At 61.7% G+C, this 56462-nt stretch carries 57 protein-coding genes (1 of these 57 running past the window's edge); 44 read left to right on the top strand and 13 right to left on the bottom strand.

The annotated features are described in order from the left end of the window. Positions 1–520, bottom strand: partial view of a CDP-alcohol phosphatidyltransferase family protein gene (locus JAO73_RS18245; protein WP_198978603.1) — the 5' portion only. Its footprint begins 209 nt before the window's first position; the window shows 520 of its 729 coding nt (coding positions 1–520); its start codon is at positions 518–520; its stop codon lies beyond the left edge, outside the window. A gap of 61 nt (positions 521–581) precedes the next feature. Continuing rightward, positions 582–1235 carry an MBL fold metallo-hydrolase gene (locus JAO73_RS18240; protein ID WP_198978600.1) on the bottom strand — a complete coding sequence of 218 codons (654 nt, stop codon included), beginning with the start codon at positions 1233–1235 and terminating at the stop codon, positions 582–584. 114 nt (positions 1236–1349) lie between these two features. Between JAO73_RS18240 and JAO73_RS18235 the strand changes: the two genes are divergently transcribed. The 18 genes from JAO73_RS18235 to pruA all read left to right on the top strand — a co-directional run bounded on the left by JAO73_RS18235 (position 1350) and on the right by pruA (position 20467). Beyond that, the gene (locus JAO73_RS18235; RefSeq protein ID WP_198978598.1) at positions 1350–2492 is read left to right on the top strand and encodes an NAD(P)/FAD-dependent oxidoreductase; all 1143 of its coding nucleotides are present in this window, start codon (positions 1350–1352) and stop codon (positions 2490–2492) included. A gap of 195 nt (positions 2493–2687) precedes the next feature. Further along, on the top strand, positions 2688–5966 hold the full coding sequence (locus tag JAO73_RS18230; RefSeq protein WP_198978597.1) for a PD40 domain-containing protein: 3279 nt from the start codon (positions 2688–2690) through the stop codon (positions 5964–5966). A gap of 145 nt (positions 5967–6111) precedes the next feature. Beyond that, positions 6112–7644 (top strand): right-handed parallel beta-helix repeat-containing protein, encoded by a 1533-nt coding sequence (locus JAO73_RS18225; protein WP_198978595.1) that lies wholly within the window; start codon positions 6112–6114, stop codon positions 7642–7644. A 56-nt stretch (positions 7645–7700) separates the two neighbouring features. Beyond that, positions 7701–8369 (top strand): heme exporter protein CcmB, encoded by a 669-nt coding sequence (locus tag JAO73_RS18220; RefSeq protein WP_190923414.1) that lies wholly within the window; start codon positions 7701–7703, stop codon positions 8367–8369. A gap of 15 nt (positions 8370–8384) precedes the next feature. Then, a complete protein-coding gene (ccsA, locus tag JAO73_RS18215) occupies positions 8385–9140 on the top strand; it encodes a cytochrome c biogenesis protein CcsA (protein WP_233169276.1) in 756 nt (251 codons plus the stop codon). Further along, positions 9130–9375 carry a CcmD family protein gene (locus tag JAO73_RS18210; protein ID WP_198978593.1) on the top strand — a complete coding sequence of 82 codons (246 nt, stop codon included), beginning with the start codon at positions 9130–9132 and terminating at the stop codon, positions 9373–9375. The genes ccsA (JAO73_RS18215) and JAO73_RS18210 overlap by 11 nt, the downstream gene beginning before the upstream one ends. A gap of 98 nt (positions 9376–9473) precedes the next feature. Next, positions 9474–9905 carry a cytochrome c maturation protein CcmE domain-containing protein gene (locus JAO73_RS18205; RefSeq protein WP_190922710.1) on the top strand — a complete coding sequence of 144 codons (432 nt, stop codon included), beginning with the start codon at positions 9474–9476 and terminating at the stop codon, positions 9903–9905. A 175-nt stretch (positions 9906–10080) separates the two neighbouring features. After that, complete coding sequence (locus tag JAO73_RS18200; protein WP_198978591.1) at positions 10081–11154, top strand: hypothetical protein; 1074 nt, start codon at positions 10081–10083, stop codon at positions 11152–11154. 23 nt (positions 11155–11177) lie between these two features. Next, entirely contained in the window at positions 11178–13784 is a 2607-nt protein-coding gene (ccsA, locus tag JAO73_RS18195) for a cytochrome c biogenesis protein CcsA (protein WP_198978589.1), read from the top strand. Between the two features lie 88 nt (positions 13785–13872). Then, positions 13873–14667 (top strand): Rossmann-like and DUF2520 domain-containing protein, encoded by a 795-nt coding sequence (locus tag JAO73_RS18190; protein ID WP_198978580.1) that lies wholly within the window; start codon positions 13873–13875, stop codon positions 14665–14667. A 69-nt stretch (positions 14668–14736) separates the two neighbouring features. Further along, on the top strand, positions 14737–15072 hold the full coding sequence (locus JAO73_RS18185) for a 2Fe-2S iron-sulfur cluster-binding protein (protein WP_198978578.1): 336 nt from the start codon (positions 14737–14739) through the stop codon (positions 15070–15072). A 102-nt stretch (positions 15073–15174) separates the two neighbouring features. Further along, the gene (gene iscX / locus JAO73_RS18180; RefSeq protein ID WP_198978576.1) at positions 15175–15411 is read left to right on the top strand and encodes a Fe-S cluster assembly protein IscX; all 237 of its coding nucleotides are present in this window, start codon (positions 15175–15177) and stop codon (positions 15409–15411) included. 143 nt (positions 15412–15554) lie between these two features. Next, positions 15555–15749, top strand: a complete 195-nt coding sequence (locus JAO73_RS18175) for a cold-shock protein (protein WP_046244217.1) — start codon at positions 15555–15557, stop codon at positions 15747–15749. 129 nt (positions 15750–15878) lie between these two features. Then, positions 15879–16814, top strand: coding sequence for a geranylgeranylglycerol-phosphate geranylgeranyltransferase (locus JAO73_RS18170; protein WP_198978574.1), 936 nt, complete (start codon positions 15879–15881; stop codon positions 16812–16814). Between the two features lie 84 nt (positions 16815–16898). Then, positions 16899–17591, top strand: a complete 693-nt coding sequence (locus JAO73_RS18165; protein ID WP_198978572.1) for a YjjG family noncanonical pyrimidine nucleotidase — start codon at positions 16899–16901, stop codon at positions 17589–17591. A 131-nt stretch (positions 17592–17722) separates the two neighbouring features. Next, positions 17723–18271 (top strand): hypothetical protein, encoded by a 549-nt coding sequence (locus JAO73_RS18160; protein ID WP_198978566.1) that lies wholly within the window; start codon positions 17723–17725, stop codon positions 18269–18271. A gap of 15 nt (positions 18272–18286) precedes the next feature. After that, positions 18287–18727: a hypothetical protein gene (locus JAO73_RS18155; RefSeq protein ID WP_198978563.1), complete on the top strand. Its 441-nt coding sequence runs from the start codon at positions 18287–18289 to the stop codon at positions 18725–18727. Positions 18728–18802: 75 nt separating this feature from the next. Further along, entirely contained in the window at positions 18803–20467 is a 1665-nt protein-coding gene (gene pruA / locus JAO73_RS18150) for an L-glutamate gamma-semialdehyde dehydrogenase (RefSeq protein WP_198978561.1), read from the top strand. An 81-nt stretch (positions 20468–20548) separates the two neighbouring features. Here the strand turns inward: pruA and JAO73_RS18145 are convergent, their stop codons facing one another. Continuing rightward, a complete protein-coding gene (locus JAO73_RS18145) occupies positions 20549–20953 on the bottom strand; it encodes a response regulator (RefSeq protein ID WP_198978560.1) in 405 nt (134 codons plus the stop codon). After that, a complete protein-coding gene (locus tag JAO73_RS18140; protein ID WP_198978558.1) occupies positions 20934–22109 on the bottom strand; it encodes a sensor histidine kinase in 1176 nt (391 codons plus the stop codon). Before JAO73_RS18140 ends, JAO73_RS18145 begins: the two co-directional genes overlap by 20 nt. 324 nt (positions 22110–22433) lie before the next feature. Between JAO73_RS18140 and JAO73_RS18135 the strand changes: the two genes are divergently transcribed. The 11 genes from JAO73_RS18135 (at position 22434) to JAO73_RS18085 (ending at position 32076) form a co-directional block, all read left to right on the top strand. After that, positions 22434–22826, top strand: a complete 393-nt coding sequence (locus JAO73_RS18135) for an NADH-quinone oxidoreductase subunit A (RefSeq protein ID WP_190922696.1) — start codon at positions 22434–22436, stop codon at positions 22824–22826. Between the two features lie 75 nt (positions 22827–22901). Further along, positions 22902–23456 (top strand): NADH-quinone oxidoreductase subunit B, encoded by a 555-nt coding sequence (locus JAO73_RS18130; protein ID WP_068188948.1) that lies wholly within the window; start codon positions 22902–22904, stop codon positions 23454–23456. 91 nt (positions 23457–23547) lie between these two features. Next, the gene (locus tag JAO73_RS18125; RefSeq protein WP_198978557.1) at positions 23548–24108 is read left to right on the top strand and encodes an NADH-quinone oxidoreductase subunit C; all 561 of its coding nucleotides are present in this window, start codon (positions 23548–23550) and stop codon (positions 24106–24108) included. A 93-nt stretch (positions 24109–24201) separates the two neighbouring features. Beyond that, positions 24202–25389, top strand: a complete 1188-nt coding sequence (locus tag JAO73_RS18120; RefSeq protein WP_046244293.1) for an NADH dehydrogenase (quinone) subunit D — start codon at positions 24202–24204, stop codon at positions 25387–25389. Between the two features lie 21 nt (positions 25390–25410). Beyond that, a complete protein-coding gene (locus JAO73_RS18115; protein WP_198978714.1) occupies positions 25411–25983 on the top strand; it encodes an NADH-quinone oxidoreductase subunit NuoE family protein in 573 nt (190 codons plus the stop codon). A gap of 31 nt (positions 25984–26014) precedes the next feature. After that, complete coding sequence (gene nuoF, locus JAO73_RS18110) at positions 26015–27355, top strand: NADH-quinone oxidoreductase subunit NuoF (RefSeq protein WP_198978556.1); 1341 nt, start codon at positions 26015–26017, stop codon at positions 27353–27355. 126 nt (positions 27356–27481) lie between these two features. After that, positions 27482–28498, top strand: coding sequence for an NADH-quinone oxidoreductase subunit G (locus tag JAO73_RS18105; protein ID WP_198978555.1), 1017 nt, complete (start codon positions 27482–27484; stop codon positions 28496–28498). Positions 28499–28600: 102 nt separating this feature from the next. Continuing rightward, positions 28601–29680, top strand: a complete 1080-nt coding sequence (gene nuoH, locus JAO73_RS18100) for an NADH-quinone oxidoreductase subunit NuoH (RefSeq protein ID WP_190922691.1) — start codon at positions 28601–28603, stop codon at positions 29678–29680. A gap of 5 nt (positions 29681–29685) precedes the next feature. Then, complete coding sequence (locus tag JAO73_RS18095) at positions 29686–30270, top strand: NuoI/complex I 23 kDa subunit family protein (protein ID WP_233169275.1); 585 nt, start codon at positions 29686–29688, stop codon at positions 30268–30270. Positions 30271–30399: 129 nt separating this feature from the next. Continuing rightward, positions 30400–30909, top strand: a complete 510-nt coding sequence (locus JAO73_RS18090) for an NADH-quinone oxidoreductase subunit J family protein (RefSeq protein WP_190922689.1) — start codon at positions 30400–30402, stop codon at positions 30907–30909. Positions 30910–31101: 192 nt separating this feature from the next. Continuing rightward, complete coding sequence (locus JAO73_RS18085; RefSeq protein WP_198978554.1) at positions 31102–32076, top strand: phytanoyl-CoA dioxygenase family protein; 975 nt, start codon at positions 31102–31104, stop codon at positions 32074–32076. Between the two features lie 150 nt (positions 32077–32226). Here JAO73_RS18085 and JAO73_RS18080 read toward each other — a convergent pair whose 3' ends face one another. Then, positions 32227–32415: a hypothetical protein gene (locus JAO73_RS18080; protein WP_190922688.1), complete on the bottom strand. Its 189-nt coding sequence runs from the start codon at positions 32413–32415 to the stop codon at positions 32227–32229. A gap of 238 nt (positions 32416–32653) precedes the next feature. On the opposite strand from JAO73_RS18080, the gene JAO73_RS18075 reads away from it, so the two are divergent. Further along, the gene (locus tag JAO73_RS18075) at positions 32654–33472 is read left to right on the top strand and encodes a hypothetical protein (protein WP_198978549.1); all 819 of its coding nucleotides are present in this window, start codon (positions 32654–32656) and stop codon (positions 33470–33472) included. Positions 33473–33530: 58 nt separating this feature from the next. Here the strand turns inward: JAO73_RS18075 and aspS are convergent, their stop codons facing one another. Continuing rightward, positions 33531–35297, bottom strand: a complete 1767-nt coding sequence (gene aspS / locus JAO73_RS18070) for an aspartate--tRNA ligase (RefSeq protein WP_198978547.1) — start codon at positions 35295–35297, stop codon at positions 33531–33533. A gap of 170 nt (positions 35298–35467) precedes the next feature. Between aspS and JAO73_RS18065 the strand changes: the two genes are divergently transcribed. From JAO73_RS18065 to JAO73_RS18035, 7 genes are all read left to right on the top strand, one after another. Then, entirely contained in the window at positions 35468–35908 is a 441-nt protein-coding gene (locus tag JAO73_RS18065; RefSeq protein ID WP_190922685.1) for a T9SS type A sorting domain-containing protein, read from the top strand. A gap of 73 nt (positions 35909–35981) precedes the next feature. Continuing rightward, entirely contained in the window at positions 35982–36533 is a 552-nt protein-coding gene (locus JAO73_RS18060) for a hypothetical protein (RefSeq protein ID WP_190922684.1), read from the top strand. A gap of 9 nt (positions 36534–36542) precedes the next feature. After that, positions 36543–36974: a nucleoside deaminase gene (locus JAO73_RS18055; RefSeq protein ID WP_233169274.1), complete on the top strand. Its 432-nt coding sequence runs from the start codon at positions 36543–36545 to the stop codon at positions 36972–36974. Positions 36975–37080: 106 nt separating this feature from the next. Beyond that, complete coding sequence (locus JAO73_RS18050) at positions 37081–37695, top strand: superoxide dismutase (RefSeq protein ID WP_198978545.1); 615 nt, start codon at positions 37081–37083, stop codon at positions 37693–37695. Positions 37696–37911: 216 nt separating this feature from the next. After that, positions 37912–39042, top strand: coding sequence for an alkene reductase (locus JAO73_RS18045; RefSeq protein ID WP_198978543.1), 1131 nt, complete (start codon positions 37912–37914; stop codon positions 39040–39042). Between the two features lie 215 nt (positions 39043–39257). Continuing rightward, positions 39258–40547 (top strand): nucleoside permease, encoded by a 1290-nt coding sequence (locus JAO73_RS18040; protein ID WP_198978542.1) that lies wholly within the window; start codon positions 39258–39260, stop codon positions 40545–40547. Positions 40548–40587: 40 nt separating this feature from the next. Continuing rightward, positions 40588–41682: an AAA family ATPase gene (locus JAO73_RS18035; RefSeq protein WP_198978540.1), complete on the top strand. Its 1095-nt coding sequence runs from the start codon at positions 40588–40590 to the stop codon at positions 41680–41682. Positions 41683–41798: 116 nt separating this feature from the next. Here the strand turns inward: JAO73_RS18035 and JAO73_RS18030 are convergent, their stop codons facing one another. After that, positions 41799–42209 carry a nucleoside-diphosphate kinase gene (locus JAO73_RS18030; protein WP_198978538.1) on the bottom strand — a complete coding sequence of 137 codons (411 nt, stop codon included), beginning with the start codon at positions 42207–42209 and terminating at the stop codon, positions 41799–41801. A 219-nt stretch (positions 42210–42428) separates the two neighbouring features. Between JAO73_RS18030 and JAO73_RS18025 the strand changes: the two genes are divergently transcribed. The 5 genes from JAO73_RS18025 (at position 42429) to JAO73_RS18005 (ending at position 46780) form a co-directional block, all read left to right on the top strand. After that, positions 42429–43475 (top strand): DHH family phosphoesterase, encoded by a 1047-nt coding sequence (locus JAO73_RS18025; RefSeq protein WP_198978536.1) that lies wholly within the window; start codon positions 42429–42431, stop codon positions 43473–43475. Between the two features lie 38 nt (positions 43476–43513). After that, positions 43514–44557 carry an FKBP-type peptidyl-prolyl cis-trans isomerase gene (locus JAO73_RS18020; RefSeq protein WP_233169273.1) on the top strand — a complete coding sequence of 348 codons (1044 nt, stop codon included), beginning with the start codon at positions 43514–43516 and terminating at the stop codon, positions 44555–44557. A gap of 94 nt (positions 44558–44651) precedes the next feature. Further along, positions 44652–45251: an FKBP-type peptidyl-prolyl cis-trans isomerase gene (locus tag JAO73_RS18015; RefSeq protein ID WP_198978533.1), complete on the top strand. Its 600-nt coding sequence runs from the start codon at positions 44652–44654 to the stop codon at positions 45249–45251. A 7-nt stretch (positions 45252–45258) separates the two neighbouring features. Beyond that, entirely contained in the window at positions 45259–45774 is a 516-nt protein-coding gene (locus tag JAO73_RS18010; protein ID WP_198978531.1) for an FKBP-type peptidyl-prolyl cis-trans isomerase, read from the top strand. Positions 45775–45823: 49 nt separating this feature from the next. Continuing rightward, positions 45824–46780: an FKBP-type peptidyl-prolyl cis-trans isomerase gene (locus JAO73_RS18005; RefSeq protein ID WP_198978529.1), complete on the top strand. Its 957-nt coding sequence runs from the start codon at positions 45824–45826 to the stop codon at positions 46778–46780. Between the two features lie 18 nt (positions 46781–46798). Here the strand turns inward: JAO73_RS18005 and recO are convergent, their stop codons facing one another. The 4 genes from recO to JAO73_RS17985 form a co-directional block, all read right to left on the bottom strand. Further along, entirely contained in the window at positions 46799–47518 is a 720-nt protein-coding gene (gene recO, locus JAO73_RS18000) for a DNA repair protein RecO (protein WP_198978528.1), read from the bottom strand. 128 nt (positions 47519–47646) lie between these two features. Next, positions 47647–50019 carry a type IX secretion system anionic LPS delivery protein PorZ gene (gene porZ / locus JAO73_RS17995; protein ID WP_198978527.1) on the bottom strand — a complete coding sequence of 791 codons (2373 nt, stop codon included), beginning with the start codon at positions 50017–50019 and terminating at the stop codon, positions 47647–47649. 92 nt (positions 50020–50111) lie between these two features. Beyond that, on the bottom strand, positions 50112–50738 hold the full coding sequence (locus JAO73_RS17990) for a thymidine kinase (RefSeq protein ID WP_198978526.1): 627 nt from the start codon (positions 50736–50738) through the stop codon (positions 50112–50114). A gap of 254 nt (positions 50739–50992) precedes the next feature. After that, positions 50993–51325, bottom strand: a complete 333-nt coding sequence (locus tag JAO73_RS17985; RefSeq protein WP_198978525.1) for a 2Fe-2S iron-sulfur cluster-binding protein — start codon at positions 51323–51325, stop codon at positions 50993–50995. Positions 51326–51361: 36 nt separating this feature from the next. Here JAO73_RS17985 and JAO73_RS17980 point away from each other — a divergent pair, with 36 nt between their 5' ends. Both JAO73_RS17980 and JAO73_RS17975 read left to right on the top strand, forming a co-directional pair. Then, positions 51362–52552, top strand: a complete 1191-nt coding sequence (locus tag JAO73_RS17980) for a DUF8457 domain-containing protein (protein WP_198978524.1) — start codon at positions 51362–51364, stop codon at positions 52550–52552. Position 52553: 1 nt separating this feature from the next. Continuing rightward, on the top strand, positions 52554–53618 hold the full coding sequence (locus JAO73_RS17975; RefSeq protein ID WP_198978523.1) for a hypothetical protein: 1065 nt from the start codon (positions 52554–52556) through the stop codon (positions 53616–53618). On the opposite strand, the gene JAO73_RS17970 is transcribed toward JAO73_RS17975, so the two are convergent. Further along, positions 53581–54630 carry a hypothetical protein gene (locus tag JAO73_RS17970; RefSeq protein ID WP_198978522.1) on the bottom strand — a complete coding sequence of 350 codons (1050 nt, stop codon included), beginning with the start codon at positions 54628–54630 and terminating at the stop codon, positions 53581–53583. The genes JAO73_RS17975 and JAO73_RS17970 overlap by 38 nt on opposite strands. Positions 54631–54926: 296 nt before the next feature. After that, on the bottom strand, positions 54927–56222 hold the full coding sequence (gene rodA, locus JAO73_RS17965) for a rod shape-determining protein RodA (RefSeq protein WP_198978521.1): 1296 nt from the start codon (positions 56220–56222) through the stop codon (positions 54927–54929). Positions 56223–56462 lie beyond the last annotated feature (240 nt).

Below are 56462 nucleotides of genomic sequence, written 5' to 3'. Positions count from 1 at the left end.
CCAGCAGCACCAGCGGGTTCAGCACCACCTCGCGCAGCCCAAACTGGTCGTAGGCCAGAATGAGGGGCAGCGAAGCCACCACCAGCGTGCACGCTGGCGTGGGCAGGCCAATAAAGGAAGTCGTCTGGCGCGTGTCGTTGTTGAACTTAGCCAGACGCAGAGCCGAGAAAATGCTAACCAGAAAGCCCACGTAGGGCATGTAAGCCCAAAATCCGACGGATGAGGCCCCGTCTGTAACGCCGTTATCGGCTAGCTGAGCAGCTTGCCCCAGCAGCGTAAACAAAATAGCCCCCGGCACCACCCCAAACGACACCATGTCGGCCAGCGAGTCCAGGTCTTTGCCAATGGCCGACGACACGCGCAGGGCCCGGGCCACCAGCCCATCGGCAAAATCGGCGGCGGCGGCAGCGGCCACAAACCAAGCGCCCGTTTCCAGCCGTCCGGCAAAAATGTTGGTGAGCGCCAGGCAGCCGCAGAGTAGGTTGAGGCAGGTGATGGCGTTGGGCAGATGTCTTTTCAAAATCAGTGAAGAATGAGAGATGAGGAATGCAGGATAGCAACGGACAGGACTTGTTCCTTCCTCATCCTTCATTGCTCAATAAAAACGGATTAGCGCGGCGCTCTTCGCCGATGGTGGTGGCCGGGCCGTGGCCGGGGTACACCACCGTGTCGTCGGGCAGGGTCATCAGCTCGGTGGCGATGCTGTGCAGCAGTTCGGCATGGTTGCCGCCGGGCAAATCGGTGCGTCCGATGCTGCGCTGAAACAGGACGTCGCCCCCGATGACCGTGGCCGTGGGCTGGTGGTAGAACACCACGTGGCCCGGCGCGTGGCCCGGCGCAAAGCGCACTTCCAGCTCGGTCTCGCCGAAACGCACCGGCTGGCCCGCCACCAGCTCGCCGGTGGGCTCGGCCGGCTGGTACTGCGGAAAGCCGTAGTTGGCGGCATAAGTAGGCACGGCCCGCAGCGTAGGCACGTCGAGGCGGTGCAGCAGGAAGGGCGTGCCCGGCCAGGTGTTGAGCACAAACTGGTTGCCGAGCACGTGGTCGATGTGGGCGTGGGTGTTCAGCAACAGGGCCACGTGCAGGTTGTTAGCGTCGAGGTAGTCGCGCAGGGCCTGCTGCTCGGCGGGGGCGTAGCAGCCGGGGTCCACGATGGCCACCTGGCGCGTGGCCTCGTCGATGAGCAGGTAGGTATTTTCGGCGAATGCGTTGAACGTGAAACCGGCGACCGTCATACAAAACAGGGTATCTGAGCAAGGCGAAAGGTACGGCGCTTCGCTTTATGCCGCTTTGCTTGCGGCGGAAGGAGGGTGAGAAACGAAGAATTGCGGCCGTCGGTCATCCTGAGCATGCTTCGTTCTTCCGTAAGCAGCGCGTCATTTCTCATTAAGCGCAGCGTCATTACCTTGCCGGCCATGACGGACTGTGATTTTCTGGTAGTAGGCCACGGCATTGCCGGGGCTACGCTGGCGTACGTGCTGCGCCAGCGGGGGCACCGCGTGCGGGTGTACGACCCCGGCCAGGCCAATTCCGCCTCCAACGTAGCCGCCGGCCTCATGAACCCCGTGGCCGGCAAGCGCTTCGCCCTCTCGTGGCGCGCCGCCGAGTTGCTGCCCTTTGCCGGCGCATTCTACCGCGAGCTGGAGCAGCGCTACGGGCAGGTGTTTTTTCACGAGGTGCCCATTTTCAAGCTTTTCAACTCCGTCGAAGAGCAAAACGCCGTGCTGGCCCGCAGCGCCGACCAGCCCTGGGACGGCTTCGTGGCCGAGCTCACCACCGCCGAACCGCACCTTCCCGGCGTACACGCGCCCTTTGGCGGCGCCTGGCTGCGCGGCGGAGGCCACGTGGCCGTGCGCGAACTGCTGGCCGCGCTGGCCGCCGAAGGCACCCGCGAAGGCTGGCTGGCGCCCGAAGCTTTTGACTGGAGCCAGCTGACCTGCGACACAGCCGGCGCTACCTACGCGGGCCGGGTGCGGGCCCGCCACGTGGTGTGCTGCGAGGGCGCGGCGGCCGTGCGCAACCCTTACTTTGGCTGGCTGCCGCTCACGCCCAACCAAGGCGACGTGCTGGACGTGGAATGCGTCGGCCTGAGCCCGGCCCAGGTGCTCAACCGCGGCGCCTACGTGGTGCCGCTAGGCGGCGGGCAGTTCCGGGTGGGCGCCACCTACCGCTGGCCGCCGTTTGCCGACGGGCCCACGGCCGTGGGGCGCGAAGAGCTGGCCGCCCGGCTCAGCGTCATTACCGACCTGCCGTTTGCGGTGGTGGGCCAGCGGGCGGGGGTGCGGCCCGCCGTGCGCGACCGCCGGCCACTGCTGGGCCCCCACCCTACGGTGCCGGCGCTAAGCTTTTGCGGCGGCTACGGGTCTAAGGGCGTGATGCTGGCCCCGCGGCTGGCCGTGCTGCTGGCCGACTGCCTGGAAGGCCACGCCGAAATATGGCCCGATGCCAGCCTGCAGCGCTACAACGCCCTGCGGCCGGTTGGCGTAATTTGACTACTATTGGGGCCGGGCCCGATGCGGAGCAGGCAGGCCGAAATTCCGATGCGCAGAGTTGGAACATTTTTGCGCTAAATGCCTTTACTTCAACTCACCCGGTTGGGCCGTGGGCCAGGCGGAACCTTTCCCGGCCCCTGCGTACTTTTTAGCGTTACCGCGGACCAAAACCCGCTTTTGCTCGTTGCCTCTGTTATGACCATTCCCCTATTCGCGAAGCGCGCGCTCGGAGCCCTGGCGCTGCTGCTGCCGTTGCTCAGCCCCCTCGGCGCCCGGGCCCAAACGGCGCAGGAGCCCTTTGGGCGGGTGCGCGTGCAATACAAGCAGTTCAACTGGCAGCAGCTGAGCACCCAGAATTTTAACGTGATGTACTACGAAGGCGGCGAGGCCAGCGCCCGCCGGGCCGCCGAGTACGCCGAAAAAGAGCTGCAGCGCATCACCTCGCTCATCGGCTATTATCCCTACTCCAAAACCACGCTGCTGTTTTACAACTCGGTGGGCGACCTGCGCCAGAGCAACATCGGCCTCACGGCCACGCTGCAGCAGGTGAACGGTGGCGAAACCCCGCTGGCCCGCATGAGCAAGGTTCAGATTGCCTTCGGCGGGCAGGAAACCGAGTTTAAGCGCGAGCTCAGCACCCAAATAACGCAGGTGCTGCTGAACGACATGATGTACGGCGGCTCGCTGAAGGAAGTGCTGCAAAGCAGCTACCTGCTGCAGCTGCCCGACTGGTTTATCGGCGGCGCGTCAGCGTACGCGGCCGAGGGCTGGAGCGTGGACATGGACGGCTACATGCGCGACATGACCAAGCAGTATCCCACCGGCACCCGCACGGCGCCCTTTTTCCTGCGCAACTCCACGCTGGCCGGCCAAAGCATCTGGAACTACGTGGCCGAGCGCTACGGCTATACCACCATTCAGAACATTCTGAACCTCACGCGCATCACGCGCGACATTGAGGTGGGCATCAGTTCTTCGCTGAACGTGCCCTTTAAAGTGTTTTTGAAAGACTGGCTGACGTACTACCGCGACCTGAATGGCCAGCCCGTGGCCACGCTGGTGGAGCCGGACAAAAAATTCCGCCAGGGCGGCCGCAACCGTCACGCCGACGTGTTTTCGCAGCCCATCGTGAGCCCCAACGGGAAATTTGTGGCCTACGCCCAGAACGAAGGCGGCCGCTACCGCGTGATGGTGGTGGACCGCGACGGCCGCCACCGCCGCATTTTGAGCCGCGGCGGCTATAAAACGCCCGACCAGCAGATTGAAACCCGCCTGCCCGCGCTGGCCTGGCGCGGCAACTCGCAGGTGGCCGTGGCCGAAATGAGCCGCGGCGAGATGACCCTGCGCCTGCGCGACGCCGACGGCCGCGGGCTGGTGCGCCGCGTGCGCGAGGCCATCCGGTTCTCGCGGCCGGCGTCGCTGTTTGCGCCCTACGACCAGATTCTGAGCATGAGCTACTCGCCCGATGGCAAGGCCTTGGTGTTTAGCGCCGTACGCAATGGCCAGAACGACATCTACCTGCTGCGGGCCGGCAGCCGGAAAGCCGAGCAGCTCACCGACGACTTGTTCGACGACGTGCAGCCCGTGTTTTTGCCCGGCGGCCAGGGCCTCGTGTTCAGTTCCAACCGCTACCTCGACTCGGCGGGCCGCGCCCGGCCGGCCACGTTCCAGAACGTGGTGAACAACTACGACCTGTTTGAATACCACCTTGACGGCCGGCCCATTCCGGTGGAAACGCTGGTGAGCACCATCTCGAACGAGACGCGCCCCCGGGCCATTTCCGACGAAGAAATCATGTACCTGGGCGAAGAAAGCGGCGTGCGGGCCCTCTACCGCTACTCGCTCAAAACCAAGGAGCGCACCATCCTGACCAACTGGCTGCCCAACACGCAGGACTTCGACTACAGCCCGCAGACGTCGGCGCTGGTGTTTGTGGCGCCGGCCCAGGCCCGCGACATCCTTTACCTCTACCCCGAGTACCCGCTCACAACGTCGTATCCGCTCACCAAAACCGCCCGCCAACAAACGCTGGAGGACCGGTCGGCACCGCCGCGCGCGGCCGCCGCGCCCAAGCCGGCACCGGCTCCCGCCCCAGCCCCTGCTCCGGTAGCCGGGGCTGGTGTGGCCGACTCCACGGCCGCCGCGCCGGGTGGCCCCACCCGCAAGGCGGCTAGCGGTACCGTGAACACCAGCGACTACCAGTTTGAGGAAGACGAACCGGCGCAGCCCTCGCAAACCCGGCGCCGCCGCCTGACGCCTACGGCCGCCTCCACGGCCGCCGCGGCCGCTTCGCAGGCACTGGCGACTACTCCCATCAGCGGCCCGTTCCGCTACGACACCCGCTTCATGGCCGACAACGTATCGACGGCCTTGTACGTGGACCCGCTGCTGGGCCTGGGCCTGCAGTTCAAGGCGGCCCTGACCGACGTGCTCGAGAACCAACGCATCGACGCTAGCTTGTTTGGCCTGTTCGACCTGCGCACCAGCAACATCCGGGCGCAGTACACCAACCTGACGCACCGCTACGACTGGAGCGTGGCCTACCAGAAGCAGGCTTATTTCTTCGACCTGAGTTCGGGGCGCTTCCGCTACGGCCGCCACGAGGTGGCGCCCAACATTGCCTATCCGCTCACACACAACCTGAGCGTGCGCGGCGGCCCGCGCTTTGTGAATATCTCCAGCACGCAGCTGGGCGACGCCTCGACCGAAAACGACGTGAGCACCAACTACATTGGCTACAACGGCGAATTGGTGTTCGATAACAGCATCAACACCGGGGTAAACATGGTGGTGGGCACCCGCCTCAAGGCCAGCGTGTTGAACCTGACCAACATCAATGACAAAAGCCTGAGCTTCGGCAAGTTCGTGATTGACCTGCGGCATTACCAGAAAATCAGCCGCTCCATCGTGTGGGCCAACCGGGCCAGCTACGGGCAGTTTTTCGGCCCCCGCGCCCAGGTGTTCCGCATCGGCGGCATGGACGACTGGTTGATTAACGCCGAGTACACCCAGAGCCGCTTCCTGCCCACCTACTCGGCCGCCGACCAGGTGATGAACCAGGAGTTCGTGACCAACCTGCGCGGCTTCAATTACAGCGCCCGCAGCGGCCCGCGCTACGTGCTGTTCAACAGCGAACTGCGCATTCCCATTGTGCAGTATTTCGCGCGCCGGCCCATCTATTCGGGCTTCTTCCGCAACCTGCAGCTCACCGGCTTTGCCGACGCGGGCACGGCCTACTCCGGCACCAACCCCTTCGGCCTCGACAACTCGGCCAATACCGTGAAAGTGGTGCCCTCGGGCAACTACTTCTCGGCCACGGTCATCAACTTCCGCAACCCCTTCCTCGTGGGCTACGGCGTGGGCGCCCGTACTTCCCTGCTGGGCTTCTACGGCAAGATGGACGTGGCCTGGGGCCAAGAGGACTACGTGACCAAAGGCCCGAAATTCTACTTCACGCTGGGCTACGATTTTTAACAGGCATTGCTTAGCAGCCAGCGTGTAGCCGCTGGCCTGTTTCAGGAAGGCTCTTGGCTTGATTGCCAGGGGCCTTTTTTGCGTTTGCGGCTGCTCACGGCTTAAATTCCGTTATTTGCATATCTCCACCCCCCTCCTTTTTGCTATGAAAAACCTGCTACTTTCTGGCTTAGTGCTGGCCCTTTCGGCTTCCAACGCATGCGCGCAATACCAAACGCCCGGCACCGGGGTGCGCTGGACGCTGGCCCAATTGGCCGCCGCCACCGGCTCCAACGTGGTGCTGACCAGCCCCGGCGTGTACGTCGTGAACGGCAACCTGCGCCTGAGCCCCACCGATACGCTGACCATCACGACCAACGCCACGCTGCGCCTGGCCGCCGCCGCCCAAGTAAATGTGGACGGCGTGCTGCTGGTGAACCCGCGCGACTCGGTCAAAATCACGGCCCAGGTGAGCACAGCGCCGTTTCACAGCTTCTGGTTTTCGGCCACCAGCCAGGGCTCGCGGCTGCGCAAAACCATTGTGGAGTACGGCGGCGGCATCAAAACCGTGGACTGCGACCTGCTGCTCGACAGCTGCGTGGTGCGCTACCAGGTGTCGCGCATTGGCACCGTCAATACCAACAGCGGCGCCATTAGCCCCTCGGGCGGCGCACCGCGCATTCTCAACTGCCGCATCTACGACAATGCCCGCTCCGGCGTGCTGAGCCCGGCCAACCGCAACACCTCGCCAGTCATCCGCAACTGCGTGTTTCGCAACAACGACACCGAAAACGGCAATTACCCCCAGATTAACCTAGGCATTGGCGGCGCCACGCCCATCGTGATTGAGGGCTGCCGCGTACTGGGCGGGCCTTACAACATGGCCGGCGGGGTGTCGGTGTCGAACCTGCTGGGGGCGGCAGGCACCACGCAGGTCGTTATCCGCCAGAACCGCATTGCCAATAACCGCTACGGCATGGCGCTGCTGGGCTCGGGCATTCAGGCCGTCATCACCCGCAACGTCATCGAATACAACAACATCAACCCCAACGCCCAGACCGGCGGCAGCGGCATCAACCTGCAAGGCAACGCCACCCTCACCGGCGTGGCCAGCCGCAACGTGCTGCGCGGCAACCTGTGGGGCGTGACGGTGCTGCGCACCTCCAGCACCTCCGCCAACCCCGGGCCCAGCATGAGCTTTGGCGATGCCAGCAGCACCGACAGCCTGAACGTGGGCCGCAACCTGCTCTATAATAATGGCAACGGCGGCCAGGTCTACGACTTTTACCTGAACATGCCCGACAACATGCTGGCCCAGAACAACGACTGGGGCACCAATTCGGCCGCCGTGGCCGAAAGCCACATCGTGCATCAGGTAGACCAGCCGGCCCTGGGCTTGCTCAACTTCATGCCGATGCGCGCCACCATCGTGCTGGCGGCCCGGGCCGCGGCGCAGTCCCTGAACGTGTCCGCTTACCCCTCCCCCGCACACGGCACGCTGCACCTGCAGCTGCCGGGCAATGCGCCGGCCACGCTGCGCATGCGCAACCTGCTGGGCCAAACGGTGTGCACCATCCTGGCCTTGCCCAGCAATGGCCAGTTTGCCTTGCCGTTGCGGGGCGTGGCCGCCGGCCTCTACGTGCTGGAAGTGACGCAGCAGGGCCAGTCGGCCAGCGCAAAAGTGGTGGTGGGGGAATAATCCAGGGGGGTTCGGGCGTATCTTTGCGGCCTGAAATACCCCCTGCTGCCGTGCCCCTGCTCCGCGAAATCACCACCCTGCTAGCCAAAGACTTCCGCCTCGAATGGCGGCAGCGTGCGGCCTTGGGCGGGCTGTTGCTGTACGTGGGCAGCACGGTGTTTGTGTCCTTTCTGAGCTTCAGCCTGCGCGGCGGCACGCCCCCGCCCCCGGCCTGGAACGCGCTGCTGTGGGTCATCCTGCTATTTGCCGCCATCAATGCGGTGGCCAAGGGCTTTATGCAGGAGAGCGCGGGCCAGCGACTGTACTACTACACGCTGGTGCGGCCCCAAGCCGTCATTCTGGCCAAGATGCTCTACAACACGCTGCTCCTGACGGCAGTGGCGCTGCTGGGGCTCTTTTTGTACACGGTTTTTCTCGGCAATCCCATTCAGAGCCCGGGCCTGTTTGTGGCCAACCTGCTGCTGGGCGCCGTGGGCTTTGCCACCACGCTCACGCTGGTGTCGGGCATTGCGGCCAAGGCCGGCGGCAACGGCGCAACCCTGATGGCCGTGCTCGGTTTTCCTATCATGGTGCCCATGTTGCTGCTGCTCATCAAGGTGAGCAAAAACGCCCTGGACGGGCTGGACTGGAGCGTCAGCCAGAGTTCGGTGCTCACGCTAGTGGCCCTGAACATGATAGTGGGCGCCACGTCCTATCTGCTGTTTCCCTTTTTGTGGCGCGGCTAATTTATTGATTTACTTATGAGTACAGCGGCAATAGTTGGTAGTGTATCCGGCGTGGTAATGACGGTAGCCGGCGTGTGGGGCGGGCAGTACCTCATCGAGCAGCGCACGGCCGGCGTGGTGTGGAAATCCCTCACCGTGCTGCTCCTGCTGGGCGCTTCGGCGGTGGGCATTCTGATTGCGGTGCCGCGGCTGCCCATCGTGAACGAGAGCATTCGGAACCTGTTTTTCCACGTGCCCATGTGGTTTTCGATGATTATGGTGCTGCTGGTGTCGGTGTGGTATTCCATCCGCTACCTGCGCAACCCGAGCGAGCGGCTCGACGTGCTGGCCCACGAGTCGGCCAAAACCGGCATCGTGCTGGGTCTGTTGGGGCTGGCCACGGGCAGCCTGTGGGCGCGCTTCACCTGGGGTGCGTGGTGGACGCCCGACCCGCGCCTGAACGGCGCGGCCGTGGCCATGCTCATCTACGGCGCTTACCTGGTGCTGCGCGGCTCGTTTCGCGACGAGCAGCAGCGGGCCCGCGTGTCGGCCATCTACAACATTTTTGCGTTTGCGGCGGCCATTCCGCTGCTGTTTGTGCTGCCGCGCCTGAGCGGCCCCTCGCTGCACCCCGGCCAAACCGGCAACCCCGGCTTCAACCAATACGACCTCGATAACACCATGCGGCAGGTGTTTTATCCCGCCGTTATCGGCTGGATTTTGTTTGCCTTCTGGCTCACCCAGGTCAGCAGCCGCTTTGCTTTCCTGAAATTGAAACACGATGAAAATTAAGCCCTCGCCGCGCCTCGCGGCCCTGTTTCTGTTGCTGCTGACGCTGCTCTTCAACGCCGCCAACGCTTTCGCCCAAGCCACCGCCGCCGAGCCCGAAATGGCCGACAGCCTGCGCGCCAACGGCAAAATCTACGTGGTGGTGGCCGTGGTGGTCGTCATCGTAGCGGGCCTGCTGCTCTACCTCATCTCGCTCGACCGCAAGGTGAGCCGCCTGGAAGAACAAATAAAAAAATAGTCGGGCACCCGCCGCCCGCTTGCGCTGTTGCACAGGCGCACCCGGCCAGCACCCCGGCAAGTCTTTTCAATTATTACCATTCTCACCATCTGCGGTCTATGAAGAAGTCGCACATTTTCATCATGGCCATCATTGCGGTGGCCGCCGCCATCATCCTCAGCACCACCGCCGATGCTAGCGTATACGTAGGCTTTGGCGAGGCCCGCCAGCGGGCCGCCGAGGGCAACACCACCAAGGTGCACGTGGTGGGCAAGCTGCCGCGCGATGCCGCGAAGCAGCCCATGGGCCTGGAATACGACCCCATGACGGACCCTAACTATTTTGCTTTCACGCTGGTAGATACGCTGCACGTGGCCCAGCGCGTGGTGTACAACAACCCCAAGCCGCAGGACTTCGACGCGTCGGAGCAGGTGGTCATCACCGGCTGCATGAAGGGCAACGTCTTCATGGCCGACAACATCCTGCTGAAGTGCCCTAGCAAGTACGTGAAGAAGGATTTGAACCAAGGCGCCACGGCTTCGGTCAAATAAGCCGGTATTGCTCAGCAACCATAAAACGGTCATGCAGAGCGGAGCGAAGCATCTCGCGTGCAGGAGTATTCCTTTTGGTTGGATTGCTGCCCCAAGCGAGATGCTTCGCTCCGCTCTGCATGACATTCTGTTTTTAGCGGGCTCTCGCCGGGCACTTCTACAACTGCTTCTCTTTGTGGCCTCAGTTTCTATGGCCACGGCCCAGGTATCGAACGACAACATTGAAAATCGCCGTGTGCTGCAAGCCGAAGAGGTCGTCACTTCCAGCACCACCGGCTGCACGGTGCAACGCAGCTGCGTGGACGAGCGCCTGACCGGCAAATGCATCGAGTACCACAACGACCAATGGTTTGAGTTTACGCCGAAAGCCTCGGGCCGCTATTTCATCAACATCGGTGGCCAAAAATGCCGCGACGTGCGCGGGGTGCAGCTCGTGGTGCTCATGGGCACGCCGTGCCAGCCGGCCACCTACCGCATCCTGAGCTGCACTTCGCTCGGCACGCAGGACGACGTGTTCGTAACGCTGGACTCGCTTCGTGCGGGCAAGCCTTACCTACTGGACGTGGACGGCTACCTGAAGGACTTCTGCCAACTCTCCCTGCAGGTGAGCCGGCAGCCGGTGGGCATGCCCGTGAGTTACTTCCCGCCCAACCCAACGCGCGTGCTGCCCACCGCCAGCCACGTGGTGGAATTAACGTGGACGCTGCCCGACTCGCTGGCCGCAGCGCCGGCCTGCCGGGTGCTACGCCGCGAGGTGCACCAGTACCGCAGCCGCGAAGTGCGACTGGTGCCCGTGCAACGCGACACTTACGGGCAGCCCACCCTGACGTACACGGTGACGGATACGCTGCCCGGCCCCGGCACCTACGACTATCAAGTGGTGACCACCCACGCCCCGGGCAGTCCGCCGCCGGCGCGGCTGCGGCAGTGGTGGTACGGCTACGGCGAAGCGCCCGCCGTGCCCGGCACCAGCCCCACCCGCGCCGTGGTGGAGCTGCCGCTGCGCAAATACCCAAACAAAGCACGGCTGTCGGTGGTCGTTACCAACCCGGCCAGTGGGCAGGTGCTGCTTTCGCGCCAGCTCGTCAACCAACCCGCCGACCGGCGGCAGGCCGAGTTGCCCGTGCGCAAGTGGCAGGAAGCCGGATTGGAAAAAATTGCCGTCGAAATCACGTGTCATCCGCCGCGGGGCGCCTTTTTCACCGATAAGTTGTTATTAGCCCTGCCAGCTCCGGCGGCGCAGCGGTAAATTTGCCGGATATTCTTTAGCTTATGAACTTATTAGTAGGACAAATCGGCCACCTGAGCGTCATCGTGGCGTTTGCGGCGGCGCTGGTGGCGGCTTACGGCTACTTCCAGGCCTCGCGGGGCCGGGCCCTCGGCGACGAAGACCAGAGCTGGCTGCGGCTGGCGCGGGTTGCCTTTTTCGTGCACGGCGCGGCGGTGCTGTCGGTGATTGTGTGCCTGTTCAACATCATTCACGCGCACCGCTACGAGTACTACTACGCCTGGAGCCACAGCTCCAACCACCTGCCGGTGGAGTACATGATTTCCTGCTTTTGGGAAGGACAAGAGGGCTCCTTCCTGCTCTGGATTTTCTGGCAGGTGGTGCTGGGTTTGTGCATCATGCGCTTCAATCGCAAGTGGGAGGCGCCGGTGATGGCCGTGTTCAGCGGCGTGCAGCTGTTTCTGGTGAGCATGATTCTGGGCGTGGTGCTGGGCGGCGTGAAGGTGGGTTCGTCCCCGTTCATCCTGCTCCGCGAATTTCTCACCGACCTGCCGGTGTGGAAAATGAACCCCGACTTCGTGCCCAAAGACGGCACCGGCCTCAACGCCCTGCTGCAGAACTACTGGATGGTGATTCACCCGCCCACGCTGTTTCTGGGCTTCGCGCTCACGCTGGTGCCGTTTGCCTTCGCCATTGCGGGCCTCTGGAAGCGCGAGCTCACTGCCTGGGTGAAGCCCGCCCTGCCCTGGACGCTCATCGGCGGCGGCGTGCTGGGCGTGGGCGTGGTGATGGGTGCCTATTGGGCCTATGAAACGCTGAACTTCGGCGGCTACTGGAACTGGGACCCGGTCGAAAATGCCGTGTACATCCCGTGGCTGGTGCTGGTGGCTTCGCTGCACGGCATGGTGCTGTGGCAGAAGCGCCGCATTGGCCTGCGCACCTCGTTTGCGCTGGTGGTGGCTACGTTCGTGCTCATTCTGTACGCCACTTTCCTCACCCGCAGCGGCGTGCTGGGCAATGCCTCAGTGCACTCGTTTACGGATTTGGGTCTTTCGGGTCAGTTGCTGATTTACCTCGGCGCCTTCACCGTGCTAGCTATTGCGCTGCTGGTGTCGCGCTGGAAGGAGATTCCCGTTTCGCCCAAAGAGCTGGACGGCTACAGCCCGGAGCTGTGGGTGTTTGTGGGCGCCACGGTGCTGTGTCTGGGGGCCTTCCAAGTGCTCTACACCACCAGCATTCCCGTGTATAATGCCCTGATGGGCCTGATTGGCATCAAAACCAACGTGGCATTGCCGGCCGACCAGATTGCCCACTATTCCAAGTTTCAGCTCTGGATGGGCGTGGTGGTGGCCCTGCTTTCGGGCATCGCCCAGATTATGTGGTGGCAGCGCAACAACCGCGAAACCGTCATCAACTCCCTCACGGCGCCCACGCTGCTGGCCTTGCTGGGCACGGCGCTGGTGGTGCTGCTGGTGCGTTACAACGGCCTCACCATTTCGCCCGCCTACATCGTGCTCACGCTGGCGGGTTTGTTCGGGGTGTTGGCTAATTTCGGCACAATCTTCAATCTGCTGCGGCGTGGGGTGCGTCTGTCGGGTGGCGCAGTGGCCCACCTGGGCATTGCGCTGATGCTGCTGGGCATCCTGGCCTCGGCGGGCTACTCGAATATCATTTCGCGCAACGTGTCGGGTTTGCTGTATTCGCGGGAGTTCGACGAGGACCTGAACCGCGACAACGTGCTGCTGTGGCGCAACGAAACCACGCCCATGCACGGCTACCAGCTCACCTACACGGGCCAGTTTTTTGAGGTGCCCGGCGTGCCCGGCTACGTCGACAAGCAGTTCCTTTTCCGCACCGACGACGACTACAAGGCCCTGGCCCGCGCGCCCATCGTCGTGGAAGGCAAGACCTACTACAAGACGGGCGACACGGTGAACATCCTGCCCGAAAACACTTATTACCGCATCAACTACAAGGACGTGAAGTCGGGCGAGCAGTTTGCGCTCTACCCCCGCGCCCAGGTGAACGACGAAATGGGCGGGGGCGGCCTGCTGGCCTCGCCGGCCATCAAGAAATTCTGGGGCCACGACATCTATACGCACGTGAGCTCGGTGCTCGACCCGCGCAAGGAAAAGCCGTGGAGCGAGGCCAAGGAAAGCGTGCTGAGCGTGGGCGACACCATCTTCCTCAACGACTACTTTGCCGTGTTCCGGGCCATTGAGCCGGCCCACGAAACCGCCGGCCTCAACCTGCAAAAAGGTGACCTCGCCCTGCAGGCCGACATGATTGTTACCGGCGAAAAGCGCCAGTACCACGCCCACCCGGTGTTCGTCATCCGCAACCGCATGATTGGGCGCGTGCCCGACGAAGTGGAAGACCTCGGCGTGCGCCTCACCCTGAACGCCATCGACCCCGAAAAGGGCAAGTTCACCTTCGGCGTGAGCACCACCCAGAAAGACTACGTCATTCTGAAAGCCATGGAAAAGCCCTTCATCAACCTGCTCTGGAGCGGCACGCTGCTCATGGCCCTGGGCTTCGGCCTGAGCGTGCGCCAGCGCGGCGGCAAAGGCGCCGTGGCCCCGGAAACGGCCGAAACCGAGGCTTCGGCGGAAACGGGCAGCCGCACGGCGCGGCCCCAGCCGGTGGGTTAGCTAATTTTCTGAGTTCAAAAAGGCCGCTCCTATTGCAGAAGCGGCCTTTTTATTCCCTTCCGGCAGGACCTGAGCCGCCTCCTTTTCCATGTTAACTCGCCCTTTTACCCCTCTACGAATCGGTTTGCTTGGGGCCGGCCGCGTGGCCAGCCAACTGGGGCCCGCGCTAGTGGCGGCGGGGCATTCGGTGGCATTCGTCTGGAACCGCAACCACGACCGCGCATCTGCAGTAGCAGCGAAGTTGCCCGGTGCGCAGGTACTTGGTGACGTAGCTTCTCCCCTGCCGCCCGCCGACGTGTACCTGCTGGCCGTGCCCGATGCCGCCGTGGCCCCGCTGCTGGCCGCCGCCAGCTGGCCCGAAGGTGCCCTGGTCGCACACTTGGCGGGCGCCCTGCCGCTCTCGGTTTTCGACGCGCAGCCGGCCATTCGCGGGGGCGTGTTCTACCCGCTCCAAACCTTCAGCCCCGGCCGGGCCATCGACTGGCCCGCGGTGCCGCTGTGCATCGAAGCCCGTGACCTTGCGGCCGAAACCACGTTGCTGGATTTGGCCGGCAGCCTCAGCCAGCGGGTGCTGCGCCTCGACTCGGCCCAGCGGCTGAAGCTGCACGTGGCCGCCGTGTTTGCCAACAATTTCACCAACCACCTGTTGGGCATTGCCGATGCCTTGCTGGCCGAGGCCCGGCTCCCGGCCGAATTGCTGGCCCCGCTGGTGCGCGAAACGGTGGACAAAGCCCTGGCCAACCCGCCCTTTGCGGTGCAAACCGGACCGGCCGTGCGCCGCGACGCCCCCACGCTGGCCGCGCACGCGGCGGCGCTGGCCGCCCACCCGGCCTGGCAGGCGCTGTATGCGCAGCTCACGGCCAGCATTCAGGCGCAGCTTTGATGCCGGGGCGGGAGGGAGTACCTTTGCGGCTTCAAAAGCTGTGTTTTTTCGACTTATAAGTTTCTCGTTTTGTCTGTTCCCGCCACCACCATCACCTTCCAGTTCAGCGACGGCCAGCCGGCCCAAACCCACGTGGCGGCCCCCGGCGAGTCGGTGCTCGACGTGGCCCTGAACAACGGCATTCAGCTGCAGCACAACTGCGGCGGCGTGTGCGGCTGCAGCACCTGCCACGTGTACATCAACTCCGGCGGCGACGACCTCCCCGAAATTTCGGACAAGGAAGAAGACTTCATCGACCGCGCCGAGAACCCGCGCATCAACTCCCGCCTGGCCTGCCAGTGCGTGGTCGACAAGGATATGCAGCTCGTCGTCACCATTCCGCCCCAGCATTTCCTGGGCCACTAATTTTTGATGTGCTGATGAGGTGATTTGCTGATGTGCTTCTAAAAACATCACAAAGGCACCACCCAGCACATCAGCAAATCACCTCATCAGCACATCAACAGAATGACTCATTTCGAGCCGCCCATGCACTGGGCCGACCACGAGGACATTGCCATGGCGCTCTACGAGAAGTTCGGCGACGACTTCACCGAGGCCAAAATCTACCGCATTCGCTTCACCGACCTCATCGAGTGGGTGCTGGGCCTGGATAACTTTGACGGCACGCGCGAGCAAGCTACCGAAGGCCACCTAGAGCAAATCCAAGCCAAATGGGTGTACGAGTGGCGCGACAATCAATAAACGGCCGAGCTAGCCGGCTCACGCGGCCAACCCGGCGCCGACTTCCCGCGTAAGCTGGCCTGAAGTGGCCCTTTCCGCCATTTCAGGCATTGCCGCAGCCTTTACCCGGGCGGTTTCCTTCCTTTCCATTATTCGTTTTTTGCATGAAAACCGGCATTATTAAATTTTTCAACGAAGCCAAAGGCTACGGCTTCGTGACCGACGACCAAACGAAAGAAGACTTTTTCGTACACGTAACGGGCCTCAACGGAGTCACGGTGCAGCAAAATGACCGGGTGGAATTCGAAACGCAGGAAGGCCGCAAGGGCATCAACGCCGTCAACGTTCGCAAAATCTGAGTCGCCGGCCACCGCAGTGGCTGGTGCCCCCCAGCAAAAGCTTCTCCTTCCCGGAGAAGCTTTTTTTATGGCCCAGCCTGCCGGCCCGCCGCTGTGCCCGACCTTTGCACCTTGCCTGCCCGCTCCGCCATGCCCCCGCTTCCGCCCAAGCCGCCCACCGCCGCCGTGCCCCCGCTTCCGGCCGAGCGGCTGCGCACGGCCCTGCCCACGCTGGTGCGCTGGCCCAACCTGCTAATAATGCTGCTGTGCATGGCGCTGGTGCGCGCGGGCTTGCTCCTGCCGCAGGCGCCGCTGCGGGAGTCGCTGCTGGCGCCGCGCTTCGGGGCGCTGGTGCTGGCAGCGCTACTGGTGGCGGCGGCCGGCTACATCATCAACGACTACTACGACGTGAAGATTGACGCCATCAACCGGCCCGACCGGCTGGTGGTGGGCCGCGTGGTGAACCGGCGCAAGGCCATGCTGGCCCACATGCTGCTAAGCGGCGCGGGCGTGCTGCTGGCCGGCTGGCTGCACCCGGTGCTGGGGCTGGTCACGCTGGGCACGGCGCTGCTGCTGTGGGGCTATTCGGCGCGGTTCAAGCGCGTGGCCTTGGTGGGCAATGCCAGCATTGCTACGCTCACGGCGGCGCTGGTGCTGCTGCCCGAGTTGCAATGGCAGCTGGCCCGGCACGACAGCCACAGCGTGGTGTGGCCCTACGCCCTGGCCGCCTTCCTGCTCACCATGGTGCGCGAGATTGTGAAAGACGTGGAGGACATGAAGGGCGACGCCCAGCACGGCTGCCGCACGCTGCCGTTGGTGTGGGGCGTGGCCCGCACCAAATGGGTCACGGGCTTTTTCCTGGGCTGCCTGGCGCTGCTAACCTTGGGGGCCACGGCCCGGTTGCTTGTGGGCGGCCACTGGCCGCTGGGCACCTGGCTGGTGGTGCTGGTGTTGCTGCCCATGGCCCAGTTGGTGCGCCTGCTCATTCGCGCCGACCGGCGCCGACACTTCCATTACCTCAGCGCGTGGTGCAAAGGCATCATGCTGGCGGGCGTACTCAGCATGGCGCTGGCCGGCTCGATTTAGATTGGTTGTCAGTTGCTGGTTATTAATTGTCAGATTCTCTGAAACGGTAACCAACAACTGACAACCAGCAACTGACAACTACTTATGAAATACCGCCACCTGTTCTTCGACCTCGACCACACGCTGTGGGACTTCGAGAAAAACGCCAACGAAACGCTGCGCACGCTCTACGCGCGGCACGATTTTGCGCGGTTTGGCACGTTCACGGTGGAGGAATTCATTCGGGTGTACAGCGACATCAACCACGCGCTGTGGCGCATGTACCAGAGTGGCAAAATTTCGCAGACGCAGCTGCGCGACGTGCGTTTCTCGCGCACGCTCAGCAAGTTGGGCGTACCGGACGCCGACGTGCCCGCCACCATCTCGGCCGAGTTTACGGACATTCTGCCGCTGAAATCGGCGGTGTTTCCCTACACCCACGAGGTGCTCGACTACCTGAAGCCCAAGTACCGGATGCACCTCATCACCAACGGCTTCAACGATATTCAGGCCACCAAGCTGGCCTCCTCGAACCTGACGCACTACTTCGAGTCGGTCATCACCTCGGAGCACAGCGGCCACCTCAAGCCCGACCCGCGCATGTTTCAGCACGCCCTGCAGCACACCGGCGCCACGGCCGCCGAAAGCCTGATGATAGGCGACAACCTGGAATGCGACGTGCTGGGCGCGTTCAACGCCGGCATCGACCAGGTCTATTTCAACCCCGACAAGCGCCGCCACTTCGCCCAAACCACGCACGAAATCAGCTGCCTGAGCGAGCTAAAAGCATTCTTGTAGCTCATTTGTCGTCCTGAGCGCAGCGAAGGACCTTCTCACCGAAGAACGGTTTGCAGTAATTCAAGCAGTGCAGGCGTGGTGTAAGAAGGTCCCCCGCTATGCTCAGGATAACAGCCGAAATTCTCACCAACATGATTCACCTCATTGGCCTCTCCGGCCGCCGGGGCAGCGGCAAAGACACCGTGGCCCGGCTCATTCAGCAGCTCCAACCCGAACGCCTCTGGCAGGTTCGTTCCTTCGGCGATTCCATCAAATCGGTTTGCGCCGCCCTCACGGGCGAGGACGTGGCCCCCTATTACTCGCAAAAAGGCAAGGCCGAGCTGCTGCCCACCTTCCGGCGCACCCGGGGCGAAATGCTGCAGCAGGTGGGCGAAGCCCTGCGCCAGTGGGAGCCGCTGGTGTGGGTTGATGCCTTTTTTGCGGCCCTGCCGCAAGACGCCTGCGTGCTGGTGCCCGACGTGCGCTACGCCAACGAAGCTGACCCCATCCGGGCCCGCGGCGGCATCATGCTGCGCGTGGAAGGCGACCCGCTGCAGCAGCGCGGCGACGGCACCCGCGACGACAACCACCCCAGCGAAGTGTCCATGGACGCTTACCCCAATTTCGACTTCACGCTGCACAACACCGGCTCCTATCAGGACCTAGAGCGGCAAGTGCGGGAGCTGCTGAAGCGGCTGTAGAAACGATTGGAACCTATGAAAGTTAGAACCACCGTTGTCTTACTTGTTGCTCTCGTGATGAGCGCGGGGTACTACAAGTATCATCAGTGGCATCAGCAGGAAGCCATTCGGGCCGCACTTGAATATGGTCGGTTGGCACCATTGCCTGATGTTACAACCGACTTACAGGTGGATACGGAAGGCAGTATGTTTTCTCGTACTTTCTGGCTCTGCTTTAAAGCTGACAAGGCATCCATAGATAGATGGACTGCTCAATCTTCTACGCTTGCCAAGCAAACGCCTTTTACAGTTACTTCTGCTGATTTCCAGTCCATAGGTACTCCTGATTGGTTCAACCTTAAGTCCATTACAAAGGGGGTAAAATATGTTATCCCATCTGATGAGGAGGAGTTATCCGGAACCGTATGGATTGACTACGGAAGCGGCACCGTATACATAAAGACGTCGCATAGTTAAGGACGGCTTCTTTCCTTAATTCTACCTTTGCCCCTCTCCCACCAAAATGCCCACGCCACATTTAACCTGAATCTTATGGCCAACGCCTTTTTCAACGTCCCCTACCCGATTAACGAACCTGTGAAGGGCTACGCGCCCGGCTCGAAAGAGCGGTTGGAGCTGCAGCAGCAGCTCAAGAGCCTGCGCGGGCTGGAGCTGGACATTCCGATGTACATCGGCGGCAAGCAGGTGCGGACGGGCAAGCTGGAGCGCATTGCCCCGCCCCACGACCACCAGCGCACCATTGCCCACTTCCACGCCGGCGACGCCAGCCACGTGCAGCTGGCCATCGACGCCGCCCTGGCCGCCCGCACCGCCTGGGCCGAGCTGCCCTGGGAGCACCGCGCCGCCGTGTTCCTGAAGGCCGCCGATTTGCTGGCCGGCCCCTACCGCGCCCGCATCAATGCGGCCACCATGCTGGGCCAGAGCAAGAATGCGTTTCAAGCCGAAATCGACGCCGCCTGCGAGTTGATTGATTTCTTCCGCTTCAACGTGTACTACATGCAGGAAATCTACAAGCAGCAGCCCGAGAGCCTGCCCGGCATGTGGAACCGCGTGGAGCACCGCGCCCTGGAAGGCTTCGTGTTCGCTCTCACGCCCTTCAACTTCACGTCCATCGCCGGCAACCTGCCTTCGTCGGCGGCCATGATGGGCAACGTCATCGTCTGGAAGCCCGCCAACACGCAGATTTATTCGGCCCAAGTGCTGATGGAGCTGTTCAAGGAAGCCGGCGTACCCGATGGCGTCATCAACCTCGTGTACGTGGACGGCCCCACCGCCGGCGACGTCATCTTCTCGCACCGCGACTTTGCCGGCATCCACTTCACCGGCTCCACCGGCGTGTTCCAGAACATCTGGAAGACTATCGGCCAGAACATCCACCTCTACAAGTCTTACCCGCGCATCGTGGGCGAAACCGGCGGCAAGGACTTCATTCTCGCCCACCACTCGGCCCACCCCAAAGCCGTGGCCGTGGCCATGAGCCGCGGGGCGTTTGAGTACCAGGGCCAGAAATGCTCGGCCGCTTCGCGCGTCTACCTGCCGTCCAACACGGCCCAGGAAATCCTCGGCTACGTGAAGGAAGACCTTGCCTCCTTCAAGATGGGCGACGTGGAAGACTTCGGCAATTTCATCAACGCCGTTATCAGCGAGGTCTCGTTCGATAAGCTGGCCAAGTACCTAGATAACGCCAAGGCCGACCCGAACGTGGAAATCATTGCCGGCGGTGGCTACGACAAGTCGAAAGGCTACTTCATCGAGCCCACCGTCATCGTGGCCAAAGACCCCAAGTACGTGACCATGTGCGAGGAGCTGTTCGGCCCCGTGCTCACGGTGCACATCTACGACGAGAACCAGTTCGAGGAAACGCTGGAGCTGGTGGACACCACCTCGCCCTACGCCCTCACCGGCGCCGTGTTTGCTCAGGACCGGTACGCCATCGACCTGGCCAGCCAGCGCCTGCAAAACTCGGCCGGCAACTTCTACATCAACGACAAGCCCACCGGCGCCGTGGTGGGCCAGCAGCCCTTCGGCGGCGCCCGCGCCTCCGGCACCAACGACAAAGCCGGCTCGCAGCTCAACCTCATTCGCTGGGTGTCGCCCCGCGCCATCAAGGAAACCTTCGTGCCCGTGACCGACTACCGCTACCCCTTCCTGGGCTCGGAGCCGGCCGAAGACTTGAACCGCGACAAAGGGCTGTAAGAGCCTTATTAGTTAGTCATAAAAAAGCCGCCTCTAGCAAAAGAGGCGGCTTTTTGTATCAATAGTGAAGCCGATTGATGGTTATTCAGTGTCTGCCTCGCCTCCTAATTTCGACTGAATGGCCCGGATTTCGCCGCTATCCAGCGGCTTGTGAATCAGGCCCGCCACCAAGTCGTATTCCTTCGATTTTTCGAGGTCAGTCAGGGCCAGCGACGACGTGAGGATGTAGATGGCACAGTGCCCCCGCAATTCTTCTTCGTAGGGTGCGAGGGCATCCAGAAACTGCCAGCCGTCCATTTCGGGCATGTTCAGGTCCAGAAAAACCACCTGGGGCACCAGCTTTTCCTTCGCCCGCATCAGCAGCTTTTCCAGCGCTTTTCGGGCCGATTGGAAGGTGCAGATGGTGTTGGAAAACCCTTCGGCCCGCAGGAGCTGCTCGGTGAGGTAGGTGGCGAGGTTGTCGTCGTCAATGAGGTAGGTTTTCATCCGCACGGGGCCTGAAATGAAGGGTAAACTCGGTGCCTTCGTCGAGGCGGCTCCGAACGGAAATAGCCCCGCCCATGGCTTCTGCGTGGGCCTTCACCAGAAAAAGGCCGATGCCGCGCCCGGCGGTACCCGTGCCGCCGTGAAAGCGACGGTACAGCTGGAAAATATTGTCGCTCGCCTTCTCCTGGTCGAACCCGGAGCCGTTGTCGCGCACCGTGAGGGTGGTACCCAGACGCGGGTCCCGGGCCGCCGCCACGTCAATTCGCAACGGCCGCGCGTCGGAGCGGTACTTAATGGCGTTGGAAATCAAATTGTGGAAGATGCTGTGGAAATAGGCCCGGCTGCCCGCCACGTGCAGTGCCGCCGGGATGGCGTTGTGCAGCTGGCCGCCGCAATCCCGCAAGGCCTCCTGCAGGCTGAGCAGCGCCTGCTGGCACACGGCGGCCACGGGCACGGGTTCGGGCCGGTAGCCGTCCTGCGAGTCGCGCAGCGACAGAATGTTGTTCACGTCCATCATCACCTGGTCGAGCTGTTGAATGCTGGTGCGCAGGTGCTGCAACGACACGTCAAACGTATCGGAGCGTTTGTCTAGCCGCGACAGCAAATCGGTAAAGCCCAAGGCATTGGCCAACGGGGCCCGCAGGTTGTGCGACACGATGTACGTGAACTGCTGCAGGTCGGAGTTTTGCTGCACGAGTTGTTCCGTGAGCAGGAGCTGGCGCTCTTCGGCCTGCTTTTCCTTGGTGAGGTCGTGCACCACCCCCACCAGCTGGTAGCAGCGGCCGGCTTCGTCGTGCACCGGCGTCACGCTCACTTCGCCCGTCACGCGGCCGGTGGGATAGTCGGAGGTTTCCAGCCAGGTCACCCGCTGCGAGGTGCGGATGGCTTCTTCGTATTTGGTGAGCACCAGGCTCAGCGAAGGCTCCGGAATAACGTCACTCACGTAGCTGCCGGTCACTTTTTCTACCGGCACGCCCGTCGCCTTCTCAAAAGCGCTGTTGGCGAAGATGAAGCGGAAGCGGCCGTCATCTTCCACGCTCAACACAAACGTGACGTCGGCAATGGTGTTAAAAATCACCGAAAGCTGGTGTTCGCGCTTCGCCAGGTCGGTATACGACAACGTTGGTTCGGACAAGGGCACTTCACGCTTTGACATGGGTAGAAATGGTATCGCGCATCAGGCCCAACAGCCCCGAAACGATGTATAATAAGTCAAATTACTACCAAAAAGCGTATTTATCCTTAGCAAATTACATCAACTCAACTTTTAAATCACGCAGCACCGTCAATGTTGAGCTTACGCATTCGGCCCAATTTGCTCGTATGCCCTGCAGTCGGATGCCCGGTTTGTCGCAGCAATTGGGTTGTTGCTTACCAAACACCTGCCGCCGCTTCTGCCTTAACATTGCGCCCCTAACCCGTAGGCGCTACCTTTGCCCTTCAGCGCCCACGGGTGCTGCTACCTTCTAAATTTTCCGCTATGTTCTTGATTCAATCGGCTGCCAATTATCAGCCTTCTGATTACCTGCCCATTCTTATTCAATTCGGTCTGGCGTTGGCGTTTGTGGCGTTCGCCATGATTGTGTCGCACCTCGTGGGCCCCAAGCGCACCAGCAAGGTGAAAAACGAAGCATTCGAATGCGGCATCGAATCCGTGGGCAACGCCCGCACCCCAATCTCGGTGAAGTACTTCCTCACGGCCATCGTGTTCGTGCTATTCGACGTCGAGGTAATCTTCATGTATCCGTGGGCGGTGAACTTCCGCGCCTTGGGCAACGACGGCTTTATTGCCATGGTGCTGTTCATGTTCTTCCTGCTGGCAGGCTTCCTCTACATCATCAAAAAGGGCATCCTGCGCTGGAACGAAGCCTAATTCGGCCAAACTTTTGCCGCGCTGCCGGTGTTGGCAACTAGGCCATTAGGCCGTCCTAACTGACTCATCTTCCTTATGGATACCCGCGTTCCAGAAATTAAAACTGTTGAGGCCCCTGAGGGCATTGAAGGCGCTGGCTTCTTCGCCACTTCGCTGGAAAAGGTGGTCGGTATTGCCCGCGCCAACTCGCTCTGGCCCCTTCCCTTTGCTACCTCTTGCTGCGGCATCGAGTTCATGGCTACCATGGGCTCGCACTACGACATCTCGCGCTTCGGCTCCGAGCGACCCAGCTTCTCGCCCCGCCAGGCCGACTTGCTCATGGTGATGGGCACCATCGCCAAGAAAATGGCTCCCATTGTGAAGCAAGTGTACGAGCAGATGGCCGAGCCCCGCTGGGTGCTGGCCATGGGCGCCTGCGCTTGCTCGGGCGGCATCTTCGACTCGTACTCGGTGCTGCAAGGCATCGACCGCATCATCCCGGTCGACGTGTACGTGCCCGGCTGCCCGCCCCGCCCCGAGCAAGTGCTCGACGGCCTGATGCGCGTGCAGGACCTCGCCAAAAACGAATCTATGCGTCGCCGCAACGCGCCCGAGTATCAGGCCCTGCTGGCGTCGTACAACATCAAGTAATCTAGTTGTTGGTTGCTAGTTGTCAGTTGTCAGGCTCATTATTGAAACTAACAACTGACAACTAGCAACCAACAACTAACAATACCCCCGAATGAATCCTCAGGAATCTGCCGCCGCTCCCGAAGCTCCAGTTGCCGAAGACCCGATTAAGGTCCAGAATGCGCGGGTGTTGGCTTTGCTGCACAAGTTGTTTGGCGAGGCCACGTTCACGGACGTAGAGGAGCCCCACGGCTTGCTCACGGTGACCACCACGCGGGAGCGCATCCACGACATCGTGGCCGGCTTGCAGCAGGACCAGGAAATAAAGTTTCATTTCCTGACCACGATGTGCGGCATCAACTACCCCGAGAACGAGGGCAAGGAGCTGGGCATGATTTACCATTTGCACAGCCTGACGCAGAACATCCGCCTGCGGATTAAAATCTTCTTCCCCATCGCCGACCCGGTGGTGCCGACCCTGACCGACCTCTACGCCACCGCCAACTGGATGGAGCGTGAGGCGTACGATTTCTTCGGCGTCATCTTCACCGGCCACCCCAATCTCATTCGCATCCTCAACGTGGAGGACATGGACTACCACCCCATGCGGAAAGAATACCCGCTGGAAGACGGTACCCGCGAAGACAAAACCGACCTGTTTTTCGGCCGCTAGGCCCCTGATTCCGATATCATGGCAGTAAACGACACGCTGGAAGGCACCCATAAAATACACGAGGAGGCCGCCGCGCAGCGCCACGGCCAGCTCATGCCCCTGCTCAACGACTTCAGCCAGGAGCTGACGACGCTGAACCTGGGCCCCACGCACCCGGCCACGCACGGCATCTTCCAAAACATCCTGCAAATGGATGGCGAGCGGATTGTGTCGGGCGTGCCCACCATCGGCTACATCCACCGCGCATTTGAGAAAATCGCGGAGCGTCGGCCGTTCTACCAAATCACGCCGCTCACCGACCGGATGAACTACTGTTCGTCGCCCATCAACAACATGGGCTGGCACATGACGGTGGAGAAACTGCTCGGCGTGACCGTGCCCAAGCGGGCGCAGTACATGCGCGTAATTATGATGGAATTGGCCCGCATTGCCGACCACCTGATTTGCAACTCCATCCTGGGCGTAGACACGGGTGCCTTCACCGGCTTTCTGTACGTGTTCCAGGAGCGGGAGAAGATTTACGAAATCTACGAGGAGGTGTGCGGCTCGCGCCTGACTACCAACATGGGCCGCGTGGGCGGTATGGAGCGGGATTTCTCGCCGGTGGCGCTGCAGAAGCTCCGCGACTGGCTGAAGACCTTCCCGGCCGTGATGAAGGAGTTCGAGTCGATGTTCAACCGCAACCGCATTTTCATGGACCGCGTGGTGAACGTGGGCCCGATTTCGGCGGAGAAAGCGTTGAACTACGGCTTCACCGGCCCCAACCTGCGGGCCGCCGGCGTCGACTACGACGTGCGCGCCATGAACCCCTATTCGAGCTACGAAGACTTCGAGTTCGATATTCCGGTGGGCACCAACGGCGACACCTACGACCGTTTCATCGTGCGCAACGAAGAGATTTGGCAGAGCCTGCGCATCATCAAGCAAGCGCTGGAAAACCTGCCCGAAGGCCCCTACCACGCCGATGCCCCGCACTACTACCTGCCCGCCAAACAGGAAGTGTACAAGAACATGGAGGCCCTGATTTACCACTTCAAAATCATCATGGGCGAGATTGATGCGCCTGTGGGTGAAGTGTATCACTCCGTGGAAGGCGGCAACGGCGAGTTGGGTTTCTACCTGATTTCGGACGGCGGCCGCACGCCCTACCGCCTGCACTTCCGCCGGCCATGCTTCATCTATTACCAAGCTTACCCGGAAATGGCCGTGGGCACGACGCTGTCGGACGCCATTGTCATTCTCTCGTCCATGAACGTCATCGCCGGCGAGCTGGACGCCTAGTTTTCTGTGAATCTGACTGATATGGAGCCGACCACCGCGCCTACCAAACCGCAATTTTCTCCCGCCGCCCAAGCGGAAATCAAGCGCTTGCTTACGCACTACCCGGAAGACCGGAGCAAGTCGGCCCTGCTGCCGATTCTGCACATTGCGCAAGCCGAGTTCGGCGGTTGGGTAAGCCCCGAAGTACAAGACTTGGTTGCCGAAACGCTGAAAATCAAGCCGATTGAAGTGTACGAGGTGGCCACGTTCTACACCCAATACAACCTAAAGCCGGTGGGCAAGCACGTGCTGGAAATCTGCCGCACGGGCCCCTGCATGCTACGCGGCTCCGATGAGCTGACGGCGCACCTTGAGCGCATCACCGGCGCCAAAGTGGGCGGTACCTCTCCCGACGGTACCTTCACCCTGAAGGAAGTGGAGTGCTTGGCCGCCTGCGGCTTCGCTCCCATCGTGCAGGTGCGCGAGAAATACTACGAGCAGCTCGACACGCCGGAAGCGGTGGATGCCATGCTGAACGAATTGAAGAGCCTGGTGCACCGCCCCATCCTGCCTTGGGAGGAAACGGGCTTGCCCAACTCGCTGAAGAACTACTAATCGGCTGGCCATCAGCACAACGCTTACCTCTATGGGCCGCAAGCTATTAACTGAACATATCAACGTCGAAGGCATCGATACCTTCGAGGTGTACCGCAAGCACGGCGGCTACCGCTCCGTGGAAAAGGCGCTCAAAACCATGACGCCCGATGAAGTGGTGGAAGAAGTGAAGAAGTCGGGCCTGCGTGGCCGCGGCGGCGCGGGCTTCCCCACGGGCATGAAATGGAGCTTCCTGGCCAAGCCCGAGGGCGTGCCGCGCTACCTCGTCTGCAACGCCGACGAATCGGAGCCGGGCACCTTCAAGGACCGTCAGTTGATGTCGAAACTGCCCCACCTGCTCATCGAGGGCATGATTACGGGCAGCTACGCCTTGGGCGCGCGCACCAGCTACATCTACATCCGCGGCGAGTTGTTGTACGTGCTGCGTATTCTGGAAAAGGCCATTGCTGAGGCTTATGCCGCTGGTTTTCTGGGCGAGAACATCCTCGGCTCGGGTTACTCGCTCGACTTGCACGTGCACCCCGGCGCCGGCGCCTACATCTGCGGCGAAGAAACCGCGCTACTGGAGTCGCTGGAAGGCAAGCGCGGCAACCCGCGCAACAAGCCGCCATTCCCCGCTGTGCAGGGTCTATACGCTCGCCCCACGGTGGTAAACAACGTGGAAACCATCGCGGCTGTCGTTCCGATTGTGAACGAAGGCGGCGACGAGTACGCCAAGCTGGGGGTGGGCAAAAGCACGGGCACTAAGCTGATTTCGGCTTGCGGCCACTTGAATAAGCCCGGCATCTACGAAATTGAGCTGGGCGTGCCGGTCGAAGAATTCATCTACTCCGATGAGTACTGCGGTGGCATCTGGAAAGGGCGCGACCTGAAAGCTGTAGTGGCTGGTGGTTCGTCCGTGCCGATTTTGCCCAAGGAGCTCATCCTGAAAACTGCTGCCGGCGAAAACCGCCTCATGACTTACGAGTCGCTGAGTGACGGCGGCTTCGTGACGGGCACCATGCTGGGCTCCGGCGGCTTCATTGCGATGGACGAAGCCACGTGCATCGTGAAGAACACCTGGAACTTCAGCCGCTTCTACCACCACGAGTCTTGCGGGCAGTGCTCGCCCTGCCGTGAAGGCACGGGCTGGATGGAAAAAGTACTGCACCGCTTGGAGCACGGCCACGGCTCGATGCACGACATCGACCTGCTGGTGAGCGTGGCCAAGCAGATTGAAGGCAACACCATTTGCCCGCTCGGCGAAGCCGCGGCGTGGCCGGTGGCTGCGGCCGTGCGCCACTTCCGCCACGAGTTTGAGTGGCACGTGACCAATCCCAAAGAGGCGACTGCCCCCGGCGCGGCTTACCGCGGTGCCCCGGTGCTGGCGTAATTTCAACTTCTGTCATGCTGACGAAGGAAGCAACTTATCACGGCTACCTTCATCAGAACCTGATATTAACCGAGCACTGCGAACGTGATAAGATGCTTCGCAAGCTCAGCATGACAAAACCATCCAATGGCTAAAATAACCTTCGACGGCATTGAGGTAGAGGTTCCGGACGGAACCACTATCCTGAACGCGGCCCGCCAGATTGGCGGGAGCGTGGTGCCGCCCGCCATGTGCTACTACACTCCGCTAAAGGGCTCGGGCGGCAAGTGCCGCGCCTGCCTCGTAAAGGTTTCGGCCGGTTCGGCGAAAGACCCGCGGCCGATGCCCAAGCTGGTGGCCTCGTGCATCACCACGGTGCAAGACGGCATGGTGGTGGAAAACACCATCAACCAGCAGGTGCTGGATGTGCGCAAAGGCATCGTGGAAATGCTGCTCATCAATCACCCGCTCGACTGCCCGGTGTGCGACCAAGCCGGCGAGTGCAGCCTGCAGGACTTTGCCTTCGAGCACGGCGTGAGCACCACCCGCTACGAGGAAGAGCGCCGCACCTTCGAGAAAATCGACATCGGCCCGCTCATCCAGTTGCACATGACGCGCTGCATCCTGTGCTACCGCTGCGTGTACACCGCCGACCAGCTCACCCCCGAGCGCGTGCACGGCGTACTGGGCCGCGGCGATGCCTCAGAAATTGGCACCTACATCGAAAACATCATCGACAACGAGTTCAGCGGCAACGTCATCGACGTGTGCCCGGTGGGCGCGCTGACCGACAAGACCTTCCGCTTCAAGCAGCGCGTGTGGTTCACGAAGCCCGTGAATGCCCACCGCGACTGCGAGAACGAGAAGTGCGGCGGCCGGGTAACCCTCTGGTACAAAGGTAAGGACGTGCTTCGCGTGACGGCCCGCAAAGACGAGTACGGTGAAGTGAAGGAGTGGATTTGCAACACCTGCCGCTTCGACAAAAAGGAAACCTCGGACTGGGTGCTCGAAGGCCCGGCGCACATCAACCGCGCCTCGGTTATCTCGGCCAACCACTACGAGTTGCCCGTGGTGAACCCGCAGGTGCTGGCCGACCTACCGGAAAGCACTACCCGCGAGCTGGAACGCAACCCGCCCCTCCGTTTGGGCGGCATTAATGGCTAATTGATTGAGGTGCTGATTGAATGATTTGCTGATGTGCTGGCCACATCACGAATTAAGGAACCAACAGCACATTAGCACATCAAAAAATCAACACATCAACACATGACTCTTCCCGCACTGGGCTGGCAAGGCCTCGTCGTTCTGGCAACCTTCGGCATTTCGCTGCTGATTGCCACGTATTGCACCTACGCTGAGCGCGTAATTGCCGCATTCCTGCAAGACCGGGTGGGCCCAGACCGCGCCGGTCCCTTTGGCCTGCTGCAGCCGCTGGCCGATGCCGTGAAGCTCTTCACCAAAGAAGAATTCTTCCCGGCCGGCGCCAACCGCGCGCTGTTCGTGTTTGGCCCCTGCCTGGCCATGGTCACGGCGTTGATGTCGTCGGCGGTAATTCCGTTTGGCAACTTCCTGCAGTTCGGCGACACCATCATTCACCTGCAGGGCATCGAAATCAACGTGGGGATGCTGTACGTGTTCGGCATTGTGTCGCTGGGCGTGTACGGCATCATGATTGGCGGCTGGGCGTCGAACAATAAGTTCTCGCTGCTCGGTGCCATCCGCGCCGCCTCGCAAAACATCAGCTACGAAATCGCCATGGGCCTCGCCCTGATTGCCGTGCTGATGATGTCGGGCACGCTCTCGCTGCGCGAAATCACGCTGCAGCAGTCGGTGGCCGGCGAGTGGCACTTCTGGAACATCGCCAAGCAGCCGCTGGGCTTCATCATCTTCATTGTGTGCGCTTTTGCTGAGACTAACCGTACGCCTTTCGACTTGCCTGAATGCGAAACCGAGTTGATTGGCGGCTACCACACCGAGTACAGCTCCATGAAAATGGGCCTGTACCTGTTTGCTGAGTACATCAACGTATTCGTGGCGTCGGCCGTGATGAGCGTGCTGTACTTCGGCGGCTTCAACTTCCCCTTCCAATACGAGCTGCGCGATTGGCTGGTGTCGAGCCGCGGCTTGGAGCTGGTGACGGCCCAAAACATCATCACCATCCTCGGGCTGGTGGGCTTGTTCGCCAAAATCTTCGGTTTCATCTTCTTCTTCATGTGGGTGCGCTGGACGCTCCCGCGCTTCCGCTACGACCAGCTGATGCGCCTGGGCTGGACCATCCTCATCCCCCTGGCCATCTTCAACATCATGCTGACGGGCGGCCTGATTACGTTCGGCGTGATTAAATAACGACCATGGAATCCCTTAGCAAACGCGCCAAAGTTCTCGAAAAGAAGCCCATGACTTTCGCCGAGCGGGCTTACCTGCCGGCCATTTTCCAGGGCCTGACCATTACGATGCGGCACTTTTTCCGGGCCGCAACCAAGAAGCAAGTCACCGTCCGCTACCCTGACGAGACGCGTCCTTTCTCGCCCGTGTTCCGCGGCCTGCACGTGCTCAAGCGCGACGAAGCCGGCCGGGAGCGGTGCACCGCTTGCGGCCTGTGCGCCGTGGCCTGCCCCGCCGAAGCCATCACCATGGTGGCCGGCGAGCGCAAGAAGGGCGAGGAAAACCTCTACCGCGAGGAGAAGTACGCCGTGAGCTACGAAATCAACATGCTGCGCTGCATCTTCTGCGGCCTGTGTGAAGAGGCCTGTCCGAAAGCCGCCGTGTACCTGCAAGCCGACAAAATGGCCCCGCCGCGCTTCGAGCGCGACGAGTTCATCTACGGCAAAGACCGGCTGGTGGAGCCCGTGACGCCGGATAACCGCTCGAAGCGCGGCATTCAGCTCACGCCCGAGCAAGCCGACAAGCTGCGTTCGCAAATGCAGACGGTTTAAAGAACTGTCATGCAGAGCGCAGCGAAGCATCTCGCTCGCTTTGTTGAACGATTGAGTTACCATTGCACGCGAGATGCTTCGCTGCGCTCTGCATGACGTTGTTTTGGCGTGGTGCTCTAACCCGTTGTTATGTCCCCTCTCTTCCTCTTTCTTTCGTTCGTGGCCCTGCTGAGTGCATTGGGCGTGGTGCTGGCCAAAAACCCGGTGCACAGCGTGCTGTTCCTCATCCTCACGTTCTTCACGCTCTCCGGCCACTATTTGCTGCTGAACGCGCAGTTCCTGGCCGCCGTGAACATCATCGTGTACGCCGGCGCCATCATGGTGCTGTTCCTGTTCGTGATTATGTTCCTGAACCTGAACGAAGAAACGGAGCCCCACAAGCCCGCCCTGGCCAAAATTGCGGCCGCCATTGCCGGCGGCTCGTTACTGTTGATTCTGGTGGCGGCGCTGCGCAACGTGAGCCCCGCCGGTTACGACGCGGCCAGCTTCGATTCGCAAATCGGCATGGTGGACCGGCTGGGACTGGTGCTTTTCAAAGAATACGCGCTGCCGTTTGAGCTGGCGTCGATTCTGCTGCTGGCGGCCATGGTGGGTTCGGTGATGCTGGGCAAGCGCGAGACGGGCGAGCGCAACTTCTAACGCAACCCTCCCTGATTAATAGGCGGCAACCGAAAACTCGGTTGCCGCTTTTTTTGTGGCTTTATGTAATTTACGGCCCCTGGTTGGCCTCCGTAAAGCCTGCGTTACATGCTGTTCAAAAACCTACTAAAGAAAAAACCTACTGACTCATTGGCGGATACTGAAGAGCTTGGTGGCCTGGGGGTGATGTATTTGAAACGGTACTGGTCGCAGGTGCTGGCCCGGCGCAATGGCCTGTTGGTAGCACCAACGGAGCAGAACTGGCGGTTCGACAACTTGCTGCTGAATGGCCTGGGGCTGCCGATAGAGGAAACCCTGCGGCACCTGATGCACGCCGCCCCCACTTTTGCCGAGTTCGAGGCTTGGGTGCTGGCCAAAAACGGCGGCCACCTCGACCCGATGCAGGTTGCGCGGCTCAACAGCTTGTTTACGGGCAAGCCTTACCCGGCCGCTTTGCAGCAGAACCTGCGCGAAGTGGAAGCAGCCCCCGATGTGCTGAGTGCCGAGGACTTAGCGTTTTGGGACGAGCACGGGTACGTGGTGGTGCGCGGCGCCGTCTCGAAAGAACAGGCGCGGGCCACCGAGCTGGCGGTGTGGGAAGCGCTTGGCATGGACCCGCTCGACCCTGCCACCTGGTACCAAAAACCCATTGGCAAGGGCATTATGATGGATTTTTACCACCATCCTACCCTACTGGCCAACCGGCAATCGAAGCGAATTCGGAAGGCTTTTGCGCAGCTGTGGCACACCGCCGACCTGTGGAAAACCACCGACCGCACCAGCTTCAACCCGCCCGAGACCAAGCTCTACCACTTCCCGGGGCCGCACCTGCACTGGGACATGAGCCTGGAACCGCCCTTCCGCTTCGGCACGCAAGGCCTGCTGTACCTCTGCGATACGCCGGCCGAGCAAGGTGCCTTTTGCTGCGTGCCGGGCTTCCACCGCCAGCTGGAAAGCTGGGTGGCCGACTTGCCGCCCGGCACCGACCCGCGCCGGGTAAACCTGGACGACCTGGCCGTGCCCATTGCAGCCGAGGCGGGCGACTTCGTGATTTGGCACCACGCGCTGCCGCACGGCAGCAGCCCCAACCGCGGCACTTACCCGCGCATCGTACAATACCTGAACATGTACCCGGTGGAGTTCAAAGAGACCCTGGCTTGGCGCTAGCGCCGCAGCCGTTCAGCCGTTGTGCCCCAAACGCAAAAGAGCCGCGCCTTTTAGGCACGGCTCTTTTTATATCAATAGGAAGTATAGCTGGCGGGAGATATTACGGTGCTGATTGTATGTATAGTTGGTTCCGAATTACTCGGCAGGGTGTTAGTTATAGGAAGCGGTAGTGGCCACGCCTGGCACCCGCACCACAGCCGTGGAACGAATGGGCATGGAACGGTAGGTGGGCACGCGCATTTTGTAGACGGGCGAAGAAGCCAACTGCACGCGCATCAAGGAGGCGCTCAGCGTAACCCAGAACAGAACAACAGCGGCGAAGAAGTAAAATTTGGTCATGGGTGCGAGTCGTGAGGCGTTTAAGTGATACAAACCTACTCGGCGCCTCAGGGGCAACGGTTGCCTCTTCGTTTAGTCAGGGTCGTTGCACGGTGAACCGGGCGTTTTGCGGTGTCAGCACTTCGCAACTCAGGGTAGTTCGATTATAAAAAAGCGGCGACTGAAGTATCAGTCGCCGCTTTCTGTTTCTAAAGCTTCCTATCATTGCGTTGGGTATACAAAAAGCAGATACAAATCGATGGCGACAGACGGAGTAAAAATTATTGACGGCGATTTAGCGCACGATGTATATAGCACATTCATGGAAATGTATGATGCCGGCGCTTCCATTCAAGAAATTAAAGCGGCCGTTGAACAGCCTTTCGACGCAGAAGATGGTTTCGACTACGAAATCTATATTACCGTTTATGCCCTAGCCCTTTGGCAAACAGGGCAATTGACGCACGACATCATTGCGGAAGTTGATGAAGCAATTGCGCACGGCGCAGGCGTCAAAGTCTGGCAGAATGAATGCGGAGCAAAAGAAGGGCAAAAGCGTCAGCGCAAGTTGGAAAAACTGCGAGAGAAACTATCAACGCCTAATCCCAAGCCTCGCAAGTGTAGAATATATAAACTGGTTACAAAATTTATTTTTGAGGAAAACACGGTTTTAACATTCCAACTTCCCGACGGCGCTTATCGTGCAGCTATTTTGATGGAGGTATTTCAACATCAAGGACGTAGTGAGTACCGATTTCTTGCATCAACTTATGCAGCAACAAGCAAGCCCAACATCGCAGAGATTAGCAACGTGGAAGTATTAGGAAGGAAAATTCCCTCTGGATTCGGACAGTATAAAACCGGACTCGATGTCGTTGCTATTGGCCCAAAATTGCTACGCTCGTTTGCAGACAAATTTGAATCAATCGGAAAAATAGAATTACGCTCCGAATCAAAATATGTAGGTGCTTACAGTGGCGCCCGAGACTTTGAAAGCTTTTGCTGGAACTGGTTGAATACAGCTCTTTATATCAAGAATCTTGGCGGGACTGCTATTCCGCTAAATGAATTGATATAAATAAAAAGCGGCGACTGATTCCTCAGTCGCCGCTTCCGTGTACTACAGTTCAAAAACCCTACGACATCGCCACCACGTCGGTCTTGATGCTTAGTTCCTTCAGCTGCGCATCGGCAATGGGCGAGGGCGAGTCTATCATCACGTCGCGGCCGGAATTGTTTTTGGGGAAGGCAATGAAGTCGCGGATGGAATCCGAGCCGCCGAAGAGGCTGCAGAGGCGGTCGAAGCCGAAGGCGAGGCCGCCGTGGGGCGGGGCGCCGTACTCGAAGGCATCGAGCAGGAAGCCGAACTGGGCCTGGGCCTCCTCGGGGGTGAAGCCGAGCAGCGAGAACATGCGGGCCTGCACGGCGCGGTCGTGGATGCGGATGGAGCCGCCGCCGATTTCTACGCCGTTTATCACGAGGTCGTAGGCGTTGGCTCGCGTCTGGCCGATGGTGGCGGGGTTGTCGAGCAGGGCCAGGTCTTCGGGCTTGGGCGAGGTGAAGGGGTGGTGCATGGCGAAATGACGGTTTTCCTCCTCGCTGAATTCGAGCAGCGGGAAGTCAATCACCCACAGCGGCGAGAACGAGTTGGGGTCGCGCAGACCCAGGCGGCGGCCCATTTCGAGGCGCAGCTCGCTGGCGGCTTTGCGGGTTTTGGCTTCGGCGCCGGCCAGCAGCAGCAGCAGGTCGCCGGGGTTGGCGTTGAAGGCCGCTTTCCACTTCTGCAGCTCGTCCTGCGAATAGAACTTATCGACCGAGGATTTCACCTGGCCGTCGGCCTCCACGCGGGCGTACACGAGGCCGGTGGCGCCGATTTGGGGGCGCTTCACCCACTCGGTCAACTCGTCGATTTGCTTGCGGGTGTAGGCGGCGCAGGTGGCGGCGTTGATGCCCAGCACCAGCTCGGCGTTGTCGAACACGGGGAAGCCTTGGCCTTTAGTAGTACCGGTGAGGTCGGTGAGCTTCATGACGAAGCGGGTGTCGGGCTTGTCGTTGCCGTAGTCGCGCATGGCCTCAGCGTAAGTCATGCGGGGCACGGTGGGAAAATCGAGGTTTTTAATTTCCTTGAACAGGTAGCGCACCAGGCCCTCGAACATGTCGAGGATGTCTTCCTGCTCCACAAACGCCATTTCGCAGTCAATCTGCGTGAATTCGGGCTGGCGGTCGGCGCGCAGGTCTTCGTCGCGGAAGCACTTCACGATTTGGAAGTAGCGGTCGAAGCCCGACACCATGAGCAGCTGCTTGAACGTCTGGGGCGACTGCGGCAGGGCGTAGAACTCGCCGGGGTTCATGCGCGAGGGCACCACGAAGTCGCGGGCGCCTTCGGGCGTGCTCTTGATGAGCACCGGGGTTTCCACTTCGATGAAGTCCTGGCCGTCGAGGTAGCGGCGCACGGCCTGGGCCATGCGGTGGCGCAGCACCAGGTTGTTGCGCACGGGGGTGCGGCGCAGGTCGAGGTAGCGGTACTTCATCCGCAGGTCGTCGCCGCCGTCGGTGTCGTCTTCGATGAGGAAGGGCGGGAGCTTGGCGGGGTTGAGGATTTCCAGCGTGGTGGGGCGCACCTCGATGGCGCCGGTGGGCATTTTGTCGTTTTTGGAGTGGCGCTCCACCACGTTGCCGGTTACTTGCAGCACAAACTCGCGGCCGAGGTGGCGGGCGGTTTCGCGCACGGCGTCGGCTTCCACGCCTTCTTCCAGCGTTACCTGGGTGAGGCCGTACCGGTCGCGCAGGTCAATCCAGAGGATGGAGCCTTTGTCGCGGGTGCGCTGCACCCAGCCGCACAGGCTGACGGTTTGACCAATGTGTTCGGGGCGAAGCTCGCCGCAGGTGTGGGTACGTAACATGGACCGCAGATTTAACGAATTCTAACAAATGGAACGGATTGCCGGGGTTCCGCTTTTTTGTGCGAAGGTAGCCATTGGCCCGGCGGGGCGGAAACCCAAACTTTGGTACGGAGTATGCAAAGGCCGGCAGTAGCTGCGTTCCTTTGTCTTCTCAATCCCTTCAGCTTTTCATGAAACTCCTCCCCTCTCTCGCGCTGGCCACGGCCTTGTTGTGCGCCGGCACCGCGCAGGCCCAAACCAAAATCAAGACCAAAAGCAAGTCGGACGCCTCCGGCACCGTCGTCAAATCGAAGGGCACGGCCGATGCCGTGACGCTCGACGGCCCCATCAAGCGCATCGAAACGCTCTCGGGCATCGACGTTTTTCCCAAGCCGAACTCGACCAGCATCCTGCTCAGCTTCACGCAGCAATTCACCAAGCCCGGTACGCTGGTGATGACCGACTACAAAAACAAAGTCATTTACCAGACCGAGCTCGACCCCGCCAACAACACCGGCGCCCCGGTTGATTTGGGCAAGATTCCGGCCGGCACCTACCTCGTCGAAGCCAAAACCGGTAACTACGTGTACTGGAAGAAAGTCCGCATCAAGTACCCGGCCGTGCGCCGCTAAGCCCCGCGCTTTCACCGTGCCCCGGCCCCACAGCCGGGGCACTACTTTTATCCCCGCATCGTTGCCGTTAGCCATGAAGTTCCTGTCGTTTTTTCTGCTGATTTTCGGCCTCACGGCGTTTGCGCCGCCGGTCAAACTCACCACCACCAAGCTGGGCTCGGGCCTAAGCGTGGGCGTTCCCGTGGGCTTCGCGCCCCTGCCCGACGACGGCATTGCCGTGAAATACCCTTCGCCGCGCAAGCCGCTGGCCGTGTTTTCCAATCCCAGCGGGCGCGTCGATTACAGCGTGGCCGTGCGCCCCACCACCTTCGAAAGCTTCGATTACGGCGTGCTGATTAAGATTTATAAGTCCAGCATCCAGCGCTTGTACACGAAAGTCGATTTCCTGAAGGAAGACATTCGCACCGTGAATGGCCGCGACTTTATCTACTTTGAATTTGTATCGACCGTGACCGATGCCCGGCGCACGGGCAGCCAGCTGGCGCCCATCAAGCGCTACCAGGCGGTGCAATACGCCATTCAGGGCACGCAGCTGTACGTGTTCACCTTCGTGGCCCCGGCCGAGGAGCAGGCGCAGTGGCAGCCCACGGCCCAGGCCGTGATGAACGCCATTGTGATGAAATAAGCGCCGGACATGACCGACGACTATTTCATGCTCCAGGCCTTGGCGGAGGCCGAAAAAGCCCTGGAGGCCGACGAGATTCCCATCGGTGCGGTGGTGGTGTTTGAGAAGCAAATCATCGGGCGCGGCTACAACCAGACCGAGCAGCTGCGCGACGTGACGGCCCACGCCGAAATGCTGGCCCTGACCGCCGCCGCCAACCACCTAGGCAACAAGTACCTAGCCGACTGCACGCTCTACGTCACCATCGAGCCCTGCGTGATGTGCGCCGGCGCCAGCTACTGGGCCCAACTCAAGGCCGTGGTGTTTGGGGCCGACGAGCCCAAGGTGGGTTTCCGGCGGCACGGGCAGCTGCTGCACCCGCGCACCACGCTGCGTGGCGGCGTGCAGGCGGCCGAATGCGCCGCCCTCATGCAGGACTTTTTCAACCTAAAGCGGAAATAGTCTATTTTTGATTCTGCGCCGGGCCGCCCGCAACCTAGCGGCGGCTTCGCGGGTTAAGTACCTTCAACACTTTCGTACCCTTACCACCCCCAAACCCTTTTCACTAATGGCATTCGAACTTCCGAAACTTCCTTATTCCTACGACGCCCTCGAACCCGCGTTCGACGCGCAAACCCAGGAAATTCACCACACCAAGCACCACCAGGCCTACGTGACCAACCTCAACGCCGCCATTGCCGGCACGGAGATGGAAAACCAGTCGCTGGAGGAAATCCTGCACAACATCGCCAAGGCCCCCGTGGCCGTGCGCAACAACGGCGGCGGCCACTGGAACCACTCGCTGTGGTGGACCATCCTCTCGCCTAACGGCGGCGGGCAGCCCATCGGCGCCGTGGGCGAAGCCATCACCAAGTCGTTTGGCACCTTTGACAAGTTCAAGGAGGAATTCACCAAAGCCGCCACCACGCGCTTCGGCTCGGGCTGGGCGTGGCTCTGCAAGCAGGCCGACGGCTCGGTGCAAATCTGCTCTACTCCCAACCAGGACAACCCGCTGATGCCCGACTCGGGCTGCAAAGGCATTCCGGTGCTGGGCCTCGACGTGTGGGAGCACGCCTATTACCTCAAATACCAGAACCGTCGCCCCGACTACATCGCGGCTTTCTTCAACCTGATTAACTGGGACGAGGTGAACCGGCGCTTTGCCGAAGCCACGCCCGCGTAGGGTTTTGGTTTACACGAAGTTAATCTAACGCGAAAGCACCCCATAAAAAGCCCGTTCCACGCCGTGGAGCGGGCTTTCTGATTTGCTGGAAAATTGCCGACGCACATAACCGAAGGATAATCATCAGGGCGAAAACAATTCGTGTACGTACCTGCTTTATAGCCGCGTTTCATCAACAGCCTGTCGCGCGCAACGCACCGCGGCTTTCCCCTCATCATGTCAAACAAAGCATTCGAACCGGCCAAGCTTGGCTCGCTCACCCTCGCCAACCACCTCGTGATGGCCCCCATGACGCGCAGCCGCGCCCTGGGCAACGTCCCCAACGAGTTGATGGCCGAGTACTACCGCCAGCGCGCGACCGCCGGCCTCATCATCACGGAAGGCACTTCGCCCTCGGCCAACGGGCTGGGCTACGCCCGCATTCCCGGCTTGTTCAACCAGGAGCAGGTCACCAACTGGCAACGCATTACCGAAACCGTGCACCACCACGGCGGCCACATTTTTGTGCAGCTGATGCACGCCGGCCGCATTTTCCACGGCCACAACCTGCCCGAAGGCGCCGAGGGCGTGGCCCCCTCGGCCATTGCCGCCGCCGGCGACATGTGGACCGACCAAGCGCAAATGCAGCCCAACGCCACTCCGCGCGCCCTGCGCACCGAGGAGCTGGCCACCGTGCGCGACGAGTACGTGCACAGCGCCAAGCTGGCCCTCGAAGCCGGTTTTGACGGCGTGGAGCTGCACGGCGCCAACGGCTACTTGCTGGAGCAATTCCTAAACCCGGCCTCCAACCAGCGCACCGACGCGTACGGCGGCAGCGTGCAAAACCGCGCCCGCTTCGTGCTCGAAGTGACCCGCGCCGTGGTGGAGGCCATTGGGGCCGAGCGCACTGGCATTCGCCTCTCGCCCTGGGGCGTGGCTTCCGACATGCCGCACTACCCCGAGATTGACGAAACCTACGCCTACCTGGCCGAGGAGCTGCAGAAAATTGGCGTGGTGTACGTGCACCTCGTCGACCACTCCAGCATGGGCGCCCCGGCCGTACCCGCCGAAACGGTGGCCACCATCCGCGAGAAATTTACCGGCACGCTCATCTTGGCCGGCGGCTACACCAGCATGGACCAGATTGAGGCTGCCCTGGCCGACAAAGCCGACCTCGTGGCCATCGGCCGCCCCTTCATCTCGAACCCCGACCTGGTAGAGCGCCTGAAGGCCGGCCAGCCGCTGGCCGAGCCCGATTTCGCCACCTTCTACGCGCCCGGCCCCAACGGCTTTGCCGACGGCTACACCGACTATCCCCTGGCCGATGGCCAGCCGGCCGGCACGTTCTCGCCCAGCTACGAGGCCTAGCCCCGCCCGGCTCCCGCTCGCAAAAAGTCCTGGCCTGTAAGGCCAGGACTTTTTTTATGTCTCTCTGCCTGGCGTCGGTGCTAAGGCGTGGCCCGGTGAATTGGCCAACGGCGGCTTGGACGTCCTATCCACTGGCTTGGCTGCCGGCTTCTGTGCGGCTGGCGTGTATCTTTAGCGACTAATTCCCACCTTCCTGATATTTAAACAGACTCCGCATGAACACTAAGTTGCGCCTGACCATCCTGAGTTTTCTCCAGTTTTTTATCTGGGGCTCGTGGCTGATAACGATTGGCGCGTATTGGTTTCAAACGAAGCAGTGGTCGGGCGCGCAGTTTGGCGCCATCTTCTCGACCATGGGCATCGCCTCCATTTTCATGCCCTCCCTCATGGGCATCGTGGCCGATAAATACATCAACGCGGAGAAGCTCTACGGCATTCTGCACATCCTGGGCGGCCTCACGCTCTGCACCATCCCGATGGTGACGGACCCCGGCACGTTCTTCTGGGTGATACTGCTGAACATGATTTTCTACATGCCCACGCTGTCGCTGTCCATTGCCGTGTCGTTTTCGGTGCTGAAAACCGAAGGGCTCGACGTGGTGAAGGACTACCCGCCCATCCGGGTGTGGGGCACCATCGGCTTCATTGTGGCCATGTGGACGGTGAGCCTGTTGGGCTTTGAGAAAACGGCCGGCCAATTTTACGTAGCGGCCGGCGCGGCCTTCCTGCTGGGCCTCTACTCGTTCACGCTGCCCAAGTGCCCGCCGCAGTCCTCCAACACGTCGAGCCAGGGCCTGATGGAAATTCTGGGCCTGAAGTCGTTCGCCATCCTGCGCGACCGCAAGATGCTTACCTTCTTTCTGTTTGCGCTGCTGCTGGGCGCCGCCCTGCAGCTCACCAATGCTTACGGCGACACCTTCCTGCACGATTTCGACAAGACCCCGGCCTACCAGGACACCCTCACGGTGAAGTACCCGGCCATCATCATGTCCATCTCGCAGATTTCCGAAACGCTGTTCATCCTGGCCATTCCGTTCTTCCTGCGCCGCTTCGGCATCAAGCAGGTCATGCTGTTCAGCATGATTGCGTGGGTGCTGCGCTTCGGCCTGTTCGCCTACGGCAACCCCGGCTCGGGCCTCTGGATGATTATCCTCTCGTGCATCGTGTACGGCATGGCGTTCGACTTCTTCAACATCTCGGGCTCGCTCTTCGTCGAGACGCAGACGCAGCCCAGCATCCGGGCCAGCGCCCAGGGCTTGTTCATGATGATGACCAACGGCTTCGGTGCTGTGCTGGGCAGCTCGCTGAGCGGTATCATCATTCAGACCTACTTCACCGATGCCAACGGCGTGAAGGACTGGCACAGCATCTGGCTCACGTTTGCGGGCTATGCGCTGGCCATTGCCGTGCTGTTTGTGCTCATCTTCAAGCACAAGCACGTGCCGCAGCAGCACTCCGAAGAAACCACCCACCCGGAAGGGCTGCTTTCGGTGGAGCAGGCGTAGCCCGCGGCCAAAATTCGTTTTCCAAGCAGCACCACCCGGCATGGCGCCCCCGCGTTCTTCCCCCGCCCCCGACCTTTCCCTCAGCTACACGCAGCACGGGTTCCAGCCCGTGGCGTGGTTCTACGCCACGTTTGGCGAGCTGCCCCGGCGCGAGATTTACCAGCTGGCCTCTGTCGAAGCCCGGCAGGCCGTGCTGAACACGCTGGCCGAAACCCACGACGTGGACCGCGCCACCGTGGTGCATTCGGTGTACGTGGAAGAAGCCGGCAAAGCCCCCGAGCTGCAGCACCACGCGCTGTCGTTGGGCCCCCACGCGCTGCTATGGTTCTACGACCGCGGCATCTACGGCGACCAGGCGGCGCAACTCTACTACTCGCCCACAACCGACCCAGCCCTGCTGGCCCAGCTCCGGGCGCTGCTCACCGCGCACCTCGAAACCGGCAAAATCGAGCGCAAGCGCATTCAGGTGCTGCGCCTGACCACCGGCGACCTGGAGTTCAGCCCGCTGCCCATCACCATTCCGGCCCTGGACCTGGCCACGCACTACAACGATGACCTGCTGCCGGCCCACGAAACCATTGTGGAGCGCCTGCAGAAGCCCAACGACAAGGGCATCATCATCCTCTACGGCCCGCCCGGCAACGGCAAAACCAGCTACATCCGCCACCTCTGCGGCCTCACCGACAAGCCCAAGCTCTTCATTCCGCCCAACCTGGCCGCCCGCATCGCCGACCCGGAATTCATCAACCAGCTCCACGACAACACCAACTCCATCCTGCTCATCGAAGACGCCGAAGAGCTGCTGACCAAGCGCGACGGGGCGGGCGGCAACGCCGTGAGCAACCTGCTGAACCTGTCCGACGGCTTGCTCTCCGACGGCTTCCACATCCAGATTATCTGCACCTTCAACACCGAGCTCTCGCGCATCGACAAAGCCCTGTTGCGCAAGGGCCGCCTCATTGCCGCTTACCACTTCGGCCCCCTCGCGGCCGACAAGGCGCAGGCCCTGGCCACAGCGCTTGGCCAGACGGACCCCATCACCGAGCCCACCTCGCTGGCCGAGCTCTACAACCGCGAGCCCAATACCTTCACCGAGCTGGAAACCAGCAACAAACGCATCGGATTCAGCCGCTAAGCTATGAGGCACGGCACAAATTTGGTATAAAAAAAGTCCGATTTTAGCACAAATGAAAAGCCCGCCCTGCAACGTGCAGGGCGGGCTTTTTGGCGAATTAAGCGCCTGGCGGCAGCTTACTTCGAGCCGAAGAAGAAGTCGCCTTCAATCTGGGCGTTTTCGTCGGAGTCGGAGCCGTGCACGGCGTTGGCTTCGATGCTCTTGGCGTATTTCTTCCGGATGGTGCCTTCCTCGGCGTTGGCCGGGTTGGTGGCGCCGATGAGGGTGCGGAAATCGGCCACGGCGTTGTCTTTCTCCAGAATGGCGGCCACGATGGGGCCGCTCGACATGTACTTCACCAGGTCGTTGTAGAAAGGACGCTCGGCGTGCACGGCGTAGAACTGGCCGGCGCGCTCGGCGGTGAGGGTAAGCTTTTGGAGCTCCACGATGCGGAAGCCGCCGGCCTCTATCATGCTCAGGATACCACCGATGTGGTTTTCCTGGACGGCGTCGGGCTTAATCATCGTGAACGTGCGGTTGGTGGCCATTGTTGGGCTGGGGAGGGTTGGTTGAAAACTAATTGTGGCGCAAAAGTAGCCACAAAGCCGGTGGCTTTCCTTGGCCGAGCGCGGCCGGGCATTGGGATAGCCGGACAGAACCTTCCGGGGGGGCCGCGTTGTTAAGACAAGATTTCTTCCGACTTTTGCCGCCCCAATTATTTGTAAGCCACCGGCCCTCCGTTCCTTGCCGGGCCATTCACGTTGTCGATGTCTAGTTCCATCCTCGCCCTGCAGGCGTTGCTCGCGCAGCCCAAGCAGGTTGTTATCACCACCCACCACAAGCCCGACGCCGACGCGCTGGGCTCGTCGCTGGCCTGGGCCGGTTACCTGAAGCAAAAGGGCCATCACGTGACCGTGGTCACCCCCTCCGACTACCCCGCCTTCCTCAATTGGATGGAAGGCAACGACGAAGTGGTGGTGTACGACAAGCGCCAGAACGACCGCCAGGTACGCGACCTGGTGAGCCGCGCCGAGGTCATCTGTTGCCTCGATTTCAGCTGCCTCGGCCGCATCAACGAGCTTGGCGAGTACGTGCGCCAAGCCAGCGGGGTAAAAGTGCTGGTGGACCACCACCAAGAGCCCGAAAGCTTTGCCGACATTGTGTTTTCGACCCCCTCGGCGGCCGCGACGGCCGAATTGATTTTCGAAATCATCCGCGACTTGGGCGACCAGGACCTCATCACCAAAGGCATTGGCGAAGCCCTCTACGCGGGCATCATGACCGACACGGGCTCGTTTCGCCACCCCAGCACCTCGCGCAACGTGCACCTCATCATCGCCGAGCTGCTGAAAGTGAACGTGGACCTCTCGAAGGTGCACCGCCTCATCTACGACTCGCATTCCGAAATCCGCCTGCGCTTCCTCGGCTTCGTGCTGAAGGACAAGCTGGTGGTGAACCGCGAGTTCAACACGGCCTACATCGCCATCACGCAGGATGAGCTGCGCGAGTACCAAAGCAAAACCGGCGACACCGAAGGCCTGGTGAACTACGCGCTGAGCATTGAAGGCATCAAGTTCGCGGCCGTATTCATTGACCGCGGCGTGGCCGTGAAAATTTCTTTCCGCTCGGTGGGCAACTTCTCGGTGAGCGACTTTTCGCGCCGCCATTTCGACGGCGGCGGGCACCACAACGCCGCTGGCGGCATCAGCTACGACACCCTGGATGCAACCGTGGAGCGCTTCCTCAGCATCCTGCCTGAGTACAAGGAACAATTAACGGGTGTGCCCGCCGCCGTAGCGCCGCCGGTGGCGTAACTTTGAACCGTTTCTGATTCTTCACTTCTTTTATTTTCATGCGTTTTTCCTCCCGCTCTGCGCGGCAGCTGGCCCTGGCGGCCGGCGTGCTGAGCTTCGCCTCCCTCACCGCCTGCAACAAAGACGGCGGTGACTTTGCCAAGACCAAGTCCGGCATCGAATACAAGATTTTCAAGAAAGTTGGCAACAGCTACGAGCGGCGCGACATCAACCCCGACGGTGACCCCACCTACAAGGACCGCATTGGCAAGTTCCTGCTCGGCCACATGCAGTACCGCACCGGCAAGGACTCGGTGCTCCAAAACACCCGCCGCGACGTGGGCCTGCCCGTGCCCCTGCCCCTGCAGGAGCTAAAGCAAAAAGGGGCTCCCGACGAGGCCCTGTCCCTGCTCCAGCCCGGCGACAGCGGCGTGTTCCGCTTCCAGGTCGACTCGCTGATTAAGCCCAAGTCGGGCCAGCCCGTGCCGCCTTTCCTGCGCCGCGGCGGCAATGTGGTGATGATGTACGTGGCCACCACGGGCAAGCTCATCGACCAGGCCGAGGCCCAGGCCATGCAGCCCGAGTTGCAAAAACGGGCCATGGCCGCCCAGTTGAAGCAGCGCATGGCTTCTCCCGAATTTAAAAAGCAGATGGAGGCCCAAAAAGCCGCCCAGGCCAAGGCCCTGGCCGAGCCCGCCGTGCAGGCCCAGTTCAAAAAGGACGACGCCGTGCTGCAGGATTACATCAAGAAAAACAACCTCACGATGCAGAAAACGGCTTCGGGCATCTACTACCAGGTGCTGAAGCCGGGCACGGGTGCCAAGCCGACCAGCGGCCAAACCGTGAGCGTGAACTACAGCGGCACGTTGCTTAGCGGCAAAGAGTTTGACTCGTCGGCCAAAGCCGGCAAGCCGATTGACTTCCCCATCGGCCAGGGTGCCGTGATTCCGGGCTGGGACGAAGGCATTGCCCTGCTCAACAAAGGCAGCCGCGCCATTCTGCTCATTCCTTCGCCGCTGGCCTACGGCACGCGCGGGGCTGGCGCCGACATTCCGGCCAACTCGCCCCTGAAATTTGAAGTGGAACTTGTTGACGTTCAATAATCCTTACATTACCTGAGTTCCAATTCCGGCCAACGGGCGACGCGGCACTGCTGCCCGGGCTCCGTTGGCCGGAATCTTTTTTTGCCTCTTCCCCATGAAAAATTTTCTGCTCCGTTCGCGCTATTGGGTGCTGGCGGCTGGCTTGTTGCTGACGGCGCCGGCTTTCTGGTCGTGCAATTCCCAATCGTCGTTCCAAAAAAACCTGGCCGAACGCGAAAACACGTTGAAAATCATCGACGAGGACACCATCCAACGGTATTTGCAGCGCAACAACCTCACCAGCAAGGCCACCCGCACCAATTCGGGCCTGTATTTGGTGAGCTTGGTTGACGGCAACGGCCCGGCCATTACGGCGGGCAAGCAGGTGACGCTCAAGTACGTGGGCCGCTTTCTGAGCAACGGCGCTTTTCCCGGCTCGACGGGCTACCCGGCCTCGCCGGGCAACCCCAACTACCCCGCCGGGGCCATTTTCGACAACTCGGCCGACAACCGCACGCCCTGCGGCTGCGTGGTGTTTACGGCCGGCGACCCGGCCATTCGGCCCGGCTTCAACGAAGGCTTGCTGCTGATGCGCAAAGGCGACCGCAAGCTGCTGCTGCTGCCCTCGCGTCTGGCGTATGGTCAGTTGGGCTCCGTCGGCATCCCGCCAGATTCGGCCCTGCTGTTTGACGTAGAAATTCTTGACGTTCAGTAAGCCACCCATGACGCACCGGGCAACACGCCGCTGGCTGCTAGGCGCCGCTTTGGGGGTGGCCTTGGCCACTGGCAGCGCCCAGGCGCAAGACACCGGCGCCAAGCCGGCCGTGCCCACCACGCCCACCGCCCCTACGGCCGGCGCCGATACCACCCGGCTCGTGGAACAACGCACGCCGAAGGGAGTGCGCTACGCCTTTCGTGAGCTTGGCACCGGCCCTCTGCCCAAGGCAGGCAGCCGCGTGGCCGTGCGCTACACCGGTTTTTTGCCCGATGGCCGCGTGTTCGACGCCACCGAGGCCTGGGGTGCGCCGCTGCGGTTCCGGGTGGGGCGGCACGAAGTCATTGCCGGCTGGGACGAAGTCCTGCCGCTGCTGCCCGTGGGCTCGCGCGCGCGGGTATGGATTCCGGCCGCGCTGGCCTACGGCGCCAAAGGCGTGCGCCACCCCGACGACGATTCCCGCTACCTGATTCCGCCAAACACCGAGTTGGTGTTTGAGCTGCAAGTCTTGAGCGTGCGCTGACCCCGACGCGACGCCGGCGCAACCGACCACTTTTCGCTTTCCCCCGCTAATGACGCGTCCTTTTTTGCTTCTTCTGGCCGTTGCGCTGCTCGTAGTGGGCTCGCCGGCCATGGCCCAGACCTCCGGCCCCGAGTATGCCCGCCTGCCCTCGGGCACCGAGTACCGCCTGTTTCGCAAAGACGCGGCGGGCCGCTACCAGCCCCGAGCCCTGGCGCCTTCCGATGCGCCCTATGCCAGCCGCGCCGGCCAGGTGCTCACCGTGTACATGGAATTTCGGACCGGCCGCGATTCCGTGCTCATGAACTCGCGCCGCATGCAGCCCACGCCGCAGCCCGTGCAACTGCCCGAAAAGCCCGCCCGCGGCGGCATCGAGGAAGCCTTGGGCCTGCTGCTGCCCGGCGACAGCGCCGTGTTTCGCCTGCAGGCCGACACGGTATTTGCCAACACGTTTCATCAGGCCGTGCCGCCGTTCCTGCGCAAGAGCGGCAATACGCTGGTGGTGCTGGCCAGCGCCCGTGAACTGCTGACGGTGCCCGAAATGATGGCCCGCCAAGAAAAGCTGCAGGCCGAAATGCTGAAGCAGGAGCAAGCCCGGTCTGCCGGCCAAATGGCCAAGGACGTGGCCCAAATTCAGGCCTACCTCAAGAAAAACCACGCCACGGCCAAGAAAACGGCCGGCGGCACCTACTACATCATCAAGAAGCTGGGCACGGGCCTGCCGCCCAAAAAGGGCCAAACCGTGCGCGTGCTGTACCGCGGCACGGTGCTGGCCACCGGCCAGGAATTCGATTCGTCGGCCAAGCACGGCAACGAGCCCATTGCCTTTGCGCTAGGCCAGGGCCAGGTCATTCCGGGCTGGGACCAGGGCATTGCCATGCTCACCAAGGGCAGCAAAGCGGTGCTGCTCATTCCTTCGCCGCTGGCCTACGGCTCGCGCGGGGCCGGCGCCGACATCCCGGCCAACGCCGTGCTGCGCTTTGAAGTAGAGCTTGTCGACTTTCAGTAAAGCCTGCTGGTCGCGGCCCTAGTTGAGCACCTGCGACAAAATATCGAGCGAACGAATTTCGCCTAGCTGCTCCACGTGCAGCTGGTAGTACCGAATGATGACGTTGAGCAGCTCGTGCCGCACGCGGCCGTTGGGGATGGTGCTGGTGGCCGGGTCGCGCAGCAGCTCGTCGAAATAGCCGTCGAACTCGTGTAAACGCAGGGTAGCCGGGCCGGTGGCGCCCTTGCTGGTGGGCGCGTGGCCGGCCATCAGTACTTGGTCGGTAAGTTCGGAGCCGGAGCTGATGCCGAAGCCGAGGTAAGCGGCCAGCTCCAGCAAAAAAACCAGGGCAAAGTTTTCGGCGCCGGCGGTCTGGCGGTCGAAAGCCAGTATGGAATCGTGCAAGAACTGGAACAGGGGCTCGTTCTGCTCTTCTTCGCGCACGGCCCGGCTCACCACTTCCGACAGAAATAGCACCACGCTGCTTTTTTGCACCTCGTAGGGTAAGGTTTGAAAAGGCTCGGCGCACCTGAACTCCGACAGGCGGGTGAGGCCGCCGCTGCCTTTGGCCACGTAGGCCACCAGTTCGAGCAGCGTGAAGGGCTGAAACAGCGCGATGCGGCCCGGCGGCTTGGCCTTGCGCACGCCGTTCACCACGTAGCTCTGCACACCCAGCCGCTCGGTGTAGACGCGGGCAATGATGCTGGTTTCGCGGTATTTCAGGTAGCTGAGGACAATGCCTCGGGTCTTTATCAGCATAAATCCATCTCGTTGACGCGCCGACCGTTGATGAGCCGATTGCGGATGCCTGCAAGTGCGGCTTTCGATTCACTGAATCTTTCGACACTTCCGCCCGGCACCAATCACTTGGTCAGCGCCCCAAACAACTATTTGCTTAGTACGGCCACTTTGCTTACGCAGCCATTTTTGCCATCGGCGTCGGTCGACAGCACCAGGTATACGCCGGAGCGGACGCGCTGGCCTTCGGGGTTGGTCAGGTTCCAGGTCACGGTGCCGCCAGCGGCTTTGGTGGCGTACACCAGATGGCCCGCCACGTCGGTAATCTTTACCACGGCGTTGTTGGCCAGGCCCGAAATGCCCAGCGTGCCAGCGAATTCGGGTCGCACGGGGTTGGGGAACACCGCGGAGCATTTCACGTCGCCCTCCGTCACGGTGGCTGTGCCCCGAAACGACACCACGCCCCCGTCGGTGGCCACCCACACCTCGCCGGTCTTGTCGTTCACCTTCACGTCGATGATGCGGTCGGACGGCAGCGGGCTGTTGGCGGTGGTAAAATGCAGCAGCGCCTCGTCGGCATCAGGGCTGAAGAGCCAGAGGCCCCGGTCGGTGCCAAACCACTTGCGGTCGGCCCCATCCACGGCCAACGTGCGCACGGCCTCGCTGTAGAGGGCGTTGAAGCCGGAGCCTTCGCCCCGCGTCACCAACGGCTGCGAGAAGCCGTTGGTGGTGGCAAACGGCCCCTCGGGCTCGCGGAAATACGCCACGCCCTTGATGGTGGCGGCCCAGATGTAACCGCGCCGGTCTTTGGCCAGCTCGTAAATCTGATTGTCGGGCAAGCCCGAGGACGTGTTGAACAGCCGCGGCGCATTCGGCGACGTCGGGTTCGGGTCGACGGCGTAGAGGCCGATGGCCGGGCCGCCCACGCTGCTGGCGTCAGTTTTGCGCGACACCGACACCCACGCATAGCCGTTGTCGTCTAAAGCAATGCGTTCGAGCGCATCGAAGCCAAACGTGTAGGGAATAACCTGCCAGGTGGTGGTGGCCGGGTCGAAGATGGACAGGCCCGAGCGTCCGTTGTTCTCCAAGTGGCGGTTCACCACCCACACCTTGCCTTCGGGCGTAGCCGCCACGTCGGTGATTTCCACGCGGTTAGGATTGCTAAAAAAGGTGCCTAGCAGAGGACTGCCGGCGGGCGAGTTTTCGCCGAAGCGACGGAAATCGTTGGGGCCTCGCCATTCCAGCAGGCCGCCGCCGTACGTGGCCACGTAAAGGGTGCCGTCGGGGGTGCGGGTGCCGCGCACCGGACTGGTGGGGTTGGGAAAGGCCGCCAGGCTCGGAAAGGCCGTGGCTGTGTAGTTGGTCCATTGCCCGTTTGCGTACTCATAGAAGCCATTTTTGGCCCCATTTGGCTGGTAACGTTCCGAATACCCCCCCGTGAATACATTGACTTTGTTAGAGCGCGCATCGGCTAGCAGCCCAAAAGACGTACTGGTTTCGGGTCCGTTTGCTACGAAAAACTCCGACGTTTTGCCCACCCCGGGAGCCACCCGTTGCAGGCCCAGGCTGTAGTTGGCCACATAATAGTTGCCGTCGCGCGACCGCACCGCGTCTTGGATAAACGACGAACCGGCGGCTGGCGGCACCACGGTTGACACCACTCCGTTGCGGCCGAGCAGGCGCACCCCGGCCTGGTCGTCCACGATGAGCAGACCCACGCTGCTGCTGCGCAGGCTGCGGTATTGCCCGGCCCCGGTGCCCGGTACGGGCTGCCACGTAGCCGCGGTTGGATTAGCAGCGGGCACGTATTTGAACACCGAAGTGCCACTGCCTTCCACGGCAGCGTACACTTGGCCGGCATCGGCGGCCACGAAGTGGTACACGCGTTGCGTGGCCGTGCCCGGCGGCACCGGCTGATACAGCGTCCAGTTGCGGTAGTCAAGCAGGTTTTGCGACAACAGGCCGCGCAACAGGCCTACCGACGTGGCGGCGTACAGCGCCCCACCGGCCACGGCCGCATCGTACACGTTCACCACCGTGCCGCCAGGACCGATATTGGAGTAAGTGTCGCTGATTTCCAGCTTGGTCAGGTCAATGGCCAAGAGGCCGAAACTGGTGCTCACGTAAGCTTTACCCGCGCCAATCGATACCTGGTTGATGTCCTTATTGCCCTGAATGGATTTGCGCAGCACGTCGCTGATGTTGCGCACGCGGCCATTGGCTTGCAGAATGTCGATGTTGGCGTCGCGGTAGGCCAGCACCGTTTGCTTGGAAACAGAGTCGTAGGCCAGCGCGGCCACGTTCACGCCGTTCAGGCCGTCGCGCTGCGAGAGCACCTGCGAGGCATTTAGCTTTTTGTCGAAGAAATAGAAGGCGTTTTCGGTGGCCACGTACACCCGGTCGCCGGCATCGGCCAGGCGCAGGGGGCGGCTGGAGGGCAAATGCAACTGCCAGTCGCCATAACCTACGGTCTGGGCTTGGTTGCTTCCGGCCAATAACAACAACCCGGCGAGTGCCAACAAAGAACGGAAAAGGTGGGTCATACGCTCGTCAAAACTCAGATGAAGAAGTAGCGGGCCACGAGGCCGTTCTTGCCAACGCTGCGCCCGCCGATTTAGTGCGCGGCAGTGGTGCCCACCTCCTGCGCGGGCCGCTCGGCTTGCATGCCGCCCAGAAAGCAGGGCCGGCAGCGGGCTTCATACGAATCGGTTTCGCCCAACAGCACCTGGTCTTCGCTCGCCGCAATGCGGTACGAATACGACGCAATTTCGCCGCAGCACACGCACACGGCGTGCACCTTGGTCACGTATTCGGCCGTGGCCAGCAGGGCCGGCATGGGGCCGAACGGGCGGCCGCGGTAGTCCATGTCGAGCCCGGCCACGATGACGCGGGTGCCGTTGTTGGCCAGTTGCTCGCACACGTCCACCAGCGAGTCGTCGAAAAACTGTGCCTCGTCGATGCCCACCACGTCGGAGCCCGCGGCCAGGAGCAGGATTTCCGACGGCACGGCCACCGGCGTGGAGCGAATGCGGGCCGCGTTGTGGCTCACCACGTCTTCGGCGTGGTAGCGGGTGTCAACGGCGGGCTTAAAGATTTCGACCTGCTGCCGCGCAATGCGGGCGCGGGTGAGGCGGCGAATGAGCTCTTCGGTCTTGCCCGAGAACATGGAGCCGCACACCACTTCTATCCAGCCCCGGCGCGGGGCGTTGTGGCGGTTGCCAACGCGGGGTTCAATAAACACAAGCGAAAAAAACAGGTGAGCAAACAGGACGACCACGTCCCAACGGAAGCTCTAAAGTACGCCCGGCGGCGGCTTGCCTCAAGCGCCAAAGTATTTCTTTCGAGCCCAGTCGCACGCACTCAGGCGCTTGTATTCGGCGTAATTTTTCGCACTTCCGCTAGCAACCAAGTCAGCTGCCCCGGTGTGCGCCCCGGCTCCCGGTAGGGCTGCTTGCCATAACTCCACAATGCAGAGTGCTTGGTTTGATGCGCCGGCTATACCCCATCGGGCAGATACTGCACGTGGGGCAGCTTCGTGGCCTCCGGCACGCGGCCCGTGGCGTCGCCGGCCAGCAGGCGGGTTTGACAGGTCAGCCGCTCGGTGGGCTGCAGGCGGCCGGCGGCCCGGTAGCGCAGCTCCGCATCGGTGGGTGGGCTCAGGTTTTCGAGGCCGGTGCGCACCTGCACGCGGCAGGTGGTGCAGCGGCCCTTGGCCCCGCAGGCGTGCATCCAGTCGTGGCCAGCGGCCTGAATGGCGGCCAGCAGCGTGGCGCCGGATGGCACTTCCACGGGCGCGCCGGGCAGGTTCTCAATCGTCAGGAGGGGCATTTGTGCCTAACTTGGGCCACCGAAACCGGCCTACTTATGAACGACAAATATAGCCTCGCCAAGTGCGCCCAATACGGCCGCCGCCTGGCCGCCCGGCTCTGCGACCAGCATTTCGCGGGCTCTTCTTCGGCCCCGCTCGATGGCCCGGCGGTGCTCAAATTCACGCCGGTGCGGCAGGTCAACCTGCTGGTCGTGCGTCAGTTGCTCGGCCAATGGCAAGCCGAAACCGCCCGCCTGCGCAGCCCTTACTTCGATTTTGAAGCCGCCCCCGTGCAAGCTGCCCTCACGCAGTTCATGAACGTGCTGTCGCGCCACATCAGCCTGGGCCGCGAGGCCTACGAGCCGCTGCTGGCCCAGGCCACTGCCGACACGCTCGGCCTGGTGGCCGACCCCGTGGACAGCTTCCAGCGCCTCGTGTTGGGCAACGCCGAAGCCCCCACGCTCACCTCGCTGCGCGAAAGCCTGCGTTACATCGACGTCGACAAGGCGTTTTACCAAGGCTTCATCGATAGCCTGCCCAACAGCAACGACCTGAGCCGCGACTTCCTCACGCACCGCTTTGAGCTGTACCACGCCGCCAATTACAAGGCGCACCAGCCCATGCAGCGCCTCGTGACAGAGCTCAGCGCCCTGCTGCCCCTCACCACCGCCGACCTGCTGGAGGACGGGCCGGTTTCGGCCACCACGGCACCGCCTGCTGCCGAACCCGTGGCGGCGGCGCCCACTGCCCCGCCCGCCATGCCTGCACCGGAACCGCCCGCAGTAGTGACTCCGCCCAGCTTTGTGGCCCCCTCGGCTCCGGTGGCCCCGCCTGCAGCCCCCGCTCCGCCGCCCGCTGCTCCACCGGCGCCTGCCCGCCCGCTCCCCAACACCGATGCGGCCAACGTGCCACTGCACGAAAAGCTGAAAGCTGTGCAGCCCACCGCCGCGCCCCTGGCCGAAACCTTGCGCGCTAGCGCCGCGCCTTCCCTGGCCGAGCGAAGCGGACCCAAGGTGGAAACCCTGCGCGAAGCCATTTCCATCAACCAGCGCTTCAGCTTCATCAACGAGCTTTTTGGCGGCGAAAACATGGACTACCACGCGGCCATTCAGCACCTCGACTCATTGCCCACCGCCGAGCAGGCCCGGGCCTACGTCAGCGGCGACCTGTCGCAGCGCTACGACTGGAGCCGCAAGGAAGAGCACGTCAACAAGCTGCTGAAGCTCATTGAGCGCAAGTTTGCCTAACGTGCCTGCTACAGTGGGCAAGCCCCCGTTTGGGCCGCGGCTGCGGCGCTGGCTGCTGCCGTGGCTGGTGGCCGTGGCCGCCCTGGCCAACCTGGCGTACCCCATGTACGTGCACTACGATTTCTCGCACTCGCCCGACACCCGCAGCTACCTGCGCATGGCCGCGGGGCGGTTCGACAGCGTGCGCGTTACGCACCGCTACCGCGTGCTGGTGCCTGCCGCGGCCGCCGCAGTGGCTGCGCCCGTGGCCCGGCTCTACGCCCGCGTGTGGCCCCAGCGCCCTGCGGGGCAATGGCCGTTGCGCTTTTCCTTTTACTTAGTGAATTGCCTGCTGCTGGCGGCGGCTGGAGCTTGCTGGTTCAACGCGGCCCGCCAGACCGGTGCTTCGCCCGAAGCGGCCGGCTTGGCCATGCTGGCCGTGCTCACCAGCCGCTGGGCAGTTTACGGCGCCGGCCTGCCCCTCACCGACAGCCTGTACCTGCTGGCAACCGGGCTGGGCTACTACGCCATCCGGCGCGGCGCTGGGGGCGGCTGGGCTTTGGCGATGGCATTGCTGCTCGGCCCCCTGGCCAAGGAATCTTTCGTTTTCTGGCTGCCCTGGTTGTTCTGGTTCGGCCGCCACAGTCTCACCTGGCCCAAGCAGCTGGCAGCCTTGGCGGTGGGCCTCGCCGCCTTGTTTGCGGTACATTTTTGGGTCGATGCCCACGTCGGTGCCCCCACCAGCCAGTCGGTTTCCAATGCGCTTGACCATTTTCACAACGTGATTTACTCGTTGCACCGGGCCGCATCTCCCAAAGGCTTGGGCGAGTTGCTGAGCATATTTGGCTTCTTCATCCTCGTGCTTGCGCTCGCCTTGTGGCTAGAAAAAAACCAGGGTGCCCGCTCCGCTGAAAGTTTATTCAGCTCGCTCGGTTGGGCAGAGCTTGGCCTGCTTGCCGTTGTGGCCATTCACATGCTTCTTTCCGGCGACTTGGGCCGCATGGGCTACCTGGCGGCTCCGGCATTCTGCGTTGCGCTGGCGCTGGTTTTCACGCATTGGCGCCGCCTTCTCCTCCCAACCCAATAACGCGGCGCGGCAGCCCGGCCAGCGCCAGCGCCAACAACGCCGGCCACACCGGCACCAGGAAGCGGGCCGCGCCCAGCGGCCCCGTCAGCCCTGCCACGTAAAGCAGTAATGCCAGCGCCACCCAGCGGCCATGCCGCCATACCTTCGCCGCACTGCCAAGCCGCCTAAATCCCCGCCACGCCAGCCACACACGCCCCGCATTCGCCAGGAAAATCAGCCCCAACCAGCTCAGCAAACCCACTGGCAGGCCGGCTATGGCTCGCCACAACCCACCATTCCGCACCTGGGCCAGTAGCCCGCCCCCTGCCGGCGGCGCCAGGTGCAGAAACTGGCTCAAGTCAAAACGGCCGGGGTCTACGAAAAATGTGGCCATGCCCAACGCATGTTGCCGGGCATACACCACCGGATGTGCCCACAGTACCGCCTTGGCTCGCAGTTGAATAACCCGCTGCCTCGAAGCAAAATTGCGTTGTGCATTCGCTTCGCGTAGCACGCCGGCAACCCATTTCTCCTCCGCCTCGGCTCCCTGCACTTGCCGCACCACGCCGGCCGCGTTGTAATGCAGCAAATTGATATCGGTAATGCTCGAGAAATGAAAAAAGCCCGTCCGATGCTCGTTCCAGCCCATATATAGCCCCACCACCACGGCCGGGATGATGCCCAGCACCGCCAGCCCCAGCTTTCTACGCCGCCATGCCAGCGCCGCGCCCACACCCCCCATAGCAAAGGCAAGCGGGTAGAAGACCGGCTTTATCAACAGCGCCACCACTAGGGCTATCGCCACCCCAGCCACATATATAGCCTTGCCTCGTTTGAAGTAAAGCAGTGCGGCAAGCAACATGACTAGTAACGTAGTCTGCAGCAGCAATTCGCTCATCACCGCATTGGCATAAATGAGCTGCGCCGGAAATGTTAAACAAACAACCATCGCCGTCGCCCATTGCTTGGCGCTCGGCCGGGCCCATCGCGCCCACCACAGCAACACAAGCCCAATGTTGAGCAAGCTCAACACATTTTGCACTACCAGCAAAGTCACCGGCTGCCCTACAGCCCCTCCCAACCCCAGCACCACCAGCGGGTACCCCGGCGGGCGCATGGTAAACTCCTGCACGGCCTGCCCCGCTGGCGCCTGAGCTGGCCACGGACGGGCATAAAGCTCACCGTGAAGCCGTACATTTTCCGCCGCCTGCCGGTATCGGTCCGTATCAGGAAAATTCCAACTTCCCAAGTACAGTGCCCCCCCCAGCGCCAGCGCATGCAGGCCCGCCACAACGACCCACACCCAGCTCGGCACACGCGGCGGCCTCATCAGCGCACCAAGTCCTGCTTGCGATAGGCATCAATTGCCAGCAAACTGAACAACAAGATGGTAAATGACCACAACGACGACCCCCCGTAACTGAAAAACGGCAGCGGAATGCCTACTACTGGGGCCAGCCCAATGGTCATGCCCACGTTCACCGTCACGTGAAAAAATAGAATGCTGGCCACGCAATACCCATACGTACGCCCAAAAACCGATTTCTGCCGTTCCGCCACATAAATTATGCGCCACAGCAAGGTCAGGTACAGTCCGAGCACCGCCAAGCTGCCCAACCACCCAAACTCCTCTCCCACCGTGCAGAAAATAAAGTCGGTGCTTTGCTCAGGCACGAAATCGAACTTCGTCTGCGTGCCCTGCAAAAAACCTTTGCCTAGCATCCCCCCCGAACCAATTGCAATTTTGCTCTGCGTCACGTTCCACCCCTTTCCCAGCGGGTCAGCCGAAGGGTTGATGAGTACTTCAATGCGTTGCCGCTGGTGCGGCTGAAGAACCTTGTTGTAAAAGAAATCTACGCCCACCACCATGCCAATTACCGCCAGCCACACGCCCACTGCCAAAGGCAAATGGTGCCGTAACACCCGGCGGCTCAGTCCCAATACCGCAATCAGTACCAGCGTAAAAGAACCCAATAGCCAAACTTTGGGCACCAATAGCGCCAAAAGCAGGATGGTTCCCGCTGCCGCCATCAGCAGCAGGATTAAGGGCGACATACCTTCCCGAAAGTACGCTAGCAGCAGAGCCCCGAACACCAGTGCTTGCCCCGATTCATTTGATGCCACTATTAACAAAGGCGGAAACAAGGTAATCCCGGCCAGCACTAACTGGTCACGCCAGTCCTGATACCGCAAATTGATGCTCGCCATAAACCGAGACGCTGCCAAAGCCGTCGTGAATTTGGCAAACTCCGCCGGCTGCAGTCGCACCGGTCCAATCTCCAACCACGAGCGCGACCCGGCGATGGGCCTTGCCACAAACATAGTTACTATCAGCAGCACAATCATGCCCGCATACAAAGCATACGCAAGTGTATCGTAAGCTTTATAATCCACCACCAACAAAATCACGACAAGCACCACAGCCGTAGCTATCCACAGCAGTTGCTTAAACCAGTTAAAAGCCATAAGCTTATCAAAGCTCAAGCTCGTGAGCGGGTTTTCAGGCACATCAGGCGAATAGCTCGATGCATAAATGCAAATCCATCCAGCCCCCACCAGTCCAACATACAGCAACACCGTCAACCAATCAATACTACGGCTATATCGAGCAGGTGAAACTTGCACAAGTAATATGACAGGTTAAAAGCAATGTCAAAAGTACTGCTCTTTAAAGCTTCCGTACTATACCCCCACTTATGTCCGTGGTCGAATCCTGTGTTCGGGCCGGCGGGTGGCGGGCGGGGGTTGCCGGCTACCCGGCGGGGGGGGGCGGGGGGTGGGGGGGGCCGGAAACGCAACCGTCCCCGGGCCGCTGGGGAAAGCGGCGCGGGGACGGGCAAGGAAAAGGTTGGCGGCGACCGACTC

Source organism: Hymenobacter miniatus (assembly GCF_016427455.1).
GTDB classification, from domain to species: domain Bacteria; phylum Bacteroidota; class Bacteroidia; order Cytophagales; family Hymenobacteraceae; genus Hymenobacter; species Hymenobacter armeniacus.
This window is presented reverse-complemented; position numbering and strand designations above follow the sequence as displayed.

Excerpts from the sequence above, each read along its gene's own strand:
- JAO73_RS18230 (WP_198978597.1), top strand. The coding sequence starts at position 2,688 with ATGACCATTCCCCTATTCGCGAAGCGCGCGCTCGGAGCCCTGGCGCTG.
- JAO73_RS18125 (WP_198978557.1), top strand. The coding sequence starts at position 23,548 with ATGAATCCTCAGGAATCTGCCGCCGCTCCCGAAGCTCCAGTTGCCGAA.
- JAO73_RS18130 (WP_068188948.1), top strand. The coding sequence starts at position 22,902 with ATGGATACCCGCGTTCCAGAAATTAAAACTGTTGAGGCCCCTGAGGGC.
- JAO73_RS18015 (WP_198978533.1), top strand. The coding sequence starts at position 44,652 with ATGAAAAATTTTCTGCTCCGTTCGCGCTATTGGGTGCTGGCGGCTGGC.
- JAO73_RS18115 (WP_198978714.1), top strand. The coding sequence starts at position 25,411 with ATGGAGCCGACCACCGCGCCTACCAAACCGCAATTTTCTCCCGCCGCC.
- pruA (WP_198978561.1), top strand. The coding sequence starts at position 18,803 with ATGGCCAACGCCTTTTTCAACGTCCCCTACCCGATTAACGAACCTGTG.
- JAO73_RS18205 (WP_190922710.1), top strand. The coding sequence starts at position 9,474 with ATGAAGAAGTCGCACATTTTCATCATGGCCATCATTGCGGTGGCCGCC.
- JAO73_RS18225 (WP_198978595.1), top strand. The coding sequence starts at position 6,112 with ATGAAAAACCTGCTACTTTCTGGCTTAGTGCTGGCCCTTTCGGCTTCC.
- JAO73_RS18020 (WP_233169273.1), top strand. The coding sequence starts at position 43,514 with ATGCGTTTTTCCTCCCGCTCTGCGCGGCAGCTGGCCCTGGCGGCCGGC.
- JAO73_RS18080 (WP_190922688.1), bottom strand. The coding sequence starts at position 32,415 with ATGACCAAATTTTACTTCTTCGCCGCTGTTGTTCTGTTCTGGGTTACG.
- JAO73_RS18095 (WP_233169275.1), top strand. The coding sequence starts at position 29,686 with ATGGAATCCCTTAGCAAACGCGCCAAAGTTCTCGAAAAGAAGCCCATG.
- JAO73_RS18175 (WP_046244217.1), top strand. The coding sequence starts at position 15,555 with ATGAAAACCGGCATTATTAAATTTTTCAACGAAGCCAAAGGCTACGGC.
- JAO73_RS18135 (WP_190922696.1), top strand. The coding sequence starts at position 22,434 with ATGTTCTTGATTCAATCGGCTGCCAATTATCAGCCTTCTGATTACCTG.
- JAO73_RS18105 (WP_198978555.1), top strand. The coding sequence starts at position 27,482 with ATGGCTAAAATAACCTTCGACGGCATTGAGGTAGAGGTTCCGGACGGA.
- ccsA (WP_233169276.1), top strand. The coding sequence starts at position 8,385 with ATGAGTACAGCGGCAATAGTTGGTAGTGTATCCGGCGTGGTAATGACG.
- nuoH (WP_190922691.1), top strand. The coding sequence starts at position 28,601 with ATGACTCTTCCCGCACTGGGCTGGCAAGGCCTCGTCGTTCTGGCAACC.
- ccsA (WP_198978589.1), top strand. The coding sequence starts at position 11,178 with ATGAACTTATTAGTAGGACAAATCGGCCACCTGAGCGTCATCGTGGCG.
- JAO73_RS18170 (WP_198978574.1), top strand. The coding sequence starts at position 15,879 with ATGCCCCCGCTTCCGCCCAAGCCGCCCACCGCCGCCGTGCCCCCGCTT.
- JAO73_RS18025 (WP_198978536.1), top strand. The coding sequence starts at position 42,429 with ATGTCTAGTTCCATCCTCGCCCTGCAGGCGTTGCTCGCGCAGCCCAAG.
- JAO73_RS18065 (WP_190922685.1), top strand. The coding sequence starts at position 35,468 with ATGAAACTCCTCCCCTCTCTCGCGCTGGCCACGGCCTTGTTGTGCGCC.
- JAO73_RS18240 (WP_198978600.1), bottom strand. The coding sequence starts at position 1,235 with ATGACGGTCGCCGGTTTCACGTTCAACGCATTCGCCGAAAATACCTAC.
- iscX (WP_198978576.1), top strand. The coding sequence starts at position 15,175 with ATGACTCATTTCGAGCCGCCCATGCACTGGGCCGACCACGAGGACATT.
- JAO73_RS17985 (WP_198978525.1), bottom strand. The coding sequence starts at position 51,325 with ATGCCCCTCCTGACGATTGAGAACCTGCCCGGCGCGCCCGTGGAAGTG.
- recO (WP_198978528.1), bottom strand. The coding sequence starts at position 47,518 with ATGCTGATAAAGACCCGAGGCATTGTCCTCAGCTACCTGAAATACCGC.
- JAO73_RS18055 (WP_233169274.1), top strand. The coding sequence starts at position 36,543 with ATGACCGACGACTATTTCATGCTCCAGGCCTTGGCGGAGGCCGAAAAA.
- JAO73_RS18010 (WP_198978531.1), top strand. The coding sequence starts at position 45,259 with ATGACGCACCGGGCAACACGCCGCTGGCTGCTAGGCGCCGCTTTGGGG.
- JAO73_RS18165 (WP_198978572.1), top strand. The coding sequence starts at position 16,899 with ATGAAATACCGCCACCTGTTCTTCGACCTCGACCACACGCTGTGGGAC.
- JAO73_RS18050 (WP_198978545.1), top strand. The coding sequence starts at position 37,081 with ATGGCATTCGAACTTCCGAAACTTCCTTATTCCTACGACGCCCTCGAA.
- JAO73_RS18090 (WP_190922689.1), top strand. The coding sequence starts at position 30,400 with ATGTCCCCTCTCTTCCTCTTTCTTTCGTTCGTGGCCCTGCTGAGTGCA.
- JAO73_RS18155 (WP_198978563.1), top strand. The coding sequence starts at position 18,287 with ATGAAAGTTAGAACCACCGTTGTCTTACTTGTTGCTCTCGTGATGAGC.
- JAO73_RS18210 (WP_198978593.1), top strand. The coding sequence starts at position 9,130 with ATGAAAATTAAGCCCTCGCCGCGCCTCGCGGCCCTGTTTCTGTTGCTG.
- JAO73_RS18060 (WP_190922684.1), top strand. The coding sequence starts at position 35,982 with ATGAAGTTCCTGTCGTTTTTTCTGCTGATTTTCGGCCTCACGGCGTTT.
- JAO73_RS18005 (WP_198978529.1), top strand. The coding sequence starts at position 45,824 with ATGACGCGTCCTTTTTTGCTTCTTCTGGCCGTTGCGCTGCTCGTAGTG.
- JAO73_RS18140 (WP_198978558.1), bottom strand. The coding sequence starts at position 22,109 with ATGTCAAAGCGTGAAGTGCCCTTGTCCGAACCAACGTTGTCGTATACC.
- JAO73_RS18035 (WP_198978540.1), top strand. The coding sequence starts at position 40,588 with ATGGCGCCCCCGCGTTCTTCCCCCGCCCCCGACCTTTCCCTCAGCTAC.
- JAO73_RS18040 (WP_198978542.1), top strand. The coding sequence starts at position 39,258 with ATGAACACTAAGTTGCGCCTGACCATCCTGAGTTTTCTCCAGTTTTTT.
- JAO73_RS18235 (WP_198978598.1), top strand. The coding sequence starts at position 1,350 with ATGCTTCGTTCTTCCGTAAGCAGCGCGTCATTTCTCATTAAGCGCAGC.
- JAO73_RS18190 (WP_198978580.1), top strand. The coding sequence starts at position 13,873 with ATGTTAACTCGCCCTTTTACCCCTCTACGAATCGGTTTGCTTGGGGCC.
- JAO73_RS18045 (WP_198978543.1), top strand. The coding sequence starts at position 37,912 with ATGTCAAACAAAGCATTCGAACCGGCCAAGCTTGGCTCGCTCACCCTC.
- JAO73_RS18030 (WP_198978538.1), bottom strand. The coding sequence starts at position 42,209 with ATGGCCACCAACCGCACGTTCACGATGATTAAGCCCGACGCCGTCCAG.
- JAO73_RS18075 (WP_198978549.1), top strand. The coding sequence starts at position 32,654 with ATGGCGACAGACGGAGTAAAAATTATTGACGGCGATTTAGCGCACGAT.
- JAO73_RS18145 (WP_198978560.1), bottom strand. The coding sequence starts at position 20,953 with ATGAAAACCTACCTCATTGACGACGACAACCTCGCCACCTACCTCACC.
- aspS (WP_198978547.1), bottom strand. The coding sequence starts at position 35,297 with ATGTTACGTACCCACACCTGCGGCGAGCTTCGCCCCGAACACATTGGT.
- JAO73_RS17980 (WP_198978524.1), top strand. The coding sequence starts at position 51,362 with ATGAACGACAAATATAGCCTCGCCAAGTGCGCCCAATACGGCCGCCGC.
- nuoF (WP_198978556.1), top strand. The coding sequence starts at position 26,015 with ATGGGCCGCAAGCTATTAACTGAACATATCAACGTCGAAGGCATCGAT.
- JAO73_RS18160 (WP_198978566.1), top strand. The coding sequence starts at position 17,723 with ATGATTCACCTCATTGGCCTCTCCGGCCGCCGGGGCAGCGGCAAAGAC.
- JAO73_RS18120 (WP_046244293.1), top strand. The coding sequence starts at position 24,202 with ATGCCCCTGCTCAACGACTTCAGCCAGGAGCTGACGACGCTGAACCTG.